The sequence below is a fragment of the Paraburkholderia sp. Ac-20342 genome (assembly GCF_017104985.1).
GTDB lineage: Bacteria > Pseudomonadota > Gammaproteobacteria > Burkholderiales > Burkholderiaceae > Paraburkholderia.
In genome coordinates this window covers 1-42,177 of record NZ_JAAGPQ010000074.1, presented here as the reverse complement: position 1 = coordinate 42,177, position 42,177 = coordinate 1, and the positions used below count along the sequence as shown (strand labels likewise).

Here is a 42,177-nt window from a genome sequence, read left to right as displayed (position 1 = left end):
CCGCATCTTCGTAGGCCTGGGCCGCGAGACCCGGATCGACGAACAGGTGGCGCGGCACCGCCGCCATCGCATTCAGTACGCGCTGATCGGTCACGCCGTTGGCACGCAGGCGTTCGACCATGCGCTCGCGAACCCGTTCCGAGGTCAACGCCAATGCGTTGTTCTGCGCGCCGCTGCTTGCACCACCGAACGCGCCGCCGAATGTTCCGCTCATGGCGCTGCCCGGCGCGGCGTTCGGCACGTTGCCGCGCTCGCTCGCGCGCGGCGCCGGTTTCGCGGCTTGCTGCTGCGGCTGAAGAGGCGCTGGCGTCGCGCGCGCACCGTGGCCAGTCGCCTGCAGCGACGTCTTGACCGGCACGGCCTGCGCCGCCTGCACGCCCCGCGGCTTCACAGCCTGCTTTACAGCCTGTTTGGGCGACGGCCTTGCTTGCGCACCGGCCGACGCATTCGTCAACGGGTTCGCCGTGGTTCTCGCGAGCGGCGCGGCCTGCGGTTTCGGCGGCGTCGCACCCATCGCACCTATTGCACCATTTCCCGCCACGGACGCGCCCGGCGCAACGCCTTGCGTCTTCGCCTGGGGAATCACCTGAGGCCGCGCCGGCGACGCTGTCTGCGTAACCGTCGCCGCCCTCGCCTGCGCGCGTGCCGCCGAGCCGCCCTGCGCCGGTTTCGCCGACTGCTGCCGCGTGTTCAGCGCCGCGCTGGCGGCGATCGCCGCCGCGCGCATTTCACCGGGACGTCCTTCGGGACGGCGCGGCTCGCGCACCAGGTCCTCGAGGCCGAGCGGAAAACGCCTCGCGCGCTCGCTGGTCATGAAGCGCCGCTGCCGTCGCGCAGCCAGTCGCGCGCCGTGGACAGCATTTGCGTGTAGGTCAGATCGAGCTGCAGCGGCGTGATCGACACGGCGCCGTTGGCGACCGCGTGAAAATCGGTGCCTTCGCTCGCGTCGCGCGCGCTGCCCGATGGGCCGATCCAGTAGATCGGCTCGCCGCGCGGGTTGGTCTCGCGGATCACCGGCTGCGACGGATGCCGCTTGCCGAGCCGCGTGATCTGCCAGCCACGCAGTTCTTCGTACGGCAAGTTAGGAATGTTGACGTTCAGCAGCGGATGCCCCGGCAACGGCCGCTCGAGATAATGCGCGACGATTTCGGCGGCGACGCGGGCCGCATCGTCGAGATGCGCCCAGTCTTTGTCGACGAGCGAAAACGCGATGGCCGGCACGCCGAACATGATGCCCTCGGTGGCCGCCGCGACGGTGCCCGAGTACAGTGTGTCGTCACCCATGTTCTGGCCGTTGTTGATGCCCGATACGACGAGGTCCGGCTTGTGGTCGAGCATGCCCGTCAGCGCGATGTGCACCGAGTCGGTCGGCGTACCGTTCACGTAGTAGAAACCGTTGGCGGAGCGCAGAACCGACAGCGGCCGCCACAGCGTCAGGGAATTCGACGCGGCGCTGCAGTTCTGTTCGGGAGCCATGACGGTGACGTCCGCGATCGGCTTGAGCGCTTCGTAGAGCGCGGCCAGGCCCGGCGCCAGATAACCGTCGTCGTTGCTGAGTAGGATTCGCATGCGGCGATTGTAACCGAGGAAAGATGGCACGCGAGCGACATGACCGGCGCGCTTGCGTGGCAAGCGAAACGCGTCGGCCTTGCGCACTGCCCGGCAATAAATCGCACGGTCGTGCGAATTGTTTTACACTCAAAATCGTTGCGAACCCTAACCGAGATGGAGACACGATGCGCGCGATTCGCTGCAAGCAATACGGGCCGCCCGAGAGCCTGGTCGTCGACAACCTGCCGGACCTCGAAGCGCCGCCCGGTCACGTCGTGATCGACGTCAAAGCCGCCGCCGTCAACTTCCCCGACGTGCTGATCATCGAGAACAAATACCAGTTCAAGCCGCCGCTGCCGTTCACGCCAGGCTCGGAAGCGGCGGGCGTGGTGCGCGCGGTGGGGGAAGGTGTCACGCAATTCAGGCCGGGCTCGCGCGTGGCCGCGTTCACGGGCTCGGGCGGCTTCGCCGAACAGGCGCTCGCGCCGGCCACGGCCTGCGTGCCGCTCGAGGACGATGTGCCGTTCGAACTCGCGGCGGCTTTCACGCTCGCGTACGGCACGTCGCATCACGCGGTGGTCGATCGCGGCGCGTTGCAGGCGGACGAGACCCTGCTCGTGCTCGGCGCGGCCGGCGGCGTCGGGCTCGCGGCGGTCGAGATCGGCAAGGCGCTCGGCGCGCGCGTGATCGCGGCGGCGTCGAGCGACGAGAAGCTCGCGACCTGCGTGAAGCACGGCGCGGACGCGACCATCAACTACGCGAGCGAAGACCTGCGCGAGCGCATCAAGGCGCTCACCGACGGCAAGGGTCCCGACGTGATCTACGACCCGGTCGGCGGCATGTATGCGGAGCCCGCGTTTCGCAGCATCGGATGGCGCGGACGCTATCTCGTGGTCGGTTTCGCGAACGGCGAGATTCCGAAGCTGCCGCTCAATCTGATGCTGCTCAAGGGCGCGAGCGTGGTCGGCGTGTTCTGGGGCGACTTCGCGAAGCGTGAGCCGCAGCGCAATCAGGCGGCATTCGAGCAGATGACCGGCTGGATTCGCGCAGGCAAGTTGAAGCCCTATGTGTCGGCCCGCTATGCGCTCGACGACACCGGCCGCGCGTTGCGCGACATGGCCGAGCGTCGCGTGATCGGCAAGGTGGTGATTACGCCGTAACTACGCCTTGGCTACACCGTGACGCAGCATGAAAAACGGCGCGCAGACTGAACAACGTTGTCAGACTCCGCGCCGTTTGTTTTTTTGGCGGCCCTTGCGCGTGTTGGCCGGGCGCGTTTTTTTGCGCGCGGTGCGGTGCCCCACTCCTCACACACCCACCCTGCCCTCACAGTTTTTCGGTATCCCCCGTGCGCGGCTGCCACTTCATCAGGCGCCGCTCGCCGAGTCCGACGACCCCATCGAGAATCAGCGCAAACGCGGTCAATACGAGAATCCCCGCGAACACGGTGTTGATGTCGAAGGTGCCCTCGGCCTGCAGGATCAGATAGCCGACGCCGCGCGCCGAGCCGAGATACTCGCCCACCACCGACCCCACGAAGGCGAGCCCGACCGACGTATGCAGGCTCGAAAACACCCAGCTCATCGCGCTCGGCAGATAGACGAAGCGCAGCAGCTGCTTGCGGTTCGCGCCGAGCATGCGCGCGTTCGCGAGCACGACCGGGCTCACTTCCTTCACGCCCTGATAGACGTTGAAGAACACGATAAAGAACACCAGCGTGACGCCGAGCGCGACCTTCGACCAGATGCCGAGGCCGAACCACACGCCGAAGATCGGCGCGAGAATCACGCGCGGCATCGAGTTCGCGGCCTTCACGTACGGATCGAACAGCGCGCTCGCCACCGGCGCGAGCGCGAGCCACAGGCCGACGCCGAGCCCGAGCGCGGTGCCGAGCACGAACGCGAGCACGGTCTCGACGAGCGTGATCCACAGATGCAGATAGATTTCGCCGCCCGTGAACCACTCCCAGATCCGTTGCAGCACTTTCTGCGGCTCGCCGAAGAAGAACGCGGCCTTGTTCGGATCGTCGAAATAGAACGGCGGCAGGAGCGTCGGGCTCGTCAGCACGTACCAGAGCACGAAGCACAGCACGAGCAGCAGCCATTGCCAGATCACCAGATTCGCCCGGCTCGGGCGCAACGTCTTCCACATGACTTGGTTTGCCTTCGACGATGATTGAACGCGTCTTCTTTTTCGATGTGCATGGCCGCCTGCGCGGCAGGCTTATACGGCGGTCAGTTGCTGCTGATAATCCGCAAGATGATAAACCGCCGTCAAATAGCCTTCCCATAAGGGAAAGCGCCGTGTTGTTTCCAATCTTTTGCGTAAAGAGCAAACAGGCTCTGGCGCGGTTGGCGCGGAAGCTTTGGTGAAAATATCAGAAACGACAAAGCCGCCCGAAGGCGGCTTTGTCGTTGGCGCGACGCAATCGGCTACCGCCATCGATATCGCCCTGCGATCCCGGCGATGGTGTGCAAGCCTGCTTCGCACTCGCATCCACTGAGGTGAAAACCTGCTGCATCGGTGTCGATGTGCATCGCACCGCTCGCTCGCCTAGTTGGCCCAGTACCCCTTCACCCAGTGCCAATTCGGGCCATTCTCGATCCAGTGGCCAGGGACCCAGTGATAGCCGATGCGCTCGGGCTGCCAATAGCCGGCGACCCAGACATACTGCCCGTGATCCCAGCTCCAATGGCCCTTATGCCAAACGTACCCGACACGCGGTGCGGGCAAGACTTCGACGCGCTCCGGCGGAGGTGCGATGCCGGGTTCTACGACAATGACTTCCTCCGCAACGGCCGGAATGGCGACGGCGCACGCACCTGCAGCGACGATGGCTGCCTTTACAACGATTGAACTGATGGAATTTCTCAAAATGGCCCCCGTCTGATAAACGCCTGAAGTGGCGCTCCCCGTTTAACGTGCGTGCCAACCTTCGCGCTGACAACGAGCACAATAAATATCGACGATTGCCTTTCGAAGCGGCCGGATCGGTGTGGAGTCGATGTATCGTGCCTGCACGTGGCCGCCGATCGCATCATCGTGCTGAGACGCGCGCACGTCCCCGCGCGAATTTTTCACAGCCGCCGCGGCGCCGATATTGAAAACGCGGCGCGCAATATCGGCAAGCCCCTAATGCGTCTGGCTTGCAGCCCATTGCTGCTGATACCCCTTCAGCACCTCGTCGCGCAGCACGCTCCAGATCTGTGCATGCAGTTCGACGAAACGCGGATGCGAGCGAATCTCGGCGACGTCGCGCGGACGCGGCAGGTCGATCCTGAATTCGCCGATCGGATGCGTGCCCGGTCCCGCCGAGAGCACGACGACGCGGTCCGACATCGCGATCGCCTCGTCGAGATCGTGCGTGATGAAGAGCACCGCCTTGCGCTTCGCGGCCCACAGATCGAGCAGCTCGTTTTCCATGAGCTGGCGCGTTTGAATGTCGAGCGCGGAAAACGGCTCGTCCATCAGGATGATGTCGGGATCGAGTATCAGCGTCTGCGCCATCGCGACGCGCTTGCGCATGCCGCCCGAGAGCTGGTGCGGATAGCGGTCGCCGAAACCGCCGAGACCGACGCGCTTTAACCATTCGTCGGCTTTCGCGCGCGCGTCGGCCGCCGGTTCGCCGCGAAACGACAGGCCGGCCATCACGTTGTCGATCGCCGAGCGCCACGGCATCAGCGCGTCGGCCTGGAACATGTAGCCGGCGCGCCGGTTCAGGCCATCGAGCTTTTCGCCGAACACGCTGACTTCACCCGCCGACGGTTGCAGCAGACCCGCGCCGACGTTCAGCAGCGTGGACTTGCCGCAGCCGGTCGGCCCGACCACCGAGACGAACTCGCCCGGCTCGATGCGCAGCGTGGTGTCCTTGACCGCCGTGTAGCGCTGCGCGCGGTTATCGCGCGCGGCAAACGTGCAGGTGATGTTTTCCAGCGCCAGGGCGGCAACGGTCATCGTTCGGCTCGCTTCGGGGATCGGGATCGGTCGGGTTTCAGGTTCGGGCGGAGTGCCGCGGCGGCGAAGGCTCCGGGAGTGGCATGGACAGAACCCGCCATGCCATCCGGATCGCTCCCGAGGCGCTCGCACGCCGCCCTGTTTATGCCTTGACGGTCGCCAGCGCCTTCTTCACGAAGTCGTTGGTCCAGGTCTTCGACAGATCGATCTGTGCGTTCTGCACGACCGGATCGAAGGCCTTCAGCGTCTTCAGCGAGGTCGCGGGACCGTCGACGGGCATCAGGCCGTCGGGCGACATCGCTTCGCGCACGTGCTGCCATGCGTCGAGATAGAGCGCGCGGTCGCCGAGCAGATAGCTCTCCGGCACCGTGTTGATGAGTTCGCTGCCGCTCGCGTTCTGCAGCCACTTGAGCGCGCGCACCATCGCGTTGGTCAGCGCCTGGGTCGTGTTCGGGTTCTTCGTGATGAAGGCCTGCGACGCATACAGACAACCAGCGGGCATATCGCCGCCGAACACGCTGTGCGTATCGGCAAGCGTGCGCGTATCCGAGACGACGCGCACGTCGCCCGCGCGCTCGAGGCGCGTCACGACCGGATCGAGATTGGCGATCGCGTCGATCTGCCCGGACTGCATCGCGGCGATCGCGCCGGCACCCGCGCCGACGCCGATGAACGCGACGTCCTTCGCACTGAGCCCCGCTTTCGCGAGCACGAAGCTCGCCATGATCGACGTCGACGAACCCGGTGCGGTCACGCCGATCTTCTTGCCCTTCAGATCGGCGATCGACTTGTAGTTCGGCATCGTCTTCTTCGACACCGCGAGCACGATTTGCGGCGCGCGCCCTTGCAGCACGAATTCGCGGAAAAACTGCTTTTGCGCCTGCAGCAGCAGCGTGTGTTCGAACGCGCCGGAGACCACGTCCGCGCTGCCGCCGACCGCCGCCTTCAGCGCCTGCGAACCGCCGGCGAAATCGGAAATCTCGACCTCGAGCCCTTCGTCCTTGAAGTAGTTGCGGCGCTCGGCGATCGTGAGCGGCAGGTAGTAGAACAGGTTCTTGCCGCCGACCGCGATCGCCACCTTCGTGGTTTCAGGCTTGCCCTGCGCAAAGGCAAGCGGCGTGGTGGCGAGCGTGGCGCCCGCGAGCGCGACGCCGCCGGCAAGGAAGGTTCTGCGTTGCATGGTCTGTTGTCTCCAGATTTTTGTTGTCCGGTTTTCCCGGCGTCGGTCGTGGCGGCGTTCTTTGCGCCGCCTGTCGTATCACCTGTCGTGCCGCTTCCCGGATCGCCTGTTGCGTTCGCCTCAAACGATCTGCGTCAAACGATCTGTTGCGTATGCAGCCTTGCAATGTCGTCAGCATCATAACCTAGCGATTGCAGGACTTCATCGGTATGTTCACCCAGTGCGGGACCAAGCCAGCGCGTCTCGCCGGGCGTCGCCGAGAGCTTCGGCGTGACCGCCGGCAGCGTGATTTCGCGGCCGTCCTGCCACTTGAAACTCTGGATCATCTGCCGCGCGATGAACTGCGGATCGGCGAACATATCGGCCACGCTGTAGATGCGCCCGACCGGCACGTCGGCCGCGTTGAGCACCGCGAGCGCCTCGTCGATCGTGCGCGTGGAGAGCCACGCGGCAATCGCAGCGTCGATCTCCTGGGTGCGCGGCACGCGGCCGTCGTTATGCGCGAGCGCCGGGTCGTTCGCGAGATCGTCGCGTTCGATCGCGCTCATCAGGCGCTTGAAGATCGGATCGCTATTGCCGCCGATCACGATGCTGCCGTCGCGGCACGGATACGTGTTCGACGGCACGATGCCTGGCAGCGACGCGCCGGTGCGCTCGCGCACCATGCCGTACACACCGTACTCGGGCACCACGCTTTCCATCATGTTGAAGACGGCCTCGTACAGCGCGACGTCGACGACCTGCCCCTTGCCGCCGTTCACCTGCTTGTGATGCAGCGCCATCAGCGCGCCGATCACGCCATGCAGCGCCGCGATCGAATCGCCGATCGAAATGCCGATGCGCGGCGGCGGCAGATCCGGATAGCCGGTGATATGGCGCAGCCCGCCCATCGACTCCGCAATCGCGCCGAAGCCTGGCCGGTCGCGATACGGGCCGGTCTGACCGTAACCGGACAGCCGCACCATCACGAGGCCGGGGTTCTCGGCCGAGAGCACGTCATAACCGAGCCCGAGCTTTTCGAGCAGCCCGGGGCGGAAATTCTCGACGACGATATCGGCCTCTTTCGCGAGCCGCCGCACGATCTCCTTGCCCTCTTCGGCTTTCAGATTGATCGTGACGGACTTCTTGTTGCGCGCCTGCACGGCCCACCACAGCGATGTACCGCCGACTTCGGGATACAGCTTGCGCCATTTGCGCAGCGGATCGCCGCCTTTCGGGTCTTCGATCTTGATGACCTCGGCGCCGAATTCGCCGAGAAAACGTGCGGCGAACGGACCGGCGATCAGCGTGCCGAGTTCGAGCACCTTGACGCCGGCGAGCGGACCTTGGGTTTGAGTCTGGCCTTCGCGTCCAGCCGAGTCGCTCGTGCCTGCTTCGGGGGTGGCGCTCATGGGGCTCCTTATCTTCTCTCTGCGTCAAACCGCGGCGACGAACGCGCGGTGCGCGGTCGGGCCGCGCGCTTTTCGTTGCCGCCGCGGCGTGGCTTGCTCCCGCTCTTCACGCTCGCACTGCTCATGCTGGCGGCAACGCGAATCACGGCAAAAAGCAGTGCGCTTCGCCACGGCAATCGCACAACCGCGCCGCGCTACATCGAACGGCGATCGAGCATCGCGCGCGCGATCGTGCCGGCGTCGACATATTCGAGTTCGCCGCCGACCGGCACGCCGCGCGCGAGACGCGTGACCGCAAGCCCGCGCGCCTTGAGCGTCTGCCCGAGGTAGTGCGCGGTGGCTTCGCCTTCGTTGGTGAAATTGGTCGCGAGCACGACTTCCTTGACGACGCCATCCGAGGCGCGCTTCACGAGCCGGTCGAAATGAATCTCCTTCGGGCCGATGCCGTCGAGCGGACTGAGCCGCCCCATCAGCACGAAGTAAAGGCCGCGATAGGTCATCGTCTGTTCGAGCATGATCTGGTCGGCCGGCGTTTCGACGACGCACAGCAGCGACGGATCGCGCTCTTCATCGAGGCAGACCTCGCAGATCTGCGCTTCGGTAAACGTGTTGCACTTTTCGCAGTGGCGCAGATGCTCGGTGGCGAACAGCAGCGAGCGGCCGAGTTTTTCGGCGCCTTCGCGATCGTGCTGCATCAGGTGATACGCCATGCGTTGCGCGGACTTGGGCCCGACACCGGGCAGCACACGCAGCGCTTCGACGAGCGCCGACAGGGCGGAAGGTTGTTTCATGCGGATCGGCGTCGAAGTGGATGAGGCTCTGGTGGGCGAATCGAGGTGCGGGCGCGCCGCGCGAAGCGTGCTTCGGCGCGACGGTGACGTTGAAGTTCGCAACGTCCGCGGCGGCGGCACGTTCGGCCTCGCCTTTCGCGCGGCGGATCCCTGCGGATGCTTTCAGTCCCCGCAGCCCGCACACGTCGCGCGCCGTCTCAGCGCCTGCGCGCACGCCACGGCGACGGGCGCCGCGGCACTCGCCCTCGTGACAGCAGATTCAGAACGGCAGCTTGAAGCCCGGCGGCAGCGGCAGGCCCGCGGTCATGCCGCCCATCTTTTCCTGGGCGGTCGCCTCGGCCTTGCGCACGGCGTCGTTGAACGCGGCGGCGACGAGGTCTTCCAGCATGTCCTTGTCGTCGGCGAGCAGGCTCGGATCGATCGACACGCGGCGCACGTCGTTCTTGCAGGTCATCGTCACCTTGACGAGACCGGCGCCCGACTGCCCCTCGACTTCGATCTGCGCGAGTTGCTCCTGCATCTTCTTCATGTTTTCCTGCATCTGCTGGGCTTGCTTCATCAGCCCGGCGAGTTGGCCTTTCATCATGGACATGCTCCTTCTGGATAGCGTGAAATCCGGGGTTCCGGCGCCGTGCTCCGACGACGCCGCAAAGGGTGGATCAGGTTGGATCAGTGGGCCGGCGACGCGCCGTTGGCGGCGTCCGGGGTAAGCGGGCGGATCGAGCCGTCGACGATGCTCGCGCCGAATTCGCGAATCAGCGACTGCACGAACGGATCGGCGCGAATCTCGCGCTCGGCTTCCTGCTGGCGCTGGGCGCGCTGCGCGGCGTCGTGCGCGGCGGCCGTGCGGCGCGCCGGGCCGACCTCGACCTGCACGTCGACGCTCTGGCCAAGCCGCTCGGCGAGCGCCACCTTCAGTTTAGCGACCTGCGACGCTTCCGCGTATTGCGGCACCGGTACGTTGAGCCTGAGCGTGTTGCCGTCGAGCGCCATCAGTTCGCTGTTGAACGCGAGCTGGTACGAAATGCCCTTCAACGGCAGATCGACCGCGAGCGCGGGCCAGTCGCCCGTGAAGCCGAGCGGATCGAGCGGCACGGCGGGCGGCAGCGGGCGCGTATTGACGACCGGCGCGGGAGCCGGTTTCGCGGGTGCGCGGTCCATGCGGACGTCGTCGGGGCCGCGATCGAATACGGGTACGTAGTTATCGTCCGGCGGGACGAAATAGGCGTCGTCCGCAGCCGAGACCGGCATGTAGTCGTCGAGCGGCATGTCGTCCCACGGCGGAACTGACGAGCCGTCCGGCTCCGCGCTGCTGCTGCGCGGCGACGATGCTTGCGCGGCGGCGCTGGCCGTTCCCGTCGCCTCTTGTGGCGCACGGCGCGGCGCGCCCGGTGTCGGCACCGGGACGACTACGCGCGGTGTGGCCGGCTTCGGTGTCGCGGGTGCGGCAGGCGCCGTGCCCGAAGTCGCGCGGCCGCGGTTCGAAGATACCTTGAGGCCGGCGTTACGCAGCACGTCGAGTGCGGCGCTCGCGCCGCCGGCACGACGCGCAGTGGAATCGGCTGCGGCTTGCGCGGTTGTCGAGGTGGGCTGTGCCTGTTCCTGTTCTTGTGTCTCTTCTTGCTCTTGCCTCTGCGATGCGGCTTGCCCGGTGCCGGCTTGCGCGGCTGTTGCGGACGCGGCCGGCGCTGCGTCATCGGTCAGCGCTGGCGAAGTCGATTCGGTCGAGTCAGCGCTGGCGGCGTTTTCGCCCGTGGGCATGTCTCCCCAAGGCGCCACTGGACGCTCCGCGGCTGCTGGCGACGCATCGCCGATGCCGGCAGACGTCGCCTTGCCCTCAGCCGCAACCGGCTCGCCTTCACCGACGACTTCGGCATCGGACGATTGCGATGCCGCCGACGCTTGCGTGACCACAGCCGGTTGCACAACCGGCGCGGCGGATTTCACCGCCTCGCGTTGATCTCGGCTGACATCGCCGCCAGCCTGCGGCCCGCGAACCGCCGCGGCTGCCTGCATCGCATCGCGCGTGCCCGCGGCCGGCACCGACGGAGCCACCGCAGCAGACGATCCCGACGGCGCACGCAACGCGGCAACCGTCGGCGCGCCCGAGCGCTTCGCACCCGCCGCGCCCGCGCCGCCTGCCTGCGAACCCGCGCCTGCCGTTCCACCGCCGCCACCGCCGTCAGGCGCCGGCTCGAACGCGAGCATGCGCAGCAGCGTCATCGTGAAACCGGCGTACTCGTCGGGCGCGAGCCCCAGTTCGCTTCGGCCGATCGTCGCGATCTGATAGAACAGTTGCACCTGCTCGGGACTCATCGCCTCGGCGAAGCGGCGCAGATCGGCCGCCTCCGGCCATTCGTCGAGCACCGACGACGGCGCGAACTGCGCCCATGCGATCCGATGCAGCAAGCTCGCGAGATCCTGCAGCGCCGTCGAAAACGACAGGCTGCGCAGCGCCATTTCGTCGGCAACCGCGAGCACCGCCGCGCCGTCGCCCTGCGCGAGCGCGTCGAGCAGACGGATCAGATAGCTCTGGTCGAGCGCGCCGAGCATGCCGCGCACCGCGTCCTCGCTGACCTGGTTCGCCGAATAGGCGATCGCCTGATCGGTCAGCGAAAGCGCGTCGCGCATCGAGCCGTCGGCCGCGCGCGCGAGCAGACGCAGCGCCTGTGCGTCGTACGGCACCTGCTCTTCGCCGAGAATGCGTTCGAGATGCGACACGATATGACCGGCCGGCATCTGCTTCAGATTGAACTGCAGACAGCGCGACAGCACCGTGACCGGAATCTTCTGTGGGTCGGTGGTCGCGAGAATGAATTTGACGTGCGGCGGCGGTTCTTCGAGCGTCTTCAGCATCGCGTTGAAGGCGTGGTTCGTCAGCATGTGCACTTCGTCGATCATATAGACCTTGAAGCGCGCATCGACGGGCGCGTACACCGCGCGCTCGAGCAGCGCGGCCATTTCGTCGACGCCGCGATTGCTCGCCGCGTCCATCTCGACGTAATCGACGAAACGTCCCTCATCGATCTCGCGACACGCGCGGCACACGCCGCACGGTGTCGAGGTCACGCCGGTCTCGCAGTTCAGCGCTTTGGCGAAGATGCGCGACAGCGTGGTCTTGCCGACGCCGCGCGTGCCGGTAAACAGATAGGCGTGGTGCAGACGGCCACCGTCGAGCGCATGGGTGAGCGCGCGCACCACGTGCTCCTGTCCGACGAGCGAAGCGAAATCCTTCGGCCGCCATTTGCGTGCGAGAACTTGATAGGTCATCTGGAAATTGTATCAGTAACGATGCGGCGAAAAACCGAATCGGACACGAGCGCGAGCGCGCGTTGCCGCGCCCCTCGGACAGGCTGACGAAGCATCGTGGAAAGCCGGTGACATTCGCGGCCGCATCCGCGACGGCCGCCGGAAAAAGAAGCGGCGATGAGCGATCACGATGGACGCGCGCATTGACCACGACGATGCTCTAGGCGAACGCGGCAGGCAATGAAAACGAAAACCGGAAATGGCTGCGGAGAAACCGCGAAAGAAAACCGCTACGGGGAAAAACAGAAGAGGAAGGTGACGAGCCCGACCCTCGGCACTGGTGGAAAACGGCTGTGGCTGCTTCGTTCCCGACCTGACCAGGTTGACCATCCCTCCATGCGAGGAGGCCCGTCACGAAAGATTCTATCATTGCTTGGCGCATCGCGCGACTGTTAATACGAGCAAAGCGAGTTCGGCGCATGGGATCAGACACTTCGCGACACCCGCCCTCTCGTTGCCTTCGTCGCCTCTCTATATATAGATGAGCACATGCCGAAATCGCGTCCACGCACCGCACTTGAGTTCGGCACGCCCGCCTCCATCTACGTTGCGTCGCGATGACCGTACATCAATCAGTCACAGTAACGGGAATCAAGGGAACCCGATGGCGCTTCACCGGCAGTCGTTGGCCCCACTGCCTTTGTGAGTACTATCGCCCCCGGCAACGCATAGCGAATTAAGCTACACTGCCAGTTGAAAGACCCGCAAACGCGAGTCTTTCCGCTCATTCCGTGAAAATCCGGTGTCTTTTCAGACTGTTTTCGGGTTTTCGCAGGCATGCGCGGCAAGACTCAGGGCGCGGCAAAACGAACGGAAGTTTTCCCGGTTTTTGACGTATCGTGGCGAGCAATTCAGGCGGGCCTCGAACCGATAGAGGTATTCATAAATGAGCGAACAAATCAAACATATCAGCGACGCATCGTTCGAACAGGACGTAGTGAAATCCGACAAACCCGTGCTGCTCGATTTCTGGGCCGAATGGTGCGGTCCGTGCAAGATGATCGCGCCGATCCTCGACGAAGTCGCGAAGGATTACGCAGATCGCCTGCAAATCGCGAAGATCAATGTGGACGAGCATCAGTCCACGCCGGTCAAGTTCGGCGTGCGCGGCATCCCCACGCTGATCCTGTTCAAGAACGGCGCAGTCGCCGCTCAGAAAGTCGGCGCATTGTCGAAGTCGCAACTCACCGCGTTCCTCGACGGCAACCTGTAAAGCAACGCCGCGGCGCAGGCGGATTGGCGGCACTCAGCAAGCGCCTCCGCCAGAACGCCTGACCCGTGCGTACCCACCGGGCGTGTTGTCAGCCGGCAACACGCCCCGCGAGAAAGAGGCCACGCCGCCGCACTGGCGGAAATTGGCGTGTGCTATGCTAGAATCCGCACAACGTCGAAAAGACGTGTAAGTCTTTGAGCGTTCCGCTCACCCTCCTCCCAGATTTCATTTCGTCGCACCTTCTCCTGCGGGTTCTCCGTATGCATTTATCCGAGCTTAAGACTCTGCACGTGTCCCAATTGATCGAGATGGCCAATGGCCTCGAGATCGAAAGCGCGAACCGCCTGCGCAAGCAGGAATTGATGTTCGCCATTCTAAAAAAACGAGCCAAAGCGGGCGACACGATCTTCGGCGACGGCACGCTCGAAGTGCTGCCGGACGGTTTCGGTTTCCTGCGTTCGCCGGAAACGTCCTACCTCGCCAGCACGGATGATATTTACATCAGCCCGTCGCAAATCCGCCGCTTCAACCTGCATACGGGCGACACGATCGAAGGCGAAGTGCGCACGCCGAAAGACGGCGAACGCTATTTCGCGCTGGTGAAGGTGGACAAGGTCAACGGCCAGCCGCCGGAGGCCTCGAAGCACAAGATCATGTTCGAAAACCTGACGCCGCTGCACCCGAACAAGGTGCTGCTGCTCGAACGTGAAATGCGCGGCGAAGAAAACGTGACGGGCCGCATCATCGACATGATCGCGCCGATCGGCAAAGGCCAGCGCGGCCTGCTCGTCGCCTCGCCGAAGTCGGGCAAGACCGTGATGCTTCAGCACATCGCGCATGCAATCAAACAGAACCATCCCGACGTCAAGCTGTTCGTGCTGCTGATCGACGAACGTCCGGAAGAAGTGACGGAAATGCAGCGTTCGGTGGCGGGCGAAGTGATCGCTTCCACGTTCGACGAACCGGCCGCGCGTCACGTGCAGGTCGCCGAAATGGTGATCGAAAAGGCCAAGCGTCTCGTCGAAATGAAGAACGACGTGGTGATCCTGCTCGACTCGATCACGCGGCTCGCGCGCGCCTACAACACCGTCGTGCCGGCCTCGGGCAAGGTGCTCACCGGCGGTGTCGACGCGAACGCGCTGCAGCGCCCGAAACGCTTCTTCGGCGCGGCGCGCAATATCGAGGAAGGCGGCTCGCTGACCATCATCGGCACGGCGCTGATCGAAACCGGCAGCCGTATGGACGACGTGATCTACGAAGAGTTCAAGGGCACCGGCAACATGGAAGTGCACCTTGAGCGCCGCCTCGCCGAGAAGCGCGTCTACCCGTCGATCAACCTGAACAAGTCGGGCACGCGCCGCGAAGAGCTGCTGATCAAGCCCGAAGTGCTGCAAAAAATCTGGGTGCTGCGCAAGTTCATCCACGACATGGACGAAGTCGAGTCGATGGAATTCCTGCTCGACAAGATCCGTCAGACGAAGAGCAACTCCGAGTTCTTCGACATGATGCGTCGCGGTGGCGGCAGCTAACGCATGACGACGCATGCTGGCTGTATGTAAAGGCTGGCGACTGCATCATCGAATGCAAAACCGTTCGCGATCCGCGAGCGGTTTTTTTTCGCCTATGCCGCTTGCTCCGCGCATCGCCAGCGTCGTCAAACATGCCCGTCTATCCGTTCAAGTGTCGACACGCTCGGCACCGGCGCGCCGCCGGGATCATCGTCGGGCCGGCATCGGTTCACGCTGCATCGGAGTCGCCTCGCGGGGGCCGCGAGTCCGTACAATCCGGTGTACCGGGACACACTCGCGAGTCGCACGACCAGCGCGGATGCTCGCGCGGCAGACAAGCTTTCCGGCTTCGCCCAACGGTTTTAATCCGCTGATCGGCGTCGCGTTACGCGGCGCCCTGTTCACCGTGCAGCAAAAACAGATCGACTAGAGGTAGGCTCACGCCATGCTCTCGAAACTCACCGACTGGCTCGGCACACGCCGCCGCGAGCGCGCGCTGCGCGATTACGCAATCGACAAGCCGCTGTGGCAGGCCACGCTCGACGGCTTGCCGTTTCTCGCGCATCTCGATGCGCCCGATCTCGCGCGGCTGCGCGAGCTGACGAGCCTGTTCATCGCGCAAAAGGAGTTCTCCACCGCGCACGAACTGGAGCTGACCGACGCAATGACGGTCGGCATCGCCGTGCAAGCCTGCCTGCCCGTGCTGAACCTGGGCCTCGATCTGTACCGCGGCTGGGTCGGCGTGATCGTCTATCCGGGTGAATTCGTGATTCGCAAGACCGTCGAGGACGAAGACGGCGTGGTCCACGAGATCGAGCACGATGCGAGCGGCGAGGCGTGGGAAGGCGGGCCGGTGGTGCTGTCGTGGGAAGACGCGCAGATGACGGACGGCACCGACGCGTACAACGTCGTGATCCACGAGTTCGCGCACAAGATCGACATGCTGAACGGCGAAGCGGACGGCCACCCGCCGCTGCTGCGCCGCTGGCACGCGCCGCTCGATAGCGGGGCATGGGCCGACGTGTTCGACCACGCGTACGACCAGTTCTGCGCGAAGGTCGACGCGGTGCCGGAACACCGCTGGGCGCGTTTCGAGCGCGACTCGCTGATCGATCCGTACGCGGCGGATCATCCGTCGGAATTTTTTGCCGTGTGCAGCGAGGCGCTGTTCGTGCGGCCGCAGGCGTTCGAGGCCGAGTATCCGGAACTGTACCGGCTGCTCGCGCGCTACTACCGGCAGGACCCGGCGCGCGTGGGGCTGGCGTTCGCGCCGGTTTGAAGGCAGCGCCGAGGGGCCGCCGGCGCCATTCAATGAGCCGAGGCAAGGCCAAGAGAAACCGCTGGCAGAAAATTCGCCAAGCAACTGATTTTCTGGCATAATCGCGGTTTTTCGACCGTAGGCAAGTGGCTCGCGCCTGAAGGCAGTCCGATTATCGAGGCTGCACGCGGGTTGGCTACCGCCAGATTAAAGGAAAGACCATGAAAGAAGGCATTCACCCGGATTACCGCGAAGTCCTGTTCATCGACATGTCGAACGACTTCAAGTTCGTGACGCGCTCGACCATCCAGACGCGTGAAACCGCCGAATTCAACGGCAAGACCTACCCGCTCGCAAAGATCGAAGTGTCGTCGGAATCGCATCCGTTCTACACCGGCCAGCAAAAGATCATGGACACGGCAGGCCGCGTCGAGAAGTTCAACAAGAAGTTCGGCGCACGCGCTTCGGGCAAGGCAGCAAAGTAATACCGCATCGTCGCCGGCCTCAGGCCGGCAGCGAAGCAAAAAAAGGGCAGCGCGAGCTGCCCTTTTTCGTATCGCCTGCTTTCGCCTGCGTTTGGGCACGCGTTTGTGTCCGCTTCTGCGTCCGATTTTGTAGCCGCTTCTGCTCACTGCCGCACGCTCCCTGGCGTTCCCGCGCGCGTACTCCGCTCGCACCACCGCTATCGCCACTGTTACAGCACGCACAAGGACGTTGCCGGCCGTTACCGCCCGTGACGCGCATCGCACGGCACGTCTACAATGCCGGATGCTCGAGACGGGCCCTTCCGCCCTGACCCGCCGGCCCGCTCCGGCTGCATCGCCTATCCAATACCGACACACCGCATGAGACCTGTCGTTCGCCTCACTGCCTCAGCAACCAGTGCCTTGCCGCGCTGGCTGCTGCTGACCATCTGTATCGTCTACGCATCGTTCGGCCTGTTCGGTCGCGACCCGTGGAAGAACGAGGACGCAGCCGGCTTCGGTGTCATGTGGACCATGGCGAACGGCGGCGCCCACGACTGGCTGCTGCCGAACCTCGTCGGCAAATATATGACCGAGGACGGCCCGCTCGGCTACTGGCTCGGCGCCAGTGCGATCCGCGTGCTCGCGCCGTGGGTCGATGCGAGCAACGCCTCGCGCGTATTCACGGGCCTGCTGTTCTGCGCGGGCTGCGCGTTCGTCTGGTATGCCGCTTACCTGCTCGGCCGGCGCGCCGAGGTCCAGCCGTTCAAATATGCGTTCGGCGGCGAGCCGGAACCGCGCGACTACGGCCGCACGCTCGGCGACGGCGCGCTGCTGATCCTGCTCGCATGCTTCGGCCTCGCCGAGCGCGGTCACGAAACCACGCCGCAACTCGCGCAGTTCGTCTGCATCGCGATGCTCGTGTACGGCCTCGTGCGCATGATCGACAAGCCGATCCAGGGCGCGCTGATCTGGGGTCTCGCGATCGGCCTCGTCACGCTCGCGAGCAGTCCCGTGCTGGTCGGCGCGCTGCTGCTCGGCACGCTCGCGATGACGCTGATCGTGCGCGAAACGCGCTCGCGCTGGCTGCTGCTCGCGGGTCTGCCGGTCGCGCTCGTGCTCGCGATATCGTGGCCGATCATCGCCATCGCCGCCTTCCCCGACGACGCCGTCTGGTACCTGAACCAGTGGGTCCACGTCAGCCTGATTTCGTTCGCGGGGCCGCCCGGCTCGGTCGCTGCCTACGCGCTGAAAAACCTGCCGCTCTTCACCTGGCCCGCATGGCCGCTCGCGCTGTGGTCGTGGTTCAGCTGGAAGGGACTGCGCCGCGCGCCGCACGTAGCGATTCCGCTCTCGGTAATCGGCCCGCTCTTCGTGCTCGTCGTGCTGCAAAGCCATCAGTCGAACCGGCTCTACATGCTGTTGCTGCCGCCGCTCGCGGTGCTGGCGACCTTCGCGCTGCCGACGCTCAAGCGCGGCGCGATCAACGCGATCGACTGGTTCGCACTGTTGAGCTTCACGATTCTCGGCAGCTTCGTGTGGCTCGTGTATGTGGCCAGCCTCACCGGTTTTCCGCATCCGCTCGCGCGCAATCTGGCTCGGCTCGCGCCGGGCTTCGTGCCGCAGTTCAAAATTCTCTCGTTCGTGTGCGCGGTGGCCGTGACCGTGTGCTGGTTCGTGCTCGTGCGCTGGCGTCTCGCGCGTCATCCGAAGGTGCTGTGGCGCAGCGTCGTGCTCTCGAGCGCCGGCACCACGCTGATGTGGGTGCTGCTGATGACCCTCTGGCTGCCGGTCGTCAACTACAGCCGGACCTACCGCGACGTCGCGCAACAGATCGCGAGCCATCTGCCCGAGGACTACACCTGCATCTCGCCCGTGCGGCTCGGCAATGCGCAGATCGCGACCTTCGCCTATTTCGGCGACATGCACTTCGCGTTCGACCAGGACTGCGACGTGATTCTGCGCCAGGACACGCAGGAGTACGGCGATCCGAGCGCGATGCCCGACTACATCTGGAAGCTCGTCTGGGAAGGCCGCCGCGCCGCCGACCGCGACGAACGCTTCCGCCTGTACGTGCGCATCGACCGTCCAAAGCCGCCGCCCGGCAAGCGGCGCGGCTGGCGCAAGAGGCTCGACTGACGATGTTCGCCGACATACGGAAAATCGCCGCGCTCGCGTGGCCCGTATTGATCGGCCAACTGGCGATCATCGCCTTTGGCGTGATCGATACGGCGATGGTCGGCCGCTACTCGGCCGTCGATCTGGCCGCGCTCGGTCTCGGTTCGTCGATCTACGTGTCGGTCTATATCAGCCTGACCGGCATCCTCACCGCATTGCAGCCGATTGCCGCGCAGCTCTACGGCGCGCGCCGCCATGGCGAGATCGGCGAGGAAGTGCGCCAGTCGTTCTGGCTCGCCGCCGCGCTGACCGTGATCGGCTTTCTGATCCTGTTCTTTCCGGGGCCGCTGCTGGCACTCTCCCGCGTGCCCGAGGCGCTGCACGAACGCACGCTCGCGTATCTGCGGATTCTTGCGTTCGGCCTGCCCGCCGGCCTCGCGTTTCGCGTCTACAGTTCGGTCGCCAATGCGCTCGGCAAGCCGCGGCTCGTGATGTTCCTGCAGATCGGCGCGCTGCTGCTCAAGATCCCGCTCAATACGTGGCTCATTTTCGGCGGCCTCGGTGTGCCGGCGCTCGGCGGTCCCGGCTGCGCGCTCGCCAGCACCGCGCTCAACTGGGGACTCGCCGTGCTCGGCATGCTGCTGCTCGTGCGCGTCGACGTGTTCAGGCCGCTCGGCATCTTCACGCACTTCTGCTGGCCAGTCTGGAAGCGTCAGGTGGCGCAGTTGCGGCTCGGCATTCCGATGGGTCTGTCGTACCTGATCGAAGTCACCTCGTACACGTTCATGGCGCTCTTTATCGCGCGCTTCGGCACGACGACGCTCGCGGGGCATCAGATCGCCGGCAATATCGGCGCGGTGCTCTACATGACACCGCTGTCGATCGGCATCGCATCGTCGACGCTCGTCGCCCAGGCGCTCGGTGCGCATAAGCCGGACGCGGCGCGCACGCTGTCGCGTCACGGCATCGCGATGGCGGTGGCGATCGCCTGCTGCTATGGCGCGCTCGTGCTTCTGCTGCGGCCGTATATCGTCGACGGTTATACGACCGACGCGCAGGTCGCGGCGAAGGCGTTGCCGCTCGTGCTGATCGTCGTCTGCTATCACCTGTTCGATGCGTTGCAGATCTCGACCGCGTTCGTGTTGCGCGCCTACAAGGTGGCGGTCGTGCCGACCGTGATCTATGCGGTTGCGCTGTGGGGCGTCGGGCTCGGCGGCGGCTACCTGCTCGGCTTCGATACGACCGGTATCACGCCGCCGTGGCTGACCGGCGCGCGCGGCTTCTGGGTCGCGAATACGGCGAGTCTCGCGCTGGCCGGGATCGGCCTGTTCGTGTACTGGCGCTTCGTGAGCCGGCGGCATATGCGCGAAGCTGTAGGAATGAAGGTGGATTCGGCTGCGCGATAAAGCGGCTGTGGGTAGCTGCGTGTGGTTGCGGGTAGGATCGGGAGAAAGCGGGGTTTGAATCGGAAGATTCAAACGGCAACGGCGAATTCTCGCAACGACGGCTTCAAGGAGACTATGCAGACCATGCTATCCGGCTGGCAAAAAGTTTAAATATTGTCCGCCGCGATTTACTTGTCTCGAAACGATCGGTATAAATCGTCCGCGTTCGCAAATAAGGGCCGGCGATTTGTTCTATGCTTAAGCGCAGCGCCGCTCGACAGAATGCGTCGTCCGTTCCCGGCTAACTTTTTTTGCCCTCAATGGAGTGCTTGCCATGCTGAAGAAGCTTTTAATGCTTTGCGTTGCTGTGGCTTTGTCGCTGTCGGCCGGTTTTGCCGCAGCCGTTGAAGTGAATTCCGCCGATCAGGCGGGGCTTGAATCGGTCAAGGGCATCGGCCCCGTGCATGCGAAAGCGATCATCGACGAGCGGACCAAAAACGGCCCGTTCAAGGATGCCGATGATCTCGCCGCGCGGGTGAAGGGCATCGGCACCAAATCGGTCCAGAATCTCGAAGCGGCCGGCCTGACGATCAACGGCTCGTCCGCGCCGCCGACCGGCGCGAAGGCATCCACGAAATCGGCCAGCACGAAGGCCGCACCGGCAGCGGCTCCGGCTGCGACCACGGCGGCTCCCGCGCCGACCACCGCCGCACCCGCGGCTACGACCGCAGCACCGGCACCGGCTGCCACGACCGCACCGGCCGCGCCCACGCAAGCGTCCGCGGCGAAACCGTCGAAGTCGAAGAAGAAGAGCAAAGCCGCCGCAGCCGAGGCAGCGGCCGCATCGGCACCGGTAGCCGCTGCGAGCGCGCCGGCTGCCGCATCCGGCACCAAGGCCTCGAAGAAGAAGGCGAAGAAGAGCAAGGCGGCATCGGCCGCCGCGGCTTCCGGCGCATAACGCTGCCGCAGACGTACCGAAGCCCTACCGCAGCAACGCATCGAGCAGCACGAGCAGCAACACGCCAGGACGTGGCCGGCGGCATCGCGAATCCATGCTGCAAGGCCGTGCTTCAGGCCCGCGCAACACGCGAACGAATGCAGACGATTCACGCGTAACGTGCGTGGCCAAGCCGCCCGCCACCGTTCTTCCGTTTCAACGTGCCGCGCAACCGCGCGGCGCTTTCACCCGCCAGGCCGCCATGCGCGCGCCGGCATTCAAGAGAGACCGTCATGAGCCTACTCGACACTATCGGTTCCCTGATTGGCAAGTCGCCCGAAGGCGGCGGCCAGCAAGCGCTGATCGCAGCCGCGCTCGAATTCGTCAACAACCAGCCGGGCGGCCTGAACGGCCTGGTCCAGCGCTTCCAGGAAAAGGGCCTCGGCGACGTCGTGTCCTCGTGGGTCGGCAACGGCGAGAACCAGCCGATCGCCGCCGATGCGCTGCATGGCGTGCTCGGCTCGGAAGCCGTGACCAGCCTCGCCGCGAAGGCCGGCATCCAGCCCGATCAGGTGACGGGCCTGCTCTCGCAGATCCTGCCGCACGTCGTCAACGCGGCCACGCCGGAAGGCGAAGTGCCGGCCAGCGGCCAGTTGAACACGACCTCGGTGCTCGGAGCACTCGGCGGCATCGCATCGCTGCTCGGCAACAAGGGCAACGCTTAAGCGCGGCGATTCGCTCGCAACCCGGAACCCGCGGCGCGCGCCCAAGCCCGCGGGCAAAAAAAAGCGGCAACGAAGTTTCCTTCGTTGCCGCTTTTTCATTGCGGCGGCGGGAGCCGCTCGATCAACGCCCCGCCAACCCTGCTACCCGGCGTGACAAGAGCACACCGCGCTCAATGCACGACGCGGTCGAACACCAGTTTGCCGTCTTCCATTTCGACCGGAATCACATCCTTCGGACCGAACTTGCCGGCCAGAATCAGCTTCGCGATCGGGTTCTCGATCTCCTGCTGGATCGCGCGCTTCAACGGCCGCGCGCCGAACAGCGGGTCGTAGCCGACCTTGCCGATGTGTTCGAGCGCCGCGTCCGATACCACCAGTTGCATGTCGAGCTTGGCAAGCCGCTCGTGCAGTCGCTGCAACTGAATCCGCGCGATCGACTGGATGTTCGAGCGATCGAGCGCATGGAACACGACGACGTCGTCGATCCGGTTCAGGAACTCGGGCCTGAAGTGCAGCTTCACCTCTTCCCACACGGCGTCCTTCACCGCTTCCTGCGACTCGCCGACCATCGACTGGATCACCTGCGAACCGAGGTTGGAGGTCATCACGATCACCGTGTTCTTGAAGTCGACGGTGCGGCCCTGGCCGTCGGTCATGCGGCCGTCGTCGAGCACCTGCAGGAGCACGTTGAACACGTCCGGATGCGCCTTCTCGATCTCGTCGAGCAGGATCACGCTATACGGCTTGCGGCGCACGGCCTCGGTCAGATAGCCGCCTTCCTCGTAGCCGACGTAGCCCGGCGGCGCGCCGATCAGACGCGCGACGCTGTGCTTCTCCATGAACTCGCTCATGTCGATACGAATGAGGTGCTCTTCCGAATCGAACAGGAACGACGCCAGCGCCTTGCACAGCTCGGTCTTGCCGACGCCGGTCGGTCCGAGGAACAGGAACGAACCATACGGACGGTTCGGGTCCGACAGACCCGCGCGCGAGCGGCGGATCGCATCGGCGACCGCGTTGATCGCCTCGTCCTGGCCGACCACGCGCTCATGCAGCTTCGACTCGATCTGCAACAGCTTCTCGCGCTCGCCCTGCATCATGCGCGACACCGGAATGCCGGTGGCACGCGAGACGACCTCGGCAATTTCTTCCGCCCCCACCTGCGTGCGCAGCAGACGCGGACGCTTCGGACTGTTCTGCTCTTCGGCTTCGGCGCGCGTCACTTCCTTCAGTTGCGCGTCGAGCCCCGGCAGCTTGCCGTACTGCAATTCGGCGACCTTTTCGAGCTTGCCCTCGCGTTGCAGACGCGTGATTTCCGCGCGCGTCTTCTCGATCTCTTCCTTCAGTTGCGCGCTGCCCTGCACCGTGGCTTTTTCCGCGGTCCAGATTTCGTCGAGGTCCGAATATTCGCGGTTCAGGCGCTCGATTTCCTCTTCGATCAGTTGCAGACGCTTCTGCGAGGCTTCGTCCTTTTCCTTCTTCACCGCTTCGCGTTCGATCTTCAGCTGGATCAGGCGACGGTCGAGCCGGTCCATCTCTTCCGGTTTCGAGTCGATTTCCATCTTGATCTTCGAGGCGGCTTCGTCGATCAGATCGATCGCCTTGTCCGGCAGGAAGCGGTCGGTGATGTAGCGATGCGACAGCTCGGCCGCCGCGACGATCGCCGGGTCGGTGATGTCGACGCCGTGGTGCAGCTCATAGCGCTCCTGCAAGCCGCGCAGGATCGCGATGGTCGCCTCGACCGACGGCTCGTCCACCAGCACCTTCTGGAAGCGGCGTTCGAGCGCGGCATCCTTCTCGATGTACTTGCGGTATTCGTCGAGCGTCGTTGCGCCCACGCAATGCAGCTCGCCGCGCGAGAGCGCCGGCTTCAGCATGTTGCCCGCGTCCATCGCGCCCTCGGCCTTGCCGGCGCCGACCATCGTGTGAATCTCGTCGATAAAGACGATGGTTTGCCCTTCGTCCTTGGCGATGTCGTTGAGCACGGCCTTCAGGCGCTCCTCGAACTCGCCGCGATATTTGGCGCCCGCGAGCAGCGCGGCCATGTCGAGCGACAGCACGCGCTTGTTCTTCAGCGTTTCCGGCACTTCGCCGTTGACGATGCGCTGCGCGAGCCCTTCGACGATCGCGGTCTTGCCGACGCCCGGCTCGCCGATCAGCACCGGATTGTTCTTGGTGCGGCGCTGCAGGATCTGGATCGAGCGGCGGATTTCGTCGTCGCGGCCGATCACAGGGTCGAGCTTGCCGGCGCGGGCGCGCTCGGTCAGGTCGATCGTGTATTTCTTGAGCGCCTCGCGCTGGCTTTCGGCGTCCTGGCTATGCACCTGCGAGCCGCCGCGCACCGCGGCGATCGCGGTTTCGAGCGCCTTGCGCGACAGGCCGTGCTCGCGCGCGAGACGGCCGGCCTCGCCCTTGTCGTCGGCGACCGCGAGCAGGAACATCTCGCTCGCGATGAACGTGTCGTTGAGCTTCTGCGCTTCCTTGTCGGCCTGATTCAGCAGACCGGTCAGTTCGCGGCCGATCTGCACGTTGCCGTCGGTGCCACGCACTTGCGGCAGCCGCGTGATCGCGTCGTTCAACGCGTTGAGCAGCGGCTGCACGTGCACGCCGGCACGCGAGAGCAGCGAGCGCGCGGAACCGTCCTGCTGCGCGACGAGCGCCGACAGCACGTGGACCGGTTCGATGTACTGATTGTCATGACCTACAGCCAGGCTCTGGGCATCCGCCAGGGCTTCCTGGAATTTAGTGGTGAGTTTGTCGATTCTCATCAAGAGACCTCCAATTTCGATTACCACCAAAATGAGGCGTTTTATTGGGGTTTCAAGCGCTTTTTTGGCCTCGGGCGCAACTATTTAACATTTGAGCGAAAGAACCGACGTGATCGCGCCCCACTGCGGCAAGCGGACGGGTTGTCGACCCGCCTGGGTGCTGGATCTGGCGCGAACTCGCCCGCTTCGGCTGGCTTTTTTGTCCGGCTGGTTTGGCTGCGGCGAACGCCGGGCTGCGGATGCTGGGCTGCCACCGCGTGCGATCGCTGTTACCGGCAAAAGGCCCGAAGCTGGTCGCCGAGGCCGGGAAAAGCCGCAAGCGGCGCCTGCGGTTGCGCGATTTCGTCGATCGTATAGTGATTGGATGCGACAAGGACGGCCCGGCTCGCCGCTTCGCGCGCAGCGCGCGGGCGGCATGGCGAAGTCATCGTTGCAAGGCTGCGGCAAACGGCCCCAGGCTTGCCGGGGATCACCGCCGCGCCCTAAGATGCATGGCTGGCGGCGCCGAGCCTCGTGTCATGTCCGGCAAGCTTTAATCTTTTGTATGCCAAGCAAGGTATTCGCAGCGTGCTTCCGATCGTTGCGGAAACACTGGCGTACCGCCCCCGGCGCCCTCGTCGCGGCTGGCGTAAAAAACGCCACTGCGGGGCCTGCCGGTCGGCAGCCGTTCGCGGCACGGCAACGCCCCGCCTTGCTCAGCAACCGAATTTTTCTGGAATTTGCATGAATCCGTCTTTTCCCGCCACGCCGCCGGTCGAGCGCGCGGCCGAACCCACCGAGGCGAATATCCGCGAGCTCGTCTACGGCTTTTACGATCGCGTGCGCGCCGATGCGCTGCTGGGTCCCGTCTTCGATGCGAAGCTCGCGGGCCGCTGGGACGATCACCTGCCGAAGATGTGCACGTTCTGGGGCTCGCTCGTGCTCGGCGCGAAGCAGTATCGCGGCAATGTGCAGCAGGCGCACCAGCCGCTCGAAGGCATCGAGCCGCAGCATTTCAGCCGCTGGCTGTACCTGTTTCTCGATACCGTCGAATCGCGCTACCAGCCGGCCGCGGCGATCCGATTCATGGAACCGGCGCTACGCATCGCGCAAAGTCTGCAGTTGAGCCGTTTTGGGTGGGACTACAAGATTCCGGCGGAGCAGCAGGCGCTGCTCGAACGCGTCGCGCCGAAACGCCGTCCGCGTGACGATGACGGCGATCATCCGGTCCGGCCCGCCGGCGAGCCGTTTCCGGTGCCGATTGTGGGCCGGTCGCGCGACGAGTGAGATGGGTTGCGCGGACGGTGGCGGTATTGCGGGCGCAGCCCGCAGTCAAGCAGGTCGCAAAGCGGTCCGCAACCAACGAGCCTCTACGCGCCCTTCCGGTTCCCCGACTCGATACCCCAGCGCGCCAGCGCCGCATCGTCGGTCACGCGCGCATCGACCCAGCGCTCGCCCGCGTCGGTTTTCTCTTTCTTCCAGAACGGCGCCTCGCTCTTCAGATAGTCCATCACGAACTCGCACGACGCAAACGCGTCGCCGCGATGCGCGGCCGTCGTCGCGACGAGCACGATCTGGTCGAGCGGATAGAGCTGGCCGACCCGATGCACGATCAGCACCTCGATGCCCGGCCAGCGCTCGCGCGCGCGCTCGACGATCGCTTCCAGCGACTTCTCCGTCATGCCCGGATAGTGTTCGAGCTCCATCGTCTCGACCGCGCTGCCTTCGTTCAGGTCGCGCACCGTGCCGACGAAACACGCGACCGCGCCGATCTTCGGATTGCGCGCGCGCAACGCGGCCACCTCGGCGCTAAGGTCGAAGTCTTCGGTCTGGACGCGAACGGGCATGAGCGGCTCCTCGGGCTTTTACCGCGTGTGCGCGGCGAATCGATGCGCACGCGGCCTAGAACCGCGCGGCGTCGAAGGTGGCTGCAAAGTGGTTGCAAAGCAGGCGGCAAGCACGCCCTAGCCGCCCGTGACGGGCGGAAAGAACGCGACCTCGCAGCCCTCGGTAATGCGGGTGCTCGCATCGGTCATCACATGATTGCAGGCCATGCGCAGCGCGCGGCCCTCGGCGAGCGTTTCGGCCCAGATGCCGCCGCGCACGCGCAGCCAGGCGCGCACGTCACCGACGGTCGCCACGCCATCGGGTACGTCGACGGTTTCGTCGGACCGGTTGAGCGCTTCACGCACGCTCGCAAAGTATCGGAGTTCAATCTTCATCGGAATGCCGCCGGCGCCGCCACGGATGCGGCGGCGGCCCGGCCTCAGTTCAGCAGTTCGGAAAACGGAATGAAGCGCACGGTTTCGCCGGCGCTGATCGCGTGATTCGGCGGATTGTCGATCAGGCCGTCGCCCCACACGGTCGACGTCAGCACGGCCGAGCTTTGATTCGCAAACAGATCGAGCCCGCCCGCCGCGTTGACGCGCGCGCGCAGAAACTCGTTGCGCCGATCGGCCTTGGCCTGCGTGAAGTCGGCGCGCAGCGACAGCGCGCGCGGCACGACCGCCTGCACGCCGGCCAGCCGCAGCACGAACGGCCGCACGAACAGCAGGAACGTCGCGAAGCTCGACACCGGATTGCCGGGCAGGCCGATGAAAAACGTTTCGGCCGCCGTGGGAGTCGCGGACGCTGCCGAAGCCGCCGACGCCGCCGATGAAGAGGCCTCAGCCCCCACGGATGCCGCACCCTCCGCTCCCGCCGCGCGGCGCACCGCGCCGAACGCGAGCGGCTTGCCCGGCTTCATCGCGATCTGCCACATCGACAGACGCCCTTCCGCCTCGACCGCCGGCTTCACGTGATCTTCCTCGCCGACCGACACGCCGCCGCACGTGAGAATCAGGTCATGCGCCCGCGCGGCTTCGCGCAGCGTCGCGCGGGTCGCCTCGAGCCGATCGGCGACGATGCCGTAGTCGGTGACTTCGCAGCCGAGCTTTTCGAGCAGCCCGCGCAACGTAAAGCGATTCGAGTTGTAGATCGCGCCCGGCTTCAGCGGCTCGCCCGGCATCGTCAGTTCGTCGCCGGTGAAAAACACGGCGACCTTCACGCGCCGCCGCACCGCGAGCCGCGCGCAACCGACCGAAGCCGCGAGCCCGAGCGCCTGCGGCGTGAGCCGCGTGCCGGCCGGCAGGATCACCGCGCCCTGGCGAATGTCGGCGCCCTGCGCCGTGATCCATTCGCCCGTCTGCGGACGATGCACGATCGTGACTTCGTCGCCGGCCGCTTCGGTCTGCTCCTGCATCACGACCGCGTCCGCGCCGGGCGGCACCGTCGCGCCGGTGAAGATGCGCGCCGCCGTGCCGGACTGAAGCGGCGCCGGCGCATGGCCGGCCGGGATGCGTTGCGAGACCGGCAGGCGGCTGCCGTGCGCGAGATCGGCGAGGCGGACCGCGTAGCCGTCCATCGCGCTCGTGTTCATCGGCGGGACGTCGAGCGGCGACGTGACGTCGGCGCCGAGCACGCGGTTCAGCGCGTCGAGCGTCGGCAGCGTTTCGATACCGTCGATCGGGCGCGCTGCGTCGAGCAGGATCGCCAGCGCATCGGCAGTGGCGAGCATGGGAGCGCGGGGCGTTGGTGTGGACATCTCGGAGTTCGAAGCCGCAGGTTAAAAGAATATTGTAGCGGCCGACGCCATCGGCGCGGGCGGTCTCGCGCGACGCAGCGCTTTTTGTCTTTCTCGACGCCCGGCCGCGAGGGTGCGCGGCCGGCGTGTTTTCGCGACGCATGCGCCGCGTCGCCTGGCGGGGAGCCTGGAGAGAAGTCTGAAGAGAAGAGAAGCGGCGCGCCTCGTGAGATGCCGCCGCCCCCCCCTTATTCGCCGGTATTCGCGACGATAAAGTCCTTCACGCGCTGCGCATCCGCCGGCACGACCTCGAAGCGCTGCGGCAGCGACTCGAGCCCCGAGAATGCCGCCGGCCGCTCCGGTTCGCGCAGCAGCGCCTCGCGGATCGTCTCGCCGAACTTGATCGGCTGCGCGGTCTCGAGCACGATCATCGGAATGCCCGCTTGCAGATGCTCGCGCGCGACCTTCAAGCCGTCGGCCGTGTGCGTATCGATCATCGTGTCATAGCGCTCGAACACGTCGCGGATCGTCTCGACGCGCGTGTCGTGGCTGCTGCGGCCGGACACGAAACCGAACTGCTTCACGCGCGCGAAATCGCCGCTTGCCGCGAGGTCGAAACCGCCCTTCTCCTCGACGTCGCGGAACAGTTGCAGCACGCGCGCCGGATCGCGGCCGAGCAGATCGAACACGAAGCGCTCGAAATTCGACGCCTTCGAGATGTCCATGCTCGGGCTGCTCGTGTGATACGTCTCGGCCGCCTTGCGCACGCGGTAGATGCCGGTGCGGAAGAACTCGTCGAGCACGTCGTTCTCGTTGGTCGCGACCACGAGCTTCTCGATCGGCAGCCCCATCATGCGCGCGATGTGACCCGCGCACACGTTGCCGAAGTTGCCCGACGGCACCGTAAACGACACGCGCTCGTCGTTGCTCTGCGTCGCGGCGAAATAGCCCTTGAAGTAGTAGACGACCTGCGCGACGACCCGCGCCCAGTTGATCGAGTTGACCGTGCCGATCTTGTACTTCGCCTTGAACGCGTGATCGTTCGAGACTGCCTTGACGATGTCCTGCGCGTCGTCGAACACGCCTTCCACCGCGAGGTTGAAGATGTTCGGGTCTTGCAGGCTGTACATCTGCGCGGTCTGGAACGCGCTCATCTTCTTGTGCGGCGACAGCATGAACACGCGGATGCCCTGCTTGCCGCGCATCGCATATTCGGCGGCACTGCCGGTGTCGCCCGAGGTCGCGCCGAGAATGTTCAGCGTTTCGCCGTGCTTCGCCAGCGCGTACTCGAACAGATTGCCGATCAGCTGCATCGCCATGTCCTTGAACGCGAGCGTCGGCCCGTTCGAGAGCTCCAGCAGCGACAGCGGCGCGCCGTTCTCGACGCCGAGCGTCTTCAGCGGCGTAATCTGCGCGGCGCTTTCGTCGTCGCGCACGTTGCAGTAGGTCGCGGCCGTGTAGGTCTTGCGCGTGAGCGCGCGCAGGTCTTCCGCGGGAATGTCGTCGCAGAACTTCGCGAGGATCTCGAACGCGAGGTCCGCGTACGGCAGCGTGCGCCAGCGCGTCAGTTCGCCCTGCGTGACACGCGGATACTCGGCCGGCAGATACAGGCCGCCGTCTTTCGCGAGACCACCGAGCAGGATGTCGGAGAAGGTATGGCGCTCGCCGGCTCCGGCGCCGCGCGTGGAAAGGTAGTTCATAGTTCGGCCTAGTTCAGCGCTTCCATGCGCAGCTTCGTGACTTGCGAGACGACGGTCTTGAGCGCCTCGATCGACCTGATCGCGGCGTTGACCTGCTTTTCGACCGTTTCGTGCGTGATCAGCAGGATGTCGGTTTCGCCCTTGCCCTTCGCGTCGACGAATTCCGACTCCTTTTGCAGCAGCGCGTCGATCGAAATGCCGGTATCGGCCAGGATGCGCGTGATGTCGGCGAGCACGCCCGTTACGTCGGCGACGCGCAGGCGCAGGTAGTAGCCGCTCGTCACCTCGTCGATCGGCAGGATCGGCGTGTTCGACAGACTATCGGGCTGGAACGCGAGATGCGGCACGCGGTGCTCGGGGTCGGCCGTGTGCAGGCGCGTCACGTCGACCAGATCGGCGACCACGGCGGACGCCGTCGGCTCCGCGCCCGCGCCCTTGCCATAGTAGAGCGTCGTGCCGACCGCGTCGCCGTGCACGACCACCGCGTTCATCGCGCCTTCCACGTTGGCGAGCAGGCGCTTTTCCGGAATCAGCGTGGGATGCACACGCAATTCGATGCCTTTATCGGTGCGGCGCGTGATGCCGAGCAGCTTGATGCGGTAGCCGAGTTCCTCGGCGTATTTGATGTCGATCGCGGCGAGCTTGCTGATGCCCTCGACGTAGGCCTTGTCGAACTGCACCGGCACGCCGAACGCGATCGCGCTCATGATCGTCGCCTTGTGCGCGGCGTCGACGCCTTCGATGTCGAAGGTCGGGTCCGCTTCCGCGTAGCCGAGATCCTGCGCGGCCTTCAGCGCGGTCGCGAAATCGAGCCCGCGGTCGCGCATCTCCGAGAGGATGTAGTTGGTCGTCCCGTTGATGATGCCGGCGATGTACTGGATGCGGTTCGCCGTCAGCCCTTCGCGCAGCGCCTTGATGATCGGAATGCCGCCCGCCACCGCCGCCTCGAACGCGACCATCACGCCGTTCGCGCGCGCCGCCTCGAAAATCTCGGTGCCGTGCACCGCGAGCAGCGCCTTGTTGGCCGTGACCACATGCTTGCCGTTGTTGATCGCGCGCAGCACGAGTTCGCGCGCAATGCCGGTGCCGCCGATCATTTCCGCGACGATGTCGATCGAGGGATCGTCGACCACCGCGTTGAAGTCGTCGCTCAGCGCCACGCTGCCGGCTGCGCCGCCGAGCGCCGCGGTGGCCTTGGCCGGGTTGCGCACGGCAATGCGCACAATCTCGATGCCGCGGCCCGCGCGACGTTTGATTTCTTCCTGATTGCGGCGCAGTACCGTGAAGGTGCCGCTGCCTACCGTGCCGAAGCCCAGCAGTCCAACTTTGATCGGTTCCATGCAGCGTGTGTTTCTAGTAGAGGTTTGAAAAGGGTGTCGGGGTGGTACGTGCGGCGCGCGCATCGGTCACATCATGCGCCACATCGTACGCGCGGCCGGTTCAGGCTGTATGACGTTTGCGGTAGCCGTCGAGGAAGCGCGCGATCCGGTTGATCGAATCCGCGAGGTCGTCGACGTTCGGCAGGAACACGACGCGGAAGTGATCCGGCGTTTTCCAGTTGAAGCCGGTGCCCTGCACGAGCAGCACGCGCTCTTCGAGCAGCAGGTCAAGGATGAACTGCTGGTCGTTCTGGATCGGATACACCTTCGGGTCGAGGCGCGGGAACATGTACAGCGCCGCCTCGGGCTTCACGCAGCTCACGCCCGGAATTGCCGTCAGCATCTCGTAGGCGAGTTCGCGCTGCTTGTAGAGCCGCCCGCTCGGCACGATCAGGTCGTTGATGCTCTGGTAGCCGCCGAGCGCGGTCTGGATCGCGTACTGGCCCGGCACGTTCGGGCACAGGCGCATCGACGCGAGAATGCCGAGCCCTTCGAGATAGTCTTTCGCGAGCCGGCGGTTCTCGCCGGTCAGGCCCGAAATCGCCATCCAGCCGGCGCGATAGCCGCACGAGCGGTAGCTTTTCGAGAGGCTGTTGAAGGTGACCGTCAGCACGTCTTCGGAGAGCGAGGCCAGTGCCGTGTGGCTCTTGCCGTCGTAGATGATCTTGTCGTAGACCTCGTCGGCGAAGATCACGAGGCCGTGCTGGCGCGCGATCTCGATGAGGCCGAGCAGCAGTTCGTCCGAATACAGCGCGCCGGTCGGGTTGTTCGGGTTGATCACGACGAGCGCGCGCGTGTTCGGCGTGATTTTCGCGCGGATGTCGTCGAGATCCGGCATCCAGCGGTTCGACTCGTCGCAGATGTAGTGCACCGGCGTGCCGCCCGCGAGGCTCACGCCGGCGGTCCACAGCGGGTAGTCGGGTGCCGGCAGCAGCACTTCGTCGCCGTTGTTGACGAGGCCCTGCAGCGCCATCACGATCAGCTCGGACGCGCCGTTGCCGATGTAGATGTCGTCGAGCTCGACGCCCTGCACGCCCTTTTGCTGCGTGTAGTGCATGATCGCCTTGCGCGCCGAGAACACGCCCTTCGAATCGGAGTAGCCGGACGAACCGGGCAGATTCAGGATCATGTCCTGAATGATCTCGTCCGGCGCCTCGAAGCCGAACGGCGCAAGATTGCCGATGTTCAGCTTGATGATGCGATGGCCCTCTTCTTCGAGCCGCTTCGCGTGTTCGAGGACGGGCCCGCGAATGTCGTAGCAGACATTCAGCAATTTGTTGGATTTGAGAATCGGTTTCACGGCGGGCACTTCATCCTAGTTGATGGCTTGGGCAAACCCTGGGGCAAACGGGCCCGGCTGACGCCGCCGGGCCGCGCAGATTCGCCGCTACGGGATTCAGACGCGGCAGCGCCGGCGACGGCCGCCAGCCGCGGATTGGTCGATCTTTCGGGCCACCGCGGGCGGCGCGAGCAGGAACCAAGCAACGGGAAAAGCCGCCGAAAGCGCGCGGCGAACGCACGCGACGCCAACGCAGGTAGCCGGTGGGCCACGCCGACGCGCTCGGGCGCGGCTTGTGGCGACACATGAGCAAGGGGCGCCGCAAGGCGGCTAAAAAGTTATAATTTAGCGGATTTTGGCCGACTTCCGCAATGCACCAACCGCAACGGCAAGCCTTTTCGGCCGCTTCCGTGCCCCATGCGCATCGATCACGCGCATCGAACCGCGCCGGCCGCGCCGCATCCGGCAAGGCCGCCCACAGGCATGATGTCTCACGACGACTTCGGAAAACCAATTTGAAATTACATCAGGATTCCAGCGGCGCGCTGAACACCGTCACCGGCTACGGCGCCGACTACGTCGAAATCAATCTGGTGCGTCATACGGGCAGCATTCTCGTGCTGCCGGACGGACCGGTCATTCCCTGGCCCGTGTCGTCCTTCGGGCAACTGAGCGCCGAGCACTTCGCGATGCTGAGCGACGCCGCGCCCGAAGTGGTCGTATTCGGCAGTGGCGAGAAGCTGCGCTTCCCGCATCCGCGCCTGACCGCCGCGCTCACCGCGCAGCGCATCGGCGTCGAAACGATGGACTTCAAGGCCGCCTGCCGCACCTACAACATTCTGATGGCCGAGGGCCGCAAGGTCGCGGCCGCGTTGCTGATCGAAGCCTAGCCCGGCGCGGCACGGCAATGCCGCGCCCGCCGTCACCGCGACCCGTCCCCGGCGGGCCGCGACTCACCGCGCCGGCGCGACCGGCCGCCATTTCAAGAACAACGACGCCGCGCCGTCCAGCGCGGCGCCGCCAGAAAGGTTGACATTCATGAACGATACGCCGTCGAGGCTACCGCTCAATCGCACCGCGATCCTCTTGCTGGTGCTGGCTCTCGCCGTGATCTGGTTCGTGCCGCTCGGCTGGCGGCATCTGCTGCCGAGCGACGAGGGCCGCTACGCCGAAATGGCGCGCGAGATGTTCCTGACCGGCGACTGGATCACGCCGCGCTACAACGCCTACAAGTATTTCGAGAAGCCGCCGCTGCAAACCTGGGCGAACGCGCTCACCTTCGCCTGGTTCGGCATCGGCGAATGGCAGGCGCGGCTCTACACCGCGCTGACGGGCTTCGCCGGCGTGCTGCTGCTCGGCTTCACCGGCGCGCGCGTGTTCAACGCGGCGAGCGGCGTGTTCGCGGCGCTCGTGCTGGCCTGCTCTCCATACTGGAACCTGATGGGCCACTTCAACACGCTCGACATGGGCCTGTCGTTCTGGATGACGCTCACGCTGTGCGCGCTGCTGCTCGCCCAGCGGCCCAATCTACCGACCTCGTGCGTGCGCGGCTGGATGTGGGTGTGCTGGGCCTCGATGGCGCTCGCGGTGCTCTCCAAGGGCCTCGTCGGCCTGATCCTGCCGGGCGCCGTGCTCGTGATCTACACGCTGATCGCGCGCGACTGGGCGCTCTGGAAGCGCCTGCATCTGGTGAGCGGCCTGATCGTCTTTTTCGCGATCGTGACGCCGTGGTTCGTGCTCGTGCAGGAGCGCAATCCCGAGTTCCTGAACTTCTTCTTCATCGTCCAGCAGTTCGAGCGCTATCTGACGCCCGAGCAGAACCGGCCCGGCCCGTTCTACTACTTCGTGCCGGTGCTGCTGGTGGGCTTCCTGCCGTGGCTGTCGGTGACGTTCCAGAGCGTGCGCCACGCGTGGCGCCAGCCGCGCCAGCCGAACGGCTTCGCGCCAGTCACGCTGATGCTCACGTGGATCGTCTTCATCTTCCTGTTCTTCAGTGCGTCGCATTCGAAGCTGCTGTCCTACACGCTGCCGATCGCCCCGCCCATCGCGATGCTGATCGGCATGTACCTGCCGCTCGTCACGCGCGACCAGCTGCGCCGCCATCTGGCCGGCTATGCGCTCTTTTTCGTGGTCGGCGCGTTTGCGGCGCTGTTCCTGCCGCGCTTCGGCACGGCGCGCAATCCCACCGAGCTGTACGTGGCGTTTCGCGTGTGGGTGCTCGCCGCGCTGGCCGTCGCGTTCGTGTTCACATTGTTCGCGCTGTGGCTGAACCGCCGCGACCCGAACGGCCGGCACGCCGGCCTCGGCGCGCTCGCCGCCTTCGGTGCGGCATGGCTGCTGCTCGCCACGATCGCCGGCACCGGCCACGATGTGTTCGGGCGCCTCAGCTCGGGCGCGCCGCTCGCGCCGCCGATCCGCGCGCAGCTCGCGAAGCTGCCGGCCGATACGCCGTTCTACTCGGTCGGCGTGCTCGACCACACGCTGCCGTTCTATGTCGGCCACACGATGATCATGGTCGAACATCCGGACGAACTCGCGTTCGGCGTCTCGGTCGAGCCGCAGAAATGGGTGCCGACCGTCGATGCGTGGATCGAGCGCTGGAAGGCCGACCGTTACGCACTCGCGCTGATTCCGCCGCCGACCTACGACCGGCTGCTCAAGCAGGGCCTGCCGATGCAGGTAATCGCGCGCGATGCGCGCCGCGTGGTGGTGATGAAGCCGCTCCCGGCCGCCCCGGCCAAACCGCAACCCTGACCCCCACTCTGGACCCCCACGCTCGATGAACCCGATTTCCCTCTTCTGCATCCTCGCCGGCGTCACGCTGAACGCCGGCGCGCAGCTGCTGCTCAAGGCCGGCACGAATGCCGTTGGACACTTCGAATTCACCCGTGCGAACATCCTGCCCATCGGCTTCAAGCTCGCGACCCAGCCGCCGATCATCGGCGGGCTCGCCTGCTACGTGGTCAGCGTGGCGGTGTGGATCGTCGGGCTCTCGCGCGTGGACGTATCGATCGCCTATCCGATGCTCTCGCTCGGCTACGTCGTCAACGCGCTCGCCGCGTGGTATCTGTTCGGCGAAGTGATGTCGGTGCAGAAGCTGGTCGGCATCGGCATCATCCTCGTCGGCGTGGTCGTGCTCGCGCGCAGCTAGGCGCAACGCCCCGGCAGCGGCTTGCCGGGCACGTTCTATTACCGTTTATTGCCCGCGCCGGCCATGCGGCACGCGCCCGGCCAGGCAACCTTGCAGGAAGCCATCAGGAACCCGAGCGGCGCGCGCGCCGCCTAAGCGAGACGTAAGGTTCGGCGCGTTAAGCTGTGAGGTTTCGTTTTTCTCGCCGCGGACTTGGGTTTGTGCGTGGTTTGTGGTTTACTTCGCGCCCTTCGGGCTGCGCCCCTTTCAATCGAGCGATGCATTCATGAGCCAGTCAACCGTCCCGTTTTTGCCGTTTGTCAAACCCGAGATCGATGAGGAAACGATCGAGGGCGTCGCCGAGGTGCTGCGTTCCGGCTGGATCACCACCGGCCCGCAGAACCAGAAGTTCGAGGCCGCGCTCTCCGAGTTCTGCGGCGGCCGGCCGGTGCGCACCTTCAATTCCGGCACCGCGACGCTCGAAATCGGGCTGCGCATCGCGGGCGTGGGCCCCGGCGACGAAGTCATCACGACGCCGGCAACGTGGGTCTCGACCAGCAACGTCATCATCGAAACCGGCGCGACGCCGGTGTTCGTCGACATCGACCCGGTCACGCGCAACATCGACCTCGATCTGCTCGAAAAGGCGATCACGCCGCGCACCAAGGCGCTGCTGCCGGTCTATCTGTCCGGCCTGCCGGTCGACATGGACCGCCTCTACGCGATCGCCCGCGCGCACCAGCTGCGCGTGATCGAAGACGCCGCGCAGGCGTTCGGCTCCAGCTGGAACGGCGAGCGCATCGGCAAGCTCGGCGACATCGTCTCGTTCAGCTTCCACGCAAACAAGAACCTCACCTCGATCGAGGGCGGCGCGCTCGTCCTCAACAACGAGGAAGAGGCGGTGCTCGCGCAGAAGTACCGCTTGCAGGGCATCACGCGCACCGGCTTCGACGGCATGGACTGCGACGTGCTCGGCGGCAAGTACAACCTGACGGACGTCGCGGCGCGCGTCGGCCTCGGCCAGCTGCCGCATCTCGCGCGCTTCCTCGCGCAGCGCAGGAAACTCGCGCGCGCGTACTTCGCGGGCTTCGAGGGCGGCGCGGCGCTCAGGCTCGGCGTCGGCCTGCCGTGCGCCGATTTCGAGAACAGCAACTGGCACATGTTCCAGATCACGCTGCCGCTCGAGCGGCTCTCGCTCGACCGCGCCGGCTTCATGGGCCAGTTGAAGGAGCGCGGCATCGGCTCGGGCGTGCACTACCCGGCGATCCACCTGTTCACGCTGTATCGCGCGCGCGGCTTCAGGGAAGGCATGTTCCCGCACGCGGAGCGCTTCGGCGCCGCCACCGTCACGCTGCCGCTCTTCACGCTGATGAACGAAGGCGACGTCGAGCGCGTGTGCCGCGCGGTCAACGAAATTTGCGAACAATACGGAAAATAAGCGGACATGACTTATTCGGAACATCGCGCCGTCGCACCGGAAGTGTCGATCATCATTCCGGTGTACAACGAGGAAGCCGGCCTGGCGGCGCTGTTCGCGCGCCTCTATCCGGCGCTCGACGCGCTCGGCACCCGTTATGAAGTGATCTTCATCAACGACGGCAGCCGCGACAAATCCCCCGCGCTGCTCGCCGAGCAGTTCCGCGCGCGGCCCGACGCGACCCGCGTGATCCTGCTGAACGGCAACTACGGCCAGCACATGGCGATTCTCGCGGGCTTCGAGCAATCGCGCGGCGACATCGTCATCACGCTCGACGCCGACCTGCAGAATCCGCCCGAGGAAATCGCCAAGCTCGTCGCGAAGATGCGCGAGGGCTACGACTACGTCGGCACGATCCGCATGCAGCGCCAGGACAGCCTGTGGCGCCGCAAGGCCTCGCGCGCGATGAACCATCTGCGCGAACGCATCACGCGCATCAAGATGACCGACCAGGGCTGCATGCTGCGCGCGTACAGCCGCCACATCGTCGATACGATCAACCGCTGCGGCGAGATCAACACGTTCATTCCGGCGCTCGCGTACACGTTCGCGCAGAACCCGGTCGAGATCGAGGTCGCGCACGAGGAGCGCTTCGCCGGCGAGTCGAAGTACTCGCTCTATTCGCTGATCCGCCTCAATTTCGACCTCGTCACCGGCTTTTCGGTGGTGCCGCTGCAATGGCTGTCGTTCATCGGCGTGATCCTGTCGCTCGGCTCCGCGGCGCTGTTCGTGCTGCTGCTGATTCGCCGCTTCATCATCGGCGCGGAAGTGCAAGGCGTGTTCACGCTGTTCGCCATCACGTTCTTCCTGCTCGGCGTCATCATCTTCGCGCTCGGGCTGCTCGGCGAATACATCGGTCGGATCTATCAGCAGGTGCGCGCACGGCCGCGCTACCTGGTGCAGACCATACTCGAGGAACGCAACGGCACGGCCGTCGCCGAAGCGCCGCGTCAAAGCGTCGTGCAGGGCGTGCAGCCGGCGCCGCTCGCCGATCAGGGGCGTGAGCCATGAAGCCGCGTGCCGTCGTATTCGCGTATCACAACGTCGGCGTGCGCTGCCTGCAGGTGCTGCTCGCGCGCGGCGTCGAGGTGGCGCTCGTCGTCACGCACGAGGACAACCCGAGCGAAAACATCTGGTTCGGCAGCGTCGCTTCGGTCGCGGCCGAGCACGGCATTCCCGTTCTCACGCCGGCCGATCCGAAAAGCCCCGAGCTACGCGCCGCGGTGAGCGCCGCGCGGCCGGACTTCATTTTCTCGTTCTACTACCGCCACATGCTGCCGGTCGACCTGCTCGCGATCGCCGCGCGGGGCGCCTACAACATGCACGGCTCGCTGCTGCCGAAGTATCGCGGCCGCGTGCCGACCAACTGGGCGGTGCTCAACGGCGAGACCGAAACCGGCGCGACGCTGCACGAGATGGCTGCCAAACCCGACGCGGGCGCGATCGTTGCGCAAACGCCGGTGCCGATCCTGCCCGACGACACCGCCGCGCAGGTGTTCGACAAGGTCACGGTCGCGGCCGAGCAAACCTTGTGGCGCGTGCTGCCGGCGCTGCTGGCGGGCGAGGCGCCGCATCTGCCGAACGATCTCGCGCACGGCAGCTACTATGGCGGGCGCAAGCCCGAAGACGGCCGCATCGACTGGAAGCAGTCGGCGCAACAGGTCTATAACCTGATCCGGGCAGTCGCGCCCCCCTATCCGGGCGCGTTCACCGACCTGAACGGCCGGCGCCTGATCGTCGCGCGCGCCCGCCTGGCCGCGCCCGGCGCGCTTCGCTCGGATTTGCCGCCGGGCCTGCACGTAAGCGATAATGCCGTTTTCGCGATCTGCGGCGATGGCCGAGCGATCGCCATCCACGAATTGCGGCATCAGCATGGCGACAGCGAGACTGTCGTCACTCCGGCGGAATTCGCCCAGCTATTCCAAACTCATTCATGAAAAAAGTCCTGATTCTGGGTGTGAACGGCTTCATCGGCCACCACCTGTCCAAGCGCATTCTCGAGACGACCGACTGGGAAGTGTTCGGGATGGACATGCAGACCGAACGTCTGGGCGACCTCGTCAATCACGAGCGGATGCACTTCTTCGAAGGCGACATCACGATCAACAAGGAATGGGTCGAATATCACATCAGGAAGTGCGATGTGATCCTGCCGCTCGTCGCGATCGCCACGCCCGCCACCTACGTGAAGCAGCCGCTGCGCGTGTTCGAGCTCGACTTCGAGGCGAACCTGCCGATCGTGCGTTCGGCCGTCAAGTACGGCAAGCACCTCGTGTTTCCGTCGACCTCCGAGGTCTACGGCATGTGCACGGACGAGCAGTTCGATCCGGAAGAGTCGGTGCTGTCGTACGGCCCGATCAACAAGCCGCGCTGGATCTACGCCTGCTCGAAGCAGCTGATGGACCGCGTGATCTGGGGCTACGGCATGGAGGGCCTGAACTTCACGCTGTTCCGTCCGTTCAACTGGATCGGCCCGGGCCTCGACTCGATCTACACGCCGAAGGAAGGCAGCTCGCGCGTGGTCACGCAGTTCCTCGGTCATATCGTGCGCGGCGAGAACATCAGCCTCGTCGACGGCGGCGCGCAGAAGCGCGCGTTCACCGACATCGACGACGGCATCAGCGCGCTGATGAAGATCATCGAGAATAAAAACGGCGTAGCCACCGGCAAGATCTACAACATCGGCAACCCGACCAATAATTTCTCGGTGCGCGAGCTCGCGCACAAGATGCTCGCGCTCGCGGCCGAATTCCCCGAATACGCGGAAATGGCCCGCCAGGTGCAGCTCGTCGAGACGTCGTCGGGCGCGTACTACGGCACCGGCTACCAGGACGTGCAGAACCGCGTGCCGAAAATCGACAACACGATGCAGGAACTCGGCTGGGCGCCCACCTCGACCTTCGACGAAGCGCTGCGCAAGATTTTCGAGGCCTATCGCGGCCACGTCGCCGAAGCCCGCGCGCTCGTCGAACAGCAATAAGGGCGCGTCCTTGGCTCGCATCGTCCTGAAGATCGACATCGACACGCTGCGCGGCACCCGCGAAGGCGTGCCGAATCTCGCCCGCATCTTCGACCGCTTCAAGGCCCGCGCCACGTTCCTGTTCAGCCTCGGACCCGACCACACCGGCTGGGCCATGCGCCGCGTACTGCGGCCGGGCTTTCTGAAGAAGGTGTCGCGCACCTCGGTGGTCGAGCACTACGGCGTGAAGCAGCTGCTGTACGGTGTGCTGCTGCCCGGTCCCGACATCGGCGCGAAGGCGGCCGCCGAGATGCGCGCGATCCACGAGGCCGGTTTCGAGTGCGGCATTCATACGTGGGACCACGTGTACTGGCAGGACAACGTGCGCGCGAAAGACCGCGCGTGGACCGTCGCGCAGATGCAGCAGAGCCACGACCGTTTCGCGGAGATATTCGGCGCGCCGCCCATCACCCACGGCGCGGCGGGCTGGCAGATGAACGGCCACGCGTTCGCGCAGATCGACGCGTGGGGCATGCGCTACGCGTCCGACGGCCGCGGCCGCTCGCCGTATCTGCCGGTGGTCGACGGCAAAACGCTCGCGCACGTGCAGATGCCGACCACGCTGCCCACGCTCGACGAAGTGCTCGGTATCGACGGTGTCGACATTCACAACGTCGCCGCGTCGATGCTCAGGCACACGGAAAACAATCCGCACGACCAGGTGTTCACGCTGCACGCGGAACTCGAAGGACAGAAGCTCGCGCCGGTGTTCGAACAGCTGCTCGAAGGCTGGCGCGCCCAGGGCCACACGTTCGCGACGATGGGCGATTATTACGCGACGCTAGACCGCGGCACGCTGCCATCGTACGCTGTTACATGGGGCGAAATTCCAGGGCGCTCCGGCGAGCTGATCGTCCAGCCCTGAACCAAGCGGCCGGGCCCGAGTGTCCGGCTGCCGCGCACAACCACGGCGCACCGCCCGCTCCCCAATAAAAGTCTCGACGACAGACCGGCCGACGCCGCGGCAGCAAGCCGGCACCGGCCACCACAACCGGAGAACCTCGTGTCCATCGCAGTCGACCAACCCGTCCCCGACTTCACCGCCCCCGCGACCGGTGGCGAGATCACGCTGTCCAAACTGCGGGGCAAAAAGGTGGTGCTGTATTTCTATCCGAAGGACAACACGCCGGGCTGCACGACCGAAGGCCTGCAATTCCGCGATCTGTACCCCAAATTCAGGAAGGCGGGCGCGGAAATCATCGGCGTGTCGCGCGACAGCCTGCGCTCCCATGACAACTTCAAGGCCAAGCTCGAACTGCCCTTCCCGCTGATTTCGGATCAGGAAGAAAAGCTGTGCGCGCTCTTCGCCGTCATCAAAATGAAGAAAATGTATGGCAAAGAAGTACGGGGAATCGAGCGCTCCACGTTCCTCATCGACGCCAACGGCGTGCTGCGCCAGGAATGGCGCGGCGTAAAAGTGCCGGGCCACGTCGACGAAATCCTGGAGGCTGTACAAGCGCTTTGATGCGCGTTATATTGGGCCGCAATGAGTGCCTGTTCACCCCACATTTTTCTCCGCTGCGCCAGATCTGACGGCCGCTTGACCGGATCGACCGGAACCGTTCGGTTCGTGAGGCGCAACGCGAGCATCGTCGTCGAGCCGCCTGTCCCGAATGCCGGGACGGCGGCTTTTTTAATTGCGCGCAACCGTTCGTTCATCCGGTTGCGCGCTTCCGTCAAGGAGCCTATCGAAGACCAGGCGAACCGGCATCTCTAGACCGAATGCGCGCCTCCTCGCGCAAACTGTGTGCCCCATGAGGGCACCGGCAGAATGCGACGGGCGGCGCACGATATGTGACCCGATTATTTCGAGGGAAACCATGCCTTTGCCTACTCCCCCCAGCAAGCTCGGCAATCTTTTGTCGCCTGACGAATACAAGGCCAAAGCCGTCACGCCCGCGCGTTCCGCCGCGAAAAAACCGGCGCGTGAAGGGGAATCCGCAGAGTCGGCCGATTACGGCCGCGCCAACGTCGCCACCCCGATGGCGGACGCCGCCAACGCCGCCACCACGCTGCGGCCCGTGCCGGCCGCGGTGACGCCCGCCGCCGCGCAACCGGGCCCGGCGCGCAGCCGCAAATCGAAACAGACCGCCGCGCTGA

The 42,177-nt window shown here is 65.3% G+C and carries 36 protein-coding genes, 1 other RNA gene and 2 pseudogenes; 20 read left to right on the top strand and 19 right to left on the bottom strand.

Annotated features, from left to right (window positions below; all coding sequences use genetic code 11):
* Both G3N58_RS25110 and surE read right to left on the bottom strand, forming a co-directional pair.
* A pseudogene (locus G3N58_RS25110) lies at positions 1-814 on the bottom strand (hypothetical protein); the annotation flags it as partial.
* Positions 811-1,569: a 5'/3'-nucleotidase SurE gene (surE, locus tag G3N58_RS25105; RefSeq protein WP_167038468.1), complete on the bottom strand. Its 759-nt coding sequence runs from the start codon at positions 1,567-1,569 to the stop codon at positions 811-813. The pseudogene G3N58_RS25110 and the gene surE, both read right to left, overlap by 4 nt.
* A gap of 167 nt (positions 1,570-1,736) precedes the next feature.
* Here surE and G3N58_RS25100 point away from each other — a divergent pair, with 167 nt between their 5' ends.
* On the top strand, positions 1,737-2,711 hold the full coding sequence (locus G3N58_RS25100; RefSeq protein WP_206000476.1) for an NADPH:quinone oxidoreductase family protein: 975 nt from the start codon (positions 1,737-1,739) through the stop codon (positions 2,709-2,711).
* 166 nt (positions 2,712-2,877) lie between these two features.
* Here G3N58_RS25100 and G3N58_RS25095 read toward each other — a convergent pair whose 3' ends face one another.
* The 10 genes from G3N58_RS25095 to ffs all read right to left on the bottom strand — a co-directional run bounded on the left by G3N58_RS25095 (position 2,878) and on the right by ffs (position 12,529).
* The gene (locus G3N58_RS25095; protein WP_167284857.1) at positions 2,878-3,702 is read right to left on the bottom strand and encodes an ABC transporter permease; all 825 of its coding nucleotides are present in this window, start codon (positions 3,700-3,702) and stop codon (positions 2,878-2,880) included.
* Between the two features lie 72 nt (positions 3,703-3,774).
* Positions 3,775-3,993, bottom strand: a complete 219-nt coding sequence (locus G3N58_RS25090) for a hypothetical protein (protein ID WP_206000475.1) — start codon at positions 3,991-3,993, stop codon at positions 3,775-3,777.
* Positions 3,994-4,104: 111 nt separating this feature from the next.
* Complete coding sequence (locus G3N58_RS25085; RefSeq protein ID WP_346778299.1) at positions 4,105-4,386, bottom strand: YXWGXW repeat-containing protein; 282 nt, start codon at positions 4,384-4,386, stop codon at positions 4,105-4,107.
* A gap of 297 nt (positions 4,387-4,683) precedes the next feature.
* Positions 4,684-5,505: an ABC transporter ATP-binding protein gene (locus G3N58_RS25080; protein ID WP_206000473.1), complete on the bottom strand. Its 822-nt coding sequence runs from the start codon at positions 5,503-5,505 to the stop codon at positions 4,684-4,686.
* Positions 5,506-5,647: 142 nt separating this feature from the next.
* Positions 5,648-6,685, bottom strand: coding sequence for an ABC transporter substrate-binding protein (locus G3N58_RS25075; RefSeq protein WP_167038477.1), 1,038 nt, complete (start codon positions 6,683-6,685; stop codon positions 5,648-5,650).
* Between the two features lie 134 nt (positions 6,686-6,819).
* Entirely contained in the window at positions 6,820-8,076 is a 1,257-nt protein-coding gene (locus tag G3N58_RS25070) for a CaiB/BaiF CoA-transferase family protein (RefSeq protein ID WP_167284860.1), read from the bottom strand.
* A 194-nt stretch (positions 8,077-8,270) separates the two neighbouring features.
* Complete coding sequence (recR, locus tag G3N58_RS25065) at positions 8,271-8,867, bottom strand: recombination mediator RecR (protein WP_013089345.1); 597 nt, start codon at positions 8,865-8,867, stop codon at positions 8,271-8,273.
* 259 nt (positions 8,868-9,126) lie between these two features.
* The gene (locus G3N58_RS25060; protein ID WP_008923976.1) at positions 9,127-9,453 is read right to left on the bottom strand and encodes a YbaB/EbfC family nucleoid-associated protein; all 327 of its coding nucleotides are present in this window, start codon (positions 9,451-9,453) and stop codon (positions 9,127-9,129) included.
* 83 nt (positions 9,454-9,536) lie between these two features.
* The gene (locus G3N58_RS25055) at positions 9,537-12,137 is read right to left on the bottom strand and encodes a DNA polymerase III subunit gamma/tau (RefSeq protein ID WP_206000472.1); all 2,601 of its coding nucleotides are present in this window, start codon (positions 12,135-12,137) and stop codon (positions 9,537-9,539) included.
* 293 nt (positions 12,138-12,430) lie between these two features.
* An RNA gene (gene ffs / locus G3N58_RS25050) (signal recognition particle sRNA small type) lies at positions 12,431-12,529 on the bottom strand.
* A gap of 533 nt (positions 12,530-13,062) precedes the next feature.
* Here ffs and trxA point away from each other — a divergent pair.
* The 8 genes from trxA (at position 13,063) to G3N58_RS25010 (ending at position 21,784) form a co-directional block, all read left to right on the top strand.
* Positions 13,063-13,389, top strand: a complete 327-nt coding sequence (trxA, locus tag G3N58_RS25045; RefSeq protein WP_006048864.1) for a thioredoxin TrxA — start codon at positions 13,063-13,065, stop codon at positions 13,387-13,389.
* 260 nt (positions 13,390-13,649) lie between these two features.
* A complete protein-coding gene (gene rho, locus G3N58_RS25040) occupies positions 13,650-14,918 on the top strand; it encodes a transcription termination factor Rho (protein ID WP_167038483.1) in 1,269 nt (422 codons plus the stop codon).
* A gap of 424 nt (positions 14,919-15,342) precedes the next feature.
* Entirely contained in the window at positions 15,343-16,176 is an 834-nt protein-coding gene (locus tag G3N58_RS25035) for a M90 family metallopeptidase (protein ID WP_206000471.1), read from the top strand.
* Between the two features lie 200 nt (positions 16,177-16,376).
* Positions 16,377-16,640 carry a type B 50S ribosomal protein L31 gene (locus G3N58_RS25030; RefSeq protein WP_012400355.1) on the top strand — a complete coding sequence of 88 codons (264 nt, stop codon included), beginning with the start codon at positions 16,377-16,379 and terminating at the stop codon, positions 16,638-16,640.
* A 360-nt stretch (positions 16,641-17,000) separates the two neighbouring features.
* Positions 17,001-18,758, top strand: coding sequence for a glycosyltransferase family 39 protein (locus tag G3N58_RS25025; RefSeq protein ID WP_205990133.1), 1,758 nt, complete (start codon positions 17,001-17,003; stop codon positions 18,756-18,758).
* A 2-nt stretch (positions 18,759-18,760) separates the two neighbouring features.
* Positions 18,761-20,143, top strand: coding sequence for an MATE family efflux transporter (locus tag G3N58_RS25020; RefSeq protein WP_206000470.1), 1,383 nt, complete (start codon positions 18,761-18,763; stop codon positions 20,141-20,143).
* Between the two features lie 313 nt (positions 20,144-20,456).
* A complete protein-coding gene (locus G3N58_RS25015) occupies positions 20,457-21,080 on the top strand; it encodes a helix-hairpin-helix domain-containing protein (protein ID WP_167038491.1) in 624 nt (207 codons plus the stop codon).
* Between the two features lie 272 nt (positions 21,081-21,352).
* Positions 21,353-21,784, top strand: coding sequence for a YidB family protein (locus tag G3N58_RS25010; protein WP_167038493.1), 432 nt, complete (start codon positions 21,353-21,355; stop codon positions 21,782-21,784).
* Between the two features lie 170 nt (positions 21,785-21,954).
* On the opposite strand, the gene clpB is transcribed toward G3N58_RS25010, so the two are convergent.
* Positions 21,955-24,552, bottom strand: coding sequence for an ATP-dependent chaperone ClpB (gene clpB, locus G3N58_RS25005; RefSeq protein WP_206000469.1), 2,598 nt, complete (start codon positions 24,550-24,552; stop codon positions 21,955-21,957).
* Between the two features lie 723 nt (positions 24,553-25,275).
* On the opposite strand from clpB, the gene G3N58_RS25000 reads away from it, so the two are divergent.
* Positions 25,276-25,818, top strand: a complete 543-nt coding sequence (locus G3N58_RS25000) for a group III truncated hemoglobin (protein ID WP_167038497.1) — start codon at positions 25,276-25,278, stop codon at positions 25,816-25,818.
* An 83-nt stretch (positions 25,819-25,901) separates the two neighbouring features.
* Here G3N58_RS25000 and G3N58_RS24995 read toward each other — a convergent pair whose 3' ends face one another.
* From G3N58_RS24995 to G3N58_RS24970, 6 genes are all read right to left on the bottom strand, one after another.
* A complete protein-coding gene (locus G3N58_RS24995) occupies positions 25,902-26,378 on the bottom strand; it encodes a molybdenum cofactor biosynthesis protein MoaE (protein ID WP_167038499.1) in 477 nt (158 codons plus the stop codon).
* A 117-nt stretch (positions 26,379-26,495) separates the two neighbouring features.
* Positions 26,496-26,753, bottom strand: coding sequence for a molybdopterin converting factor subunit 1 (gene moaD, locus G3N58_RS24990; protein ID WP_167038501.1), 258 nt, complete (start codon positions 26,751-26,753; stop codon positions 26,496-26,498).
* 44 nt (positions 26,754-26,797) lie between these two features.
* A complete protein-coding gene (gene glp / locus G3N58_RS24985; RefSeq protein WP_206000468.1) occupies positions 26,798-28,087 on the bottom strand; it encodes a gephyrin-like molybdotransferase Glp in 1,290 nt (429 codons plus the stop codon).
* Between the two features lie 254 nt (positions 28,088-28,341).
* Complete coding sequence (gene thrC, locus G3N58_RS24980) at positions 28,342-29,793, bottom strand: threonine synthase (RefSeq protein ID WP_167038505.1); 1,452 nt, start codon at positions 29,791-29,793, stop codon at positions 28,342-28,344.
* Positions 29,794-29,801: 8 nt separating this feature from the next.
* Positions 29,802-31,133 (bottom strand): homoserine dehydrogenase, encoded by a 1,332-nt coding sequence (locus G3N58_RS24975; RefSeq protein WP_167284872.1) that lies wholly within the window; start codon positions 31,131-31,133, stop codon positions 29,802-29,804.
* A gap of 100 nt (positions 31,134-31,233) precedes the next feature.
* Complete coding sequence (locus G3N58_RS24970) at positions 31,234-32,481, bottom strand: pyridoxal phosphate-dependent aminotransferase (protein WP_346778298.1); 1,248 nt, start codon at positions 32,479-32,481, stop codon at positions 31,234-31,236.
* Between the two features lie 485 nt (positions 32,482-32,966).
* Here G3N58_RS24970 and G3N58_RS24965 point away from each other — a divergent pair, with 485 nt between their 5' ends.
* The 10 genes and pseudogenes from G3N58_RS24965 to G3N58_RS24920 form a co-directional block, all read left to right on the top strand.
* Entirely contained in the window at positions 32,967-33,341 is a 375-nt protein-coding gene (locus G3N58_RS24965; protein WP_206000466.1) for an Mth938-like domain-containing protein, read from the top strand.
* Positions 33,342-33,489: 148 nt separating this feature from the next.
* Positions 33,490-35,205, top strand: a complete 1,716-nt coding sequence (locus G3N58_RS24960; protein WP_206000465.1) for a glycosyltransferase family 39 protein — start codon at positions 33,490-33,492, stop codon at positions 35,203-35,205.
* A gap of 25 nt (positions 35,206-35,230) precedes the next feature.
* Positions 35,231-35,602: an SMR family transporter gene (locus G3N58_RS24955; RefSeq protein WP_167038515.1), complete on the top strand. Its 372-nt coding sequence runs from the start codon at positions 35,231-35,233 to the stop codon at positions 35,600-35,602.
* Positions 35,603-35,867: 265 nt separating this feature from the next.
* Positions 35,868-37,019: a DegT/DnrJ/EryC1/StrS aminotransferase family protein gene (locus tag G3N58_RS24950; protein WP_167038517.1), complete on the top strand. Its 1,152-nt coding sequence runs from the start codon at positions 35,868-35,870 to the stop codon at positions 37,017-37,019.
* A gap of 6 nt (positions 37,020-37,025) precedes the next feature.
* Positions 37,026-38,069 carry a glycosyltransferase gene (locus G3N58_RS24945; RefSeq protein ID WP_167284875.1) on the top strand — a complete coding sequence of 348 codons (1,044 nt, stop codon included), beginning with the start codon at positions 37,026-37,028 and terminating at the stop codon, positions 38,067-38,069.
* Positions 38,066-38,995: a formyltransferase gene (locus tag G3N58_RS24940; protein WP_206000464.1), complete on the top strand. Its 930-nt coding sequence runs from the start codon at positions 38,066-38,068 to the stop codon at positions 38,993-38,995. The genes G3N58_RS24945 and G3N58_RS24940 overlap by 4 nt, the downstream gene beginning before the upstream one ends.
* A complete protein-coding gene (locus tag G3N58_RS24935; protein WP_167284877.1) occupies positions 38,992-40,038 on the top strand; it encodes a bifunctional UDP-4-keto-pentose/UDP-xylose synthase in 1,047 nt (348 codons plus the stop codon). The genes G3N58_RS24940 and G3N58_RS24935 overlap by 4 nt, the downstream gene beginning before the upstream one ends.
* Positions 40,039-40,048: 10 nt before the next feature.
* Positions 40,049-40,942, top strand: coding sequence for a polysaccharide deacetylase family protein (locus G3N58_RS24930; protein ID WP_205990142.1), 894 nt, complete (start codon positions 40,049-40,051; stop codon positions 40,940-40,942).
* Positions 40,943-41,080: 138 nt separating this feature from the next.
* Complete coding sequence (locus G3N58_RS24925) at positions 41,081-41,542, top strand: peroxiredoxin (RefSeq protein WP_206000463.1); 462 nt, start codon at positions 41,081-41,083, stop codon at positions 41,540-41,542.
* A 355-nt stretch (positions 41,543-41,897) separates the two neighbouring features.
* Positions 41,898-42,177 (top strand): annotated as a pseudogene (locus G3N58_RS24920) (PhoH family protein); the annotation flags it as partial.

Bases quoted from the DNA above. Each gene is read 5' to 3' on its own strand.
- surE (WP_167038468.1), bottom strand. From the start codon at position 1,569: ATGCGAATCCTACTCAGCAACGACGACGGTTATCTGGCGCCGGGCCTG.
- G3N58_RS25100 (WP_206000476.1), top strand. From the start codon at position 1,737: ATGCGCGCGATTCGCTGCAAGCAATACGGGCCGCCCGAGAGCCTGGTC.
- G3N58_RS25095 (WP_167284857.1), bottom strand. From the start codon at position 3,702: ATGTGGAAGACGTTGCGCCCGAGCCGGGCGAATCTGGTGATCTGGCAA.
- G3N58_RS25090 (WP_206000475.1), bottom strand. From the start codon at position 3,993: ATGGCGGTAGCCGATTGCGTCGCGCCAACGACAAAGCCGCCTTCGGGC.
- G3N58_RS25080 (WP_206000473.1), bottom strand. From the start codon at position 5,505: ATGACCGTTGCCGCCCTGGCGCTGGAAAACATCACCTGCACGTTTGCC.
- G3N58_RS25075 (WP_167038477.1), bottom strand. From the start codon at position 6,685: ATGCAACGCAGAACCTTCCTTGCCGGCGGCGTCGCGCTCGCGGGCGCC.
- G3N58_RS25070 (WP_167284860.1), bottom strand. From the start codon at position 8,076: ATGAGCGCCACCCCCGAAGCAGGCACGAGCGACTCGGCTGGACGCGAA.
- recR (WP_013089345.1), bottom strand. From the start codon at position 8,867: ATGAAACAACCTTCCGCCCTGTCGGCGCTCGTCGAAGCGCTGCGTGTG.
- G3N58_RS25060 (WP_008923976.1), bottom strand. From the start codon at position 9,453: ATGATGAAAGGCCAACTCGCCGGGCTGATGAAGCAAGCCCAGCAGATG.
- G3N58_RS25055 (WP_206000472.1), bottom strand. From the start codon at position 12,137: ATGACCTATCAAGTTCTCGCACGCAAATGGCGGCCGAAGGATTTCGCT.
- trxA (WP_006048864.1), top strand. From the start codon at position 13,063: ATGAGCGAACAAATCAAACATATCAGCGACGCATCGTTCGAACAGGAC.
- rho (WP_167038483.1), top strand. From the start codon at position 13,650: ATGCATTTATCCGAGCTTAAGACTCTGCACGTGTCCCAATTGATCGAG.
- G3N58_RS25035 (WP_206000471.1), top strand. From the start codon at position 15,343: ATGCTCTCGAAACTCACCGACTGGCTCGGCACACGCCGCCGCGAGCGC.
- G3N58_RS25030 (WP_012400355.1), top strand. From the start codon at position 16,377: ATGAAAGAAGGCATTCACCCGGATTACCGCGAAGTCCTGTTCATCGAC.
- G3N58_RS25025 (WP_205990133.1), top strand. From the start codon at position 17,001: ATGAGACCTGTCGTTCGCCTCACTGCCTCAGCAACCAGTGCCTTGCCG.
- G3N58_RS25020 (WP_206000470.1), top strand. From the start codon at position 18,761: ATGTTCGCCGACATACGGAAAATCGCCGCGCTCGCGTGGCCCGTATTG.
- G3N58_RS25015 (WP_167038491.1), top strand. From the start codon at position 20,457: ATGCTGAAGAAGCTTTTAATGCTTTGCGTTGCTGTGGCTTTGTCGCTG.
- G3N58_RS25010 (WP_167038493.1), top strand. From the start codon at position 21,353: ATGAGCCTACTCGACACTATCGGTTCCCTGATTGGCAAGTCGCCCGAA.
- clpB (WP_206000469.1), bottom strand. From the start codon at position 24,552: ATGAGAATCGACAAACTCACCACTAAATTCCAGGAAGCCCTGGCGGAT.
- G3N58_RS25000 (WP_167038497.1), top strand. From the start codon at position 25,276: ATGAATCCGTCTTTTCCCGCCACGCCGCCGGTCGAGCGCGCGGCCGAA.
- G3N58_RS24995 (WP_167038499.1), bottom strand. From the start codon at position 26,378: ATGCCCGTTCGCGTCCAGACCGAAGACTTCGACCTTAGCGCCGAGGTG.
- moaD (WP_167038501.1), bottom strand. From the start codon at position 26,753: ATGAAGATTGAACTCCGATACTTTGCGAGCGTGCGTGAAGCGCTCAAC.
- glp (WP_206000468.1), bottom strand. From the start codon at position 28,087: ATGCTCGCCACTGCCGATGCGCTGGCGATCCTGCTCGACGCAGCGCGC.
- thrC (WP_167038505.1), bottom strand. From the start codon at position 29,793: ATGAACTACCTTTCCACGCGCGGCGCCGGAGCCGGCGAGCGCCATACC.
- G3N58_RS24975 (WP_167284872.1), bottom strand. From the start codon at position 31,133: ATGGAACCGATCAAAGTTGGACTGCTGGGCTTCGGCACGGTAGGCAGC.
- G3N58_RS24960 (WP_206000465.1), top strand. From the start codon at position 33,490: ATGAACGATACGCCGTCGAGGCTACCGCTCAATCGCACCGCGATCCTC.
- G3N58_RS24955 (WP_167038515.1), top strand. From the start codon at position 35,231: ATGAACCCGATTTCCCTCTTCTGCATCCTCGCCGGCGTCACGCTGAAC.
- G3N58_RS24950 (WP_167038517.1), top strand. From the start codon at position 35,868: ATGAGCCAGTCAACCGTCCCGTTTTTGCCGTTTGTCAAACCCGAGATC.
- G3N58_RS24945 (WP_167284875.1), top strand. From the start codon at position 37,026: ATGACTTATTCGGAACATCGCGCCGTCGCACCGGAAGTGTCGATCATC.
- G3N58_RS24940 (WP_206000464.1), top strand. From the start codon at position 38,066: ATGAAGCCGCGTGCCGTCGTATTCGCGTATCACAACGTCGGCGTGCGC.
- G3N58_RS24935 (WP_167284877.1), top strand. From the start codon at position 38,992: ATGAAAAAAGTCCTGATTCTGGGTGTGAACGGCTTCATCGGCCACCAC.